Consider the following 57,671-nt stretch of genomic DNA (forward strand, 5'->3'; position numbering starts at 1 on the left):
CTTCTGCGTAACGCTGATCTTCAGCACCATCCAGTAAGGCAAGCAGGTTTTTCCCTTGATTAATCTGATCCAGATTATATTCTTCCAAAGTATAGGTGCCAATAGAGCCGTCCGGCTGGATATACAGGTCCATATGTTTTTTCATAAAATCAACATACTCTTGTTTGCCATAATACTGCCCGGTTCGTGCCATCGCCATCAAGGTCATGCCTTCCACGTATGCCCATCGTCCCGAAGGGAACGCATGATAACCGTCCCCGTCACATTGCTGGATGATCGTTGCTGCAATTCGCTTAGACCAGGATAACTGTGTCTGTACCTGCATAAGCAATTCCTCCTTAAATGTTGTACTCACCTAATACATGTATGACTAACTGCTGTTGAATTGCGAAGGTTCAGCTTAGGCTGAATAACTACCGGAACGTCGACCTGTTCATCACGGATTAACGATACAATCAGCTCTGCTGCCTGCACGGCTAGTTCATCCAGAGGCGGGCCAATTGTCGTCAAGGCCACTTCGGCATATTGCATATCCGGCAGATCATCATACCCGATTAACGAGATATCGTATGGAACACTGTAACCTGCCTCAAGCAAAGCCCGGAGTGCCCCTCGGGTGACCAGGTTGTTCAGTCCAATAAAAGCTGTCGGCGAATCCGCCCCAAACGCATGATTACGTATGGCAAAATACCCGTCTTCCCAGGAGGAATACGCTGGCAGCACATGGTCTTCGTTAAAAGCCAGACCCGTACGCTGCAACGCTTCCCGGTATCCCTCCAGCTTGACGTGCTGGGAGTTGCCGATGAATCCGATTCGGCTGTGGCCCAGCGATTTCAGATGCTCCACTGCTTTGAACAGCCCTTCTTTGCGATCAATCTTGATGTAAGGAGAGTTCGGCGCTTCATCTGTACCCAACACAAAACATGGCATGTTGAGTGTGGCGAACTTTTTCCAGAACATCTCCCGATTGTCCAGTGCATAATCCCACAGAATACATCCGTCCACGCGCAGCTGGCTGAAGACATCCACGCCATCATCCGCCACAACCAGGATCATCTGATATCCCCGCTTCTTCAGCTCGGTGTGCAGGCGGCCGGAGATGTTCGAGAATAACGGATTGCTCAGCTCATCCAGTACAAAACCGATGATGTTGCTTCTGCCGGTGGAGAGCTGCCGGGCCAGCATGTTTTTCCGATATTGATGTTTCTCCGCGACCGCAAGCACCTTCTGCTTTGTTGCCGGTTTGATCGCGGGATCATCATTCAGCGCCTTCGATACCGTGCTATAGCTCACCCCCGCCAGTTTGGCAATGTCTTTAATGGTTATCAAAATCAATCAACACCTCTCATACGCCTGAAGCCCTATTTCTTATTTCTGTGCAGATTTATAACGATCATATTGTGCCTGTCTGCCCGCAATAACCTGCTCTATATTCATCTTCTTCAACGTCTCAATATAACTGTCAAACTGGTCCAGACTGGCGTCCCCGCTAATAAACTTAAAGTTCATCTCTTCCACATATGTGGTGATGTCAGGCATCGCCATGCTTTCCACGCTCGCTTCATCCGGCAGGGCATAGACAAACGGGAACGGTTCGCGCACATACGGCTCCAGTTCCTTATCCATTTTTGCATGCCAAGGGGCTACGACGGAATCGGCAGAATCGGTGGATTGGATGTTCGGCAGATTCACCGGACCAATGCCAAGCTTCTGAATGTATTCATTGTCCTTGCCTTTGTCCGTGAATGTCTTCACGCCATTCTCTTCCGTATACGTGTCATCCTTGATGCCCCACGTATAATACGTCTGTGCTTCCTCACTTACGGCATAGTCCAGGAAGCGGAAAGCAAGTTCCGGATTTTTACTATCACGTGTAATGCCAAAGATGCCACTCACTGGTGTACGTCCTACATAGAACTGATCCCCATGCGGTCCTTTCAGTGGTAAAATGCCTTTGATGATTGGCTCTTCCGGATTGTAATCCTTGAACAACGGACTGTAGACCATCGACATATACCAGCTAAAATTAAACGTTGCTCCCGTCACATCCTGAGAGATGCGCGATGTGACCTGATCACTCGTGGTACTCGCATAATCCACCCCAAGCAGCCCTTCCTTGTACAGTCTGTTCAGATAGGTCAAGTACTCCTTGTAGGCAGGCTCATAATAACTGAAATGTACCTTGCCCTGATCGTCTGCATAGAACTGGTTGGACAGATCAAGTCCAAATGCCGGGCCAAAGGCCATTGACACAAATTTTGCTTCCATGGACAGCGGAATCTCATCGGCTTTTCCGTTGCCGTTCGGGTCATCTGTCTTGAACTTGCGCAGCATCGCCGTAAATTCATCCAGCGTGGTCGGCTCGCTTAATCCCAGCTTATCAAGCCAGCGCACATTGACCATAAATACCGGCATGTAGTTGCGGGTTAACGTCTGCTGCGGAATATAATACATTTTACCATCTGGCGTCGTTAAACTGGCTTTAACCGAAGGGGACTTTTCATATATTTTTTTGAGATTCACGCCGTATTTCTCTACCAGCTCGTCAATCGGGATAAACAGGCCACTATTAATGTACTTCATCAGTTGATCCTGATCCGGCAGGTACACGATATCGGGCAAACCGGTACCAGCAGCCAGCCTCGGATTTACGGCATCCGCATAATTCTGTGGCGGAATCAGATCCCAATCCACCGTCACACCGGCGTTGCTCTCAATTTTCTTCACGATGGCTGCGGTGGACAAGTCCACATTGGTCGTCCAAGCGTTGGTGCCGAGAATAGACAACTTGGCATCCTTTTGATCCGTTACCGGCCCTGCTCCGGAATAATTGAAGGCTGGCTCCGAACTGGACGGGGTGCTCCCCGCATCGGTTCCCGCCCCTGTTCCACCGCTACATCCCGCCAGGCTGATTGCCAGTATCGCTGCGATTACACTTTTTCTTCCTGCCCCTTTAAATCTCATCCATCATTCCTCCTTGGTATGAACCATTCTGAACTCCCTTGAATGACATGACACTTAAGTAAGTAAAGCTATCCTTTCACGGCTCCGAGGGTAATTCCCTTAACGAAGTACCGTTGGATAAACGGGTAGATCGTAACAATAGGCAGAATGCTGACCACAATGGATACATAACGAACCTGAAGGGAGGAGACCGCCAGCGCACCAGATGTCATCGTACCGCCCATCTTCTGCATCACTTCCGGCGAAGCCATGATCAGCACTCTTCGCAGGAACATCTGTAAGGGCTGCATATCCTGTTTGCCCAGATATAATAGGGCCGTGAAAAAGTTGTTCCAGTGGAATACCGCATAGTACAGCGTGAGCACAGCCAGTGTTGGCTTAATGATCGGAACCGCCAGACGATACAGCATCGTCATCTCGTTGGCCCCGTCTATACTGGCACTTTCGAAAATTTCATTCGGAATGCCTTCGAAAGCTGAGCGGCAGATCATGACGTTAAACGTAATCACCAGCACAGGTAGCACCATAACCCAGCGAGTGTTGTACAGCCCAAGCGAGGTAATCAGCATGTAGACCGGAATGAGTCCACCCGAGAAATACATGGTGAAGGCGATGAAGAAATTCAGCTTGCGACGTAAGAAAAACTGTTGTCTGGATAATGGAAACGCCGCAAGACATGTTGCCACGATGTTCAACAGTGTGCCTACCACGGTGTACCAGAGGGTGTTGTAGAACGAAACCCATAACTCCTTGTATTGCAGTACCATTTGGTAACCTGACAGGGTAAATCCAACGGGCCACAATACAACTTTTTGTTTGTCGATGGCATCCACCGAGCTGAATGAAATACTAATGACGTACAGAAAGGGATACAACGTGACAACAACCGCCAGTATGGTAAGCAGGTAGACACATCCGTAGAACAAACGGTCACTTTTCGATTTTTGCATACAGGTCTCCTTTGGTCCGGGTTATAGTCTTACCAGAGTGACATCTTGGTCAGGCGGCGGGTCATGGAATTAGCAGCAAAAACAAGGATAAAGGTGATGATGGAGTTGAACAGGCCGACCGCTGTGGCGAAGCCGTAATTCTGGCCCTCAATCCCCATCCGGTATACATAGGTGGACAGGACATCAGCTGTTTCGTAGGTGGCTCCGTTGTAGAGCAGATATACTTTCTCGAAACCTACACTCATAATGCCGCCAAGCGACAGAAGCAGAAGAATGACGATGGTTGGTTTGATACTGGGTAGGGTCAGGTGCCATAGCTCCTGGAATTTGTTGACGCCATCAATTTTGCCGGAATCATACATCTCGGGGTCGATCCCCATAATGGCTGCAATGTAGATGATGGAGCTGAAGCCAAAACTTTGCCAGATGTCGGAACTCGTGAAGATGGTACGGAACCAGCTCGCATCCATCATGAAGTTCACTTTTTCCATGCCAAGACTCGCGATGAGGGTGTTCACAATACCGTCTGTTGGTGACAGGAAGTTAATAATCATGCCAGCTACAACAACAGTGGAGATGAAGTGAGGAAGGTACGTAACGGTCTGGGCAAATCGCTTGAATGTCCGGTTCTTGATCTCCACGATGCAGACAGCGAATAAAATCGGAATGGAGAACCCAAACAGGAGCGGCAGGAAGGCGAGCAAAAATGTGTTACGTAGCAGTCGCCAGAAGTAAATGGAATTCACAAACTGTTCGAACCAGCGCAGTCCCACCCACTCCCCGCTGAGCATGCCCTGCCCCGGCAAGAAATTACGAAATGCCAACAGCACGCCAGGCATCGGAAGGTACATGAAGATGAGGTAATACAGAAAGATAGGCGAAAACATCAGTAGCAAATACTTATCCCGTCTGATCAGGCTGAACAGCGTGGACATGCGTTTTTTCAACGTGAAACACTCCCCTTCGCTACATAATTACAACGTTTGAATTTTTGAATAAAAAAGAATTGTCATTTCACTGACGTATTTGTTATTCATCTCATTCACATTTGTAACAACCTATATTATTCTGCATAATAACAAGATATTAGCTTGGATTAGTCCTCCTCACACCGTATTTCTTTCTTTTCAATACTTGCCCTAACCATAATTACAACGTTGTAATTTTAACTTAAATGTATACGCTTACATAAACTTTTTCCCATCTTAGCAAAGTCTCCATCGTTTGGCAACTACAAAAATCAGTGTCATGTTATAACATTCAAAATACAGTCTCGCATATGCGAGACTGCCCGTTAAAACCTAAATGTGATTCCGATATTCCATCGGTGTCATAACATACACTCGCTGAAAGGCTCTGTAAAACTGACTGACGCTGGAAAATCCCAGTTCATAACTGATTGTGGTTACTGAATCCGTTGTATGGCGAAGCCTCCTGGACGCTTCTTCTACACGCAAATTCAGCAAATATTGATACGGTGTTGTTCCCGTAAGAGCCTTGAAAGAACGCATAAAATGATACCGGCTCTGATGCGCGACCATCGCCATCGAATCAATATCCATTGGGCCTGTGTAGGCACTGTGAATGTAATCCAGCACTCGTTGGAGATGAGGATCAATGAATGTACCGGGATTTACAGTCCTTTTTCCATTTTCCTGCCCCGTCAACATACGTCTTAGATACGTCTCAACCGCCAGTTCTGTTTCCTGCACTTGCAGCATTTCGGGCACATCATCTAACAAAATGGAATTCCAGCCTCGAAACAGACTGCTGATCTCAGCAGGATCAAATGTCTGGGTAGGTCGAAACTCAGCTCGTCCCCCAATTAACTCCGCACCTTCGAAACTGCCTAATGGCGGTTTACGGAACTTGATCACAATGACAGCCGAATCCGACCCTATCTCAAAATAATGCTCAGTCTGGGGATGAGCAATAATCCCTATGCCTGCTTTTAGCGGGTATGCATGCCGTTCCTGTACCAGATGACATTGGCCTCTGACCGGCAGCGTTAGCTGATACCAGTCATCATGCACATGAGGTTCATTCGCAAACCCTCCGGTAGCTTTCCATAATTCCAACCCATTTAGTGTCATGTTTAATTCCATCGTTTGCTCACCTGCTGACATTATAGCAAATCGTGCTCACTTTCCAAGCACTTTTCACAAAGACATGATCTGCCCCCATCTTTTATCATAGAAAAAAATAATTCGAGGTGATCTCCCATGGCTCAGGCCACTTTAAGCAAAATGCAAATCAACTCCTCCGCCAATTGGGCACTTGCCGGAGTCAGCTTCGCCCATCTGCTGAATGATGCGATGCAGACAGTTGTTCCATCTGCTTTCCCTTTATTCCAGCAGACCATGCAGCTCAGTTTCGCCCAGATGGGCTGGATTGCCTTCACCCTGAATATTACCGCATCCGTCCTTCAGCCACTGGTCGGTTATATGTCAGACCGCAAGCCCATGCCGATCCTGCTTCCCGGTGGTATGTTATTCTCTCTGATCGGTGTTCTCGGCTTAGCCTTGTCTTCCGAGTTATGGATGCTGCTTGTTTCGGCAGCATTGATTGGCATAGGCTCATCCATCCTCCATCCCGAATCCTCACGTGTGGCCCATATGGCAGCCGGACGAGGACGCGGAATGGCGCAGTCAATATTCCAGGTGGGAGGCAACACAGGACAGGCTATTGCTCCATTACTGGTCGCCTTCATCCTGCTTCCACATGGGCAGCGTAGTTTTCTATGGCTGATGGGCTTTGCCCTGATCGGTATCTTCATTCAGTCTTTTGTCAGTCGTTGGTACAGAGACAAGCTTGCCGAGACTCGCATTCGTCAGCAACGCCCTCTAAAATCAAGCGGCGCAGAGCCAGTAGCTCGGCCTGTGAGCAGGGGATTCATCGCTTTTACAATGGGAATTCTCATCCTGCTGTTGTTCTCCAAATTCGTATATATTGCTGGTATGACCGGGTATTACGCCTTCTATTACGCCGATGTATATGACTTGCCTCTCTCCCAGGCACAGATCTGCCTGTTTATTTTGCAATTTGCAGGTATGGTCGGAACCTTGCTCGGCGGCCCACTCGCTGACCGCTACGGACGCAAACCGATGATCTGGTTCTCCATTGCAGGCACTGCACCGTTTTCCCTGTTGCTACCTTATGCAGGACCCGTCTTGTCCATGGTATTATGCGGAATGATTGGACTCATCCTGATGTCCGGCTTCAGCGTTATCATTGTTTATGCACAGGAATTGCTTCCTCGTCATATTGGAACGGTATCCGGTTTATTTTTTGGCCTGTCGTTTGGCATGGCTGGGCTTGGCTCGGTTGTGTTAGGTTCCTTAATTGACGTGACCAGCATTGCGTTTGTTATCAAGTTATGTTCGTTTTTGCCACTGCTTGGTGTGTGTGCTGTATTTCTGCGCAAGGACCAACCAAGAACAGCGTGATAAGCGTTGAAACCTCACTGATTTTGTGACTACAATACACCTAGGACACTCGAGGATAACAGAAGGAAGGAATAACGCATGATTATTGATGTACAGCATGTCACTTGGAAAAGGGGACCCCTTATCCTGCTGAACGATGTGAGCTGGCAGGTTAATGACGGTGAACATTGGGCGCTGCTTGGCCTGAATGGCTCCGGCAAAACAACACTCCTGAACATGATCACCGGATATCTCTGGCCGACCGAAGGTAAGATATCCGTGTTAGGCCATGAATATGGTGATGTGGATCTGCGACAGCTTCGCAAATCCATCGGCTGGGTCAGTTCATCTCTGCAAGAGAAATTGCACGGTACAGACCGCACGCAGTATGTCGTGATTAGCGGCAAACATGCCACCATTGGCTTGTATGACAAGTTATCGGATGATGATCTGGAACAGGCACAGGAATTGATGCAAACGCTGGGCTGTCAGCACCTGTGGGATCGCGAATATCGTACCTGTTCTCAAGGCGAGAAACAGAAACTTCTTATTGCCCGAGCACTCATGGCCAATCCACGCGTACTCATTCTGGACGAGCCTTGCAATGGACTGGATCTGTTCTCAAGAGAGCAACTGCTGGAGAGCATACGTGAATTATCACAGCGCCCAGATACCCCTTCACTCATCTATGTCACCCATCATACCGAGGAAATATTGCCTGTCTTTAGTCACAGCCTCCTGCTTCGCCGGGGTGAAATAGTCAACAGTGGATTAACTAGCGAGCTAATGAACACAGAAGTGCTTAGCGACTTCTTCGAGGCACCTGTGGAAGTTGATCGGCATGGAGAACGTATCTATGTCAGAGCTGCGGCGGATTCATAATTGCGGGGTTATACACAGCAAAAGTATCAAAGGTATCGAAACATAACAGTAAAAGCGCAATATCTTATCCACATGTGGATAGATTTTGCGCTTTTTACTGCTATATCTAGTGTTATCCACCGTTTTCTGTGTAGAACTTTCTAATTTATGAGTATAACTTAGTTATGTCCTTCTATTTATCTATACGTTTTACCACTATCCTATTTCCGGGCACTTAAAAACAGAAACAATGGAATGCGTTGCCTGCGCAGATAGGTTTCCTCGTTTACAAAATATGCACGTTGTGGTGCTGACTCGCGCAAATGTTCTACACGGAACCCTGCCCGCGGCAATGCCATAAAATACGATTCAATGGAACGATGCATCTTTTTCACAGAACCGCCCAGCCACTGCTGCTCCCGATATCCTTCTACAAAATACTGATCAACCACCCAATCCGTTCGAGTGCCAGAGGGTTGCAGTGTGGACGTGATCACAGGATGTTCTACCGAGAATACAAATGTCCCGTTCTCTTTCAAAGTGTTGTATATGTTGCGGAACAGGCTCTCCACATCCTCAATATAGTGAACAGCCAGTCTCGATATAACCAGATCGTACACTCCGGCCGGGTAGGTCCAGTCTTCCATGAAGGCTTGCTCAATCCGGGCATTCAATCCTTTTACCGACTCGTTAGCTGCCTGAATCATATTCACAGAACCTTCAATTCCCGTATACGTTGCACCTTCGCGCTCCCGACTCAGCAATTCTGCGGCGAACCTTGCATCTCCACAACCAAGATCCAGTATATTCTTGCCAGCAACGTCTCCGATCAACTCCAGCATCACCGGCTTCTCCAATGTATCATTGGCGTTCTCCTGCCACTTGCGACGTTCCATGTACTTTTCGAAATTCGCCTCATTATCGTAAAAGTCTGATCCTCTGCCCTTCATTCCGTGACCCTCCATTTTAGATAAGCATGCTTCATACTTACAGCCTGTAAGAGTATACAGAATGTGGATGTACCTGGCTATACCAAAAAAGGCTGTTGTCTGGAGTTGTCCAGTAACAGCCCTTCTACCTTACACTTCTACAATTTTTGTCGCTTAGCCAAAACGTTCTGTTTTGTACCATTTGCTTTCGCGTTTCCGAATCTTGTCCATGATCAAGGAGTAGAAAGCCTTGATCGAGATCAGGATGAACAGCTGTGCATACGTGAAATAGGATACGCAGGCGTAGATGAAATTACGGGTATTGCTCTGTCCAATATCTGCGGCAAGTGCCAGATTGATCTGTAACACGTAAATAAAGTACATAAGCGCCCAACCAATGACCAGGAACACATACGCATCACCGGCAAACTGGAACGGTGAGCTTACCTCTGGTTTAAATATGGCAATCACCCGATAAACCAGATTTACGAGAAATATAATATCCGATACAATGATCGCAAGCATGAACCAGAAATAACTGACGGCATAATAGATGACCAGCAACTTATTACGCCAACTGGAACGGTTAAACAGGTTATGGATATTATCCAGTACCACCTGGTAGTTCCCCTTAGCCCAGCGTTCGCGCTGCTTCATGTATACACGAAGCTGTTCCGGCTCCTGCTGATAGGCTTCCGCTTGCGGCGCAAGTGCCACAAACTGTCCGCGATTCAAAATCTCGAATGATAAAGCCGTATCTTCTGTAATGGCTGTCACATCCCAGCCACCAATGTCCCGGATCAACTGGGTTTTGATAATGTAATTCGTGCCCGGGATGGAACCCAGCTGGAACAATTCCCACAGACCCGTGTGATACACACGTTGCGAAGTAATGATCTCCAGATTGATGCATTTGGAGAGGAAATTCTGTCCTCTGTTGCGTGCTTTGTTTCTGCCAAAAACCACGCCATATTGTTCAGGGTTCTCAAGCGATTTTTGCGTCAAAAACATTAATGCATTCCGTTCAGGTGCGGCATCTGCATCGAAGATACAGATCCAATCACCCGTGGCAATTTCCAGTCCGTCATTTAATGCCCCGGACTTGCCACCTGTTCCTTTTCGCTCCATTACCGTTACATTGCGATGCACATAACTTGTCTGACTGAGGAATGATCTCAGCTTCTCTGCAGTATCGTCTGTACAGTTATCCGCGATCACGATGACCTGAACTTTATCCTCCGGATAATTCAGGCGCAGGATATGCTCTACTGTCGCAACAATGACCAGACCCTCGTTATGTGCAGGTACCATGACCGTGACTGTTGGATAATGATCCATATCTTCAGGGATCTGAATGCCTTTTTTGTCCTGTTTATTAATAAAACGAATGGCCCCAGCCATGATAACAATGGACTCGAATACGGCAATCCAGATGCTGAATATCGATAACAGCAGAATAAAATCAGTCAATTAATTTCCTCCGATCGTACTTGCGATTGACTTTTGACCGAAAACGAAGGGTAGCAATCGTTAGTAAAACGGTACATACGGCAAACATACAACTGACAGCGATACAGACAGGGATGAACCAGGACATATAATCCACAGCAAATCTCTCCTTCCTGTTCGTTAGATATATTCACCAATGAGATCCGTCTCTGTGTTCCGTTCCAGCGCCGCAATAACTGCATCGATATCCTTATACTTACTGAATTGTTCCTTGTGGAATACCAGCGCACCAGTACGAATAACCGTCTGCAATTCATTTCCCCTTTTATCGATAATCTGCAGATCCATCATGGCTTTTTTGATCCGTTGTTTCAGAATGGGCATGTACTCCGCATTGGTCATCGGGCAGATAATGACAAACCTTCCCCGATCCACAAAAAATTTATAATCCTCAAACCGGATCTGCTTCTGTATGGTAGTGGATAGTTCAAGAAGGAACTGTGCATAGCGCACGGAACCGAGTGATTCCAATACCAACGGCAAAAACTCGATCTTGAACATCGCCATGCTGAAACCATATTGCTCCGAATAACGTCTGGCCAGATTACTTTGTTTAACAAGTGTGTCCGCAAGGGCACCCTTATTCCCCAGGGAGGTGTCCAGATCAATCTCCGGATTACGTCCCTTAAGCTCCTGCAGACGCTCTATGACACGCGCTCTACGCACAAGACTTGCCTTGATAAAGGCAGCCACAACCGCATTAGCCGGAATGAGCAACCACCATGAGAACGTAAGCACATTGACATCCGCGTAAGTAACAAGCCATACAAAATAAGCGACCAGATATATAAATCCGAGGACGACAGACACTCCGACAGGTATCACAAAACCCAGAATCAGCGCTCCAAGCGACACGATGCTAAACACAAAATCCTGTGTAGTATAGCTCTGATTCATATAAATTTTAAGATAGACAGCGAGCTGCTGAATCACGGCTAATCCGATCAAACTGGCATATCCCCATGCAATACGACGGATGGGTGCTTTATTCCTCATCATAGGTTTATTCTCTCCAGTAGATTACTTCTTAAGTGAATTTTGTAATGCAGTCTCTCCAAGCAGAGGAAAAAGATTATCAAACAGATGTGTGTTTCCACTAAATACATATCCACCTCGATAACGAGATTCCTGAGTACGCAACGTAATCATATGGTTATACAACTGTTTGGCCCATTTTGGATCACCTGAACGTACAGCGAGTAAAATGGCGAGGCCATATACCGAGGAAGATTCATAAGAGACGGCAGGTGTGCGTGATTCTCGCTTATACTGTCCGGGCAGCTGATGCCGGGTGTTGAACTCCTTTTTCAAAAACGAAATGAGCTTGTCCGGTTTGCGGTCGGTCACCGTTAGATGATTCGCCACGATCAACTGGTCGATCAGATTCACCGTATCATCATACGTATATTCTTTACGGACCACATCGAAGGTCTTCGGATAAAACAATCCATCGTCAGGCATCCTCTTTAGCAAAGCTTCGTACTTGGCATAGGTTCCCGGTTCCACCATCTGATGTTTTTCCATCAATTGCAGAGACGGGAGATCAACATAAACCAGGCTTAACGTATCTGTGGAGTGACCACTCGCAAAATCGTGAAAATCAACATAATATCCTTTATTCTGAACCGATTGCGAAAGTGTACGGGATATTTCCGAAGCCGTTTTCAGTTTGGCTTCTCTTCCTTGTTCCCATTGATCTGCTGCCTTTAATAAGGCACCGACAATCCGAAAATCATCGCCAAGCGCATTGGTAGTCACTTGAGATTCACCTTTGGCATCCAGCTTCCAGGCAATATATTTTTGCGGCATGAGGAAATAGGTCGTCAGCAGTTTATAGCTTTCCTCGAATAACGCCTGATCATTCTTGGCTACAGCATATTGCATCCAAAGACCAAGTGACTCAGATAAAGCCTCTCTGCCTGCTACGATGTCCGCTCTCTCTGAGGTAGCATCTTGCAAATAGGACGCAAGTGTACCATTGGGATTGGTCATATGATCTTGGACAAAGGATACCGTAGGGGATGATTCATTCATCACGAACCGCTCCTTCACAAAAATAATTAATGCCGCCGTGATACTGACTGTCAATATGATCCACCACGTTAGCTTTTTCCGGTTTACCCGTTTCATGACTCCCTCCTGTACTGTTGCTGCTCTGGCATAATGGCTCTTCTCCTTTAGATCGGTTCGGCTAGAGTCTGGGATGTAGGGGTCAAGGATCGTTCCTCTGTTCATTCCGAACTATCCATGTAGGGTCTTCGTCCACCCTTTTTGACAAATTTCCAGTCCACCTCGATATTATGGCGCATTCGGCGGAGAAGCATAACCGCGTTTTCGATCTCTTCATCCGTCAAACCGTCCAGTGTCACCTGATCGGAATGAACGCCCTCTTTACGAATGAATTCCCATGCTTCAAGCCCAGCTTTGGTGGGATACAACACCTTATTCTTTTTATTACCCATTGCTGGCTGTTTAATAATAAATCCATCGGATTCGAGTTTGCTAATCGCTCTGGCCGCCGTTGTGCGATCTACTTTAATTAATTCGGCAAGCTGATTCGGAATAATGCCCGGATTCTCACAGATTCGATATAGATATAGATATTGTCCACGGGACAGGTTCAGATGCTGAAACTCGACATTACTGATTGAATCCAGACAGCGGGCAATCATACCAATTTCACGCAGCACTTCTTTTTTCTCAGTCAACACACTCACGCCCCTATATAATTGTTGCATTCGCAACATAATTGATGGTATAACTACTGTTGAATTGGTTTCAATTTTAAACATATAGCTCAAACCGTATACATGGAACGAAAATCGTTCCATATTCCTGTTATGTACCAGTTTATCACGTCAGGATAACATTACGATCACCCAAAGGAGAAACATTCATGAATACAACGATTGTTGAAGTTAATAATCAGGAATTGCTCGATGCCTGCTTCGCCATTCGCACCGCTATTTTTGTTGAAGAACAAGGTGTACCCGCAGCGGATGAATTCGATGCTTATGATACATTAGACGCGGAGGCGCGCCACATTCTGCTCTACGTAGACGGAGTACCTGCTGCTTCCTCCAGACTGCGCATTGTGGAACAGGTCGCCAAATTGGAACGGATCTGTGTCATGCTGAATTACCGTAAACACGGCCTGGGCCGTGTGCTGATCGACAAGCTGGAGCAGATGGCTATTGCTGATGGTCTGGAGAAAGCCAAGCTGCACGCACAGGTACAAGCTTCCGGGTTCTACGAACGTCTCGGATATGCACCTGCGTCGGAAGTATTTATGGAAGACGGCATTCCCCATCTGCTGATGACCAAAAAACTGAAATCATGACATTCCAAAAAACGCCTCCGTTATCACTTCTCAGTGATATACAGAGGCGTTTTGTATTCAGGCAACGCATTTGTGATCCAACAACGGTAAATGGCACGTATAGGCACCCATTAGAGCAACCAAGTATCCTAACTTTACTTGCCAGCTCCGCGTTGTATCTTATCCCAATGCCAGACGGTCTGGCTCAGATTCGGCAACGTTGTTCTTCATTTGTTTACTCCGCAACTGTCCGCAGGCGGCATCGATATCCGTACCATGTTCCATACGTACAGTGGAGTTGATGTTGTTTTTTTTGAGCGTATCATAGAAGCCCAGAATCGACTCTTCTGTACTCCGTTGATACTGACTGTGCTCATCCACCGGATTGTATGGGATCAGATTCACACTGACCATACTTCTGCGACTGGACAACAGTTCAGCGAGCTCCGCGGCATGCTCACGTTGATCGTTAACATCACGTAGCAGGATGTACTCAAACATGATGCGTTTGTTCGTTGTAGCCAGATAATAATCCACCGCATCCATCAATTGCTCAATCGGGAAAGCCCGGTTGATCTTCATGATGTGTGTACGCAATTCATTATTCGGTGCATGGAGAGAGATCGCCAGATTAACCTGCAGACTGCTGTCTGCAAATTCCTTGATCTTGTCCGGAAGGCCACTCGTGGATACCGTAATCCGTTTGGCGGCAAGTGCCAGTCCTTTGCGATCCTTGATGACTTCGATGAAATCACTCATGTGCTGGAAGTTGTCGAATGGTTCGCCAATACCCATCACAACCACGTTGGTTACCCGCTCGTCTTGACCTGCTGCATCCAGATGTCGCTGCACATGCATAATCTGTTCCACAATCTCTCCAGCGGTCAGGTCTCGGCTCTTCTTGATCAGACCGCTCGCACAGAAGCTACAGCCGATATTACAGCCCACTTGTGTGGTCACACAGACGGTAAGTCCGTATTTTTGCCGCATCAATACCGTCTCAATCAGGTTGCCGTCCTGCATCCGAAGCAGAAATTTCACGGTACCATCTGCCGATTCCTGCTTCACATGTTCGCTCAGCGAGTTCATTGTGAAATGCTCGGAGAGTACATCCAGACATTCCTGACGGACATCGGACATCGCGGGGAAATCGTGTACACGCTCTTGATATAACCATTCCCAGATCCGGGATGCACGGGATTTTTTCTGCCCATGCTCCGGCAGCCAGGAACGTAATTGCTCTAATGTTAATCCATATATGGATGATTTGTTCATTGTATAATCCTCTTTTCGCAAAAAAGCATATGGCTTATCGGTCCTACCCAAAAAACCTCTACTCCTTATTGTCCCAAAATTGACGAGGGAAAACAAGGGCTTTTGCAATTCTTCCAAGAGGTTTTATCCATGGTAAATCTGCACAACAGACAACATTTATACCTATCTGGTCTTCAATTTAGAAGTGAATGATACCGGATGTGTGCAGGAGAACCAGCAGAACCAGAATCGGAGCCACGTAACGCAGCATGAACAACCACACCCGGAACCATCCGGAACGCAGGCCGGAAGCTTCCGCAGCCGTTTTCCAGAAGTATCCGGCAAAAATCGTTACAAGCAGTCCACCGACAGGAAGCAGAATGTTAGACGCTATAAAGTCCATCCAGTCGAACACACTCTTCGATCCAATGGTCCATTCAGGCAATAAGCCGATCGACAGTACCGAAGGAAGTCCCACGAGGAAGACTGCCAGTGATATCACCCATACTGCCCGATTCCGACTCCAGGACAAGCGTTCCATGAAATACTTCACCGGTACTTCCAGCAAGGATACTCCCGAAGTTAATGCGGCAATAGCCAGCAGGATGAAGAACAGTCCTCCAAACAGGAAACCAAGTGGCATGGCCGAGAAGGCTGCCGGGAGAGCTATAAAGATCAGTGAAGGACCCTGATCCGGTGCAATACCAAACGAGAATGTCGTTGGGAAGATGATCAGACCAGCAATGAATGCATAGATCAGGTCACCTGCACCGACGGCGACGGTTGCCGCACCGAGGGATTGATTTTTATCCACATACGAACCGTAGGTTACAAGAATACCCATCCCGAGGGACAGGGAGAAGAAGGCATGTCCAAGCGCTACCAGTGCGGATTCGGTTGTAAGCTGCGAGAAGTCGGGATTCAGGAAAAAGGAAACCCCCGCACCTGCACCTGGCAACGTGATTGCCCGAATCATCAGGATGATCAGCAGTACCATCATCGCCGGAATCAGCACCTTGTTAAACTTCTCAATCCCGTTGGATACCCCTTTGGCTACAATCCAGCCCGCAATGAGTACGGATATCAGTTGCCATACAATGGGCATATAGCCACCTACGAAGGAATCGAACTGTCCGGCATAATCCGGATTGGCAAACAACGTTCCACTAAAGGATTTAAGTGCATATTGCAATGTCCAGCCCGCAATAATGACATAAAAGGACAGGATGATAAACGGTGTCAATACTTGCAGCAATCCGGCTGCGAGCCAGCCCTTATGTCCACCTGCTTTGATAAAAGCCGTAGCTGCACTACCTCTGCCACTGCGACCAATCGCAAGTTCCGCCAGTAGCACCGGCAGACCAATAAGTAGCAGACAGACAATGAAGAGCAGGAAGAATGCAGCTCCCCCGTTTTCGCCCGTAATGTACGGGAACTTCCACATGTTGCCCAGACCAACCGAACTGCCGATGGCTGCCAGAATAAATCCGGCACGTGAGAATCGCTCACCTGTGCCAGCGTTGTCTTGATCCAGATTAGGCTTATTAAAATTCATCGTATCTACTCCATCACTTTAAAGTTTTCCCGTAATTATATACTACTCCCCTTGTCAGGTCATTCGAAATTCGAAATTTGTCGAAATGTTATTTTTTTACATATAAAACACACGGAAATCTTCATCTCATAAGTTCCTTAAACACAGTATGTGATAAAGTCCGTTAGTCCAACCGTATGAAGTTTCAACAAAGCCTATCTCCAACCGTTCAAAGCCCAATAGAATCAAAAGAGGTGTCCCCTCAGCCACTTGGATGACTGCGGAGCACCTCTCTTTTTGAATTACACTTTAATTTGAAGTAACTCGTACTTGATAACGCCCATCGGAGCATTGACATGAATGACGCTGCCCACTTCTTTGCCCATTATCTCTTTGCCCAGCGGGCTCTCGTACGAAATTTTATTATTCGCAACATCGGCCTCGGCAGGGCCAACCACTTTATATTCAATCTTCTCGGCGAACTCAATGTCATTAAGCAACACCGTCGATCCAATGCTCACTTTGTTGGAGTCTATATTATCTGAAGAAATGACTCTTGCTTTTGTCAGCATCTTCTCCAAGATCAAAATTCGGGTCTCCATAAAGGCCTGATCATCTTTGGCTGAATGATACTCACTATTTTCCTTCAGGTCACCGTAACTGATCGCGAGTTTCAGACGAGCTGCCAATTCCTTACGCTTCACCGTCTTCAAATCCTTCAGTTCGTCCTCCAGCTTTTCCAAGCCTTCCTGTGTCAAAATCACTTCATCATTAGCCATTTTTCCATCTCCTAATCCTGCTATCTATCTATATTCTAACCTATATCCACTCCAAAGGGTTAGCATACCCCGGAAAAAGAAATAGCTCATCCATATATTGTATTTCAATGACATCAGAACCATGTCCATCTCTTGAGATGATTTTCAAGGCTTTGTTCAATAATTGTACCGTTACAATCTGCTCAACTGATGATGTTGTTTTTATCCGTTCACTTTTACAATGAACTCAGGGCAGCAGAAGTTTATAAAAATTTGGGCTGCAGCCCACTATATGACGTGAGGTGATCTGAATAATGATTGAACTATTGAAAACAGCTGAAATACAGGCCTATCTGAAACGGATCGGCATAGATGATATAAAGGAACCTACACTGGAATTCTTATTTGAACTCCAGCGAGCACATGTGCAATATTTATCCTGGCAAACGGTCGATATTTTTGCAGGTCGTCCTGCGGGAATCGGTCTTCAAGATTCAATTCAGCTTATATTACAGGGACGCAGCGGATACTGCTTTCATCTAAATGGTGCATTTAGTGTTCTTCTCCGCTCGCTGGGTTATACGGTTGATTGGCATCGCGGGGGAGTACAGCCTCATGGGGAACAACCCCGTGTGAACTCATTCCATCTCGGTCTGTCTGTCCTTCTGCCGGATGCTGACCCGACAGTTGAGCGCTGGATTGTAGATGTAGGTCTGGGCGGAATGCCCTTTGAACCTCTGCCACTTCGTTATGAAACTTATGGTTCAGCTCCGTTCACGTATCAATTGATGCCATCATCTGTTGCTGCTGGAGGATGGCGGCTTGAGTACGAGCCGAATGGGCCAAGTGAAGGCGTCGACTATGCTCCCGAGGTAGTCCACGATCTGGGGGAGTTCATTCCCAAACATGAATTCTACAGTCGGGCGTCCGAATCACCTTGGCATAACGCATTTTTGCTTCGTCAGCGTAATGAGAACCGCAGTAATGAACTACGTGGATGTATGCTTCGAACACATGATATCGAAGGGATTCAGAAAACGGAAATCCAGACGTATGCCGAGTGGCGTGAAGTGTTAACTGGACTCTTCCATGAGCCCTTGGTGAATTACAGTGAACTGGAATGCCAAGATATGTGGGATCGAGTGCAGGCTGCACATACGGAATGGAAACAAGCGCAAGAAGCATGAAGAGGAAGATGCAGAACCTGAGGCCTTAACATGAAAGCGAGACAATCGGCTTGCTTTCATGTTAAGGGGCACCCATATAGTGATGATTTGGGAGGAAGAGTTGAGGGGACGATCCATATAAAGGAAAGTTATTGATCCACGCCGAATACGTATTCAGGTGATTAATGATGAAAACTATTCGTGTGCTTCAAGTTCCAGAAGTATTGCCCGAGGCGTACTGGAACCATTTTCTGTCGCAAGTTTCTGCGGAGCGACGTGCTCAGGCTTCGCGTTTTGTGCGTCAGGCTGACGCTTATCGCTCCGTGCTGGGCGAGATATTGACTCGTGTGACTTTGAGCCAGTTAACTGGACTGAGACCTGCTGAGCTTTCTTTTACCCGTAATTCCTACGGCAAACCTTCGCTCAGTCACCATTCGGACGTACAATTCAACGTCTCCCATTCTGGTGATTGGATTGCTCTGATCTCCGACGGTATAGATGAACTGGGCGTGGATGTGGAAAAAATAGCTCCCATTGACATGCATATTGCAGAGCGTTTCTTCTCTCCTGAGGAGAGCCAGTTCTTGGCCGCCGCGCCTGACGATCGTCGGCTGGAGACCTTCTACCGTCTATGGACGCTGAAGGAAAGTTATATCAAGGCAGTGGGTATGGGCTTGTCCATACCACTGGACTCCTTCGCCATCCTACCTGATGAGCGAAAAGATTGGCATTGCGAACAGGCTGGGACATATCTCTTTCTCAGTCAGCGACTGGATGATGGACATATGCTTGCGGCATGTTCGGCTGGGGGAGAGCTACCGAGCCAGCCCGAGATCATCACCTTGGAGGATCTATATACAGAGTTGATTTAGTATGTGGCTGGCTGGGGCTAAATTGGGCGATTATCTTGGTGTTTAGTTTAGGTTTAAGTTGTTTTCGAGCTCAGCTCTAACAAACCTGATACACCTTATTAACTAGAATTACACGACTTTCATACTCTAAGGAATCCTCCACACGCTATTTCCTCTTATATGCTCTATATCACGTTGATATTGCTGAATTCTGTACCAATAAGATGTCTGAGGTTCGTTAGAATTGCTAATCTGTACCTGCAGATCAGCAAACGATTAACTACCTAACTGATCAAGAAAAAGAGCGAGTCAATCCGGCGACAAATTTGCCCTTGTCCGGTACTGACTCGCTCTTATTTTATCGAAACTCTTTCAGGTAGTACCTACTAAGCTTTCGTTGCTTCTTTCACAAACATAATCCTATCCCTCCTGCTTTGCCACCGATTCTGAACCCACCGTAGACGAACGTTTCAACTTGCCAAATAATCCTCCAGCCGGCGTCTTTCGTATCGTGGCTGCCGCATCAGCATCGCGGATTTTCAGAGCAAACCACAGCCCGATGAGCAGAAATGCAGCTGCCCCTAGCAAAGCCAAACGGTACGCCAGCATATTCGGCTCCATCGTGCCTGTCGGAGTAACCGTTGTTGTGCCCACTCCTGCCAGAACAGCAGAGAGTAAAGCCATACCGATGGCTGATCCCAGACGGTTTTGCACCGTGAACCAAGTCGAAGCTCGTCCCATGGATGCAGGTGGAATCTGGGCGAAAGCAGCAATTTGCACTGCCCCTACCGTCTGTCCCAGAAAAATTCCCACACCGAACAATAATGAACGGATTAACCATGGGTTCGTATCCACTGTGATCTGACTAAGGGTAATGAAAATGACTGCCGTACAGATCAAACCCATCGATATCAGCTTTCTTGGGCCCAGTCGCGGATAAGTCCATGGGACAAGCTGAGAAGCAATCATCAGTCCCAGCGCTTCCGGGAATGTGGTTAGCCCGGTTTCCAGCGCAGAAGCCTGTAGCACATTTTGATACATTAACGGAAACACATACAACATGCCCAGCAATCCGGCCGCCCCACATACGGATACCAAGCCTGTATAGCGGAACAGTCGGTGCTTCAGCAAACGCAGATCAAGCAACGGCTGCTTCGCGCGCAGCTCCACCACGACGAGCAACGCGAGAAGTAGAATGCCTGCAAAGCACGCTCCCATAATAACTGGTGACGTCCAGCCCCGCAGCGGTCCCTGACTGAGCGCATACATCGTCAGTGCAAGTCCCGGCGCAGATAATAACCACCCCGGCAGATCCAGTCGACCTGCTCCCTGTTCTCTGTGCTCCTTCAGATACAGCATGCCAAAGATCACCGCCGGAATACCGACAGGCAGATTCACATAGAAAATCCATCGCCACGACAGCTGATCCACAATCAATCCGCTCACAATCGGCCCGAGTGCTGGCGCGAGTGCAATGGGCAGTACCAACATCCGAGATACCTTGGCCCGTTCCTGCGGAGGAAAGGTCCGAAACAGCATCGCCATCCCTACAGGTGTAAGCAGACCACCCCCTGCTCCCTGCAAAATGCGGAAAAATGTCAATGTGCCTAGATCCTCAGCCGTTGCACAAAGCGCAGAGGACACTGTAAAAAGTGTCAGCGCCGACAGGAAAACCCGTTTCGTGCCCCATCGGTCACCAAGCCATCCGGCGACAGGCAGAAATACAGCCAAACTCACCAAATAACCCACATTCAAGGTACCCGCAGCAGCCGGGGGAACGCCCAGTTCCTCACTGATGGTTCGTAGCGCCACGTTCAGTACCGTTGCATCCATGGCAACCATAAACATCGCCAGAACATAGACAGTGCTCACAATCGCCTTTGGATTCAGATGAAACCTCATCTGCCAACCTCATGAATCATGCCCGGCATCCCCGTTTCATCACAGAGACTCAGCGGTTTCAAATCGGTCCACTGCTCCGCAATGTAATCCAGACATACACGTCGTTTGGCCTTCCCCAACATCTGGGTCCAACCTGCCGGTACCGGAATGGATGCAGGCCACAGCGAATACTGTCCTTCATCATTCATTAACACCAGATAATTGCTGTCTTCATATTCAAAAGGGTTGCTCATCAGCTTATCCTCCTATTTGTGTTGAATGTTACGCTTCTTGTTCAGCATCTCAAGCCGGACAGAAAGGGTACGGCAGATTTTCTCCAATGGACCCGGCTGACAAAGGTCTTTGTGACGACAGGCAATATCATGACGTTCCAGTTGTCCTCCGATGTATGCATTCCACATCTCCGGTTCGATCGGATCGAACCAGTCCGGAATAATGGTAGACCGGAAGAAGATCAGGTCACCTTCGAATCGGGATGGCGTGTATGCCCCCAAGATTCGGACAGAATTTTCATAGGTTTTCCGCAGCTTCATGATTGTCTCTTCATCCAGGCTCGCCAACGCACTTCCTTCGCTACGAAGGATGCGCATCGCTGTCGCCATATCCAGCGGCCCATCCCCAATACTGTCCGGATCATATCCACCGAGTGCAAGCAATGCCGTTAACGCTTCTTCCTCATCCGGTTCCCCGCGAATAGGCAGATAATGACTCGGATACGCATCCAGCATGGCAAGAAACTCTACTTCCTCTCCTTCGGACTGAAGCTGCACGGCCATCGCCTGAGCCACGTTGCCGCCCAGTGACCAGCCGAGCAAACGATACGGACCTTCAGGCTGCACAGACCGGATGTGACGGATGTAATCCGCCGTCATATCCTCCAGTGTCGGTGGAAGCACTTCATACTCGGCAATTCCCCTTGCCTGCAACCCGTATAGCGGATACTCCATACCCAGATGTTTCATCAACCCGGCATAACACCAACTAAGCCCTCCCGCCGGATGGACACAGAATACAGGCAGATGCTGCCCATGCGTCCGGAGCGGCAGCAACACTTGCAGCGAGCTTTTCCCGGAATCTGCACCCATCTCCAATCGCTCAGCCAGTCCAGCCACTGTGGCCGTTTCGAACAAAATGCCGATGCCCGGCTCCTTGCCCATTGCTTCACGAATTCGACTCATCAGGCGCACCGCAAGCAACGAATGACCGCCCAGTTCGAAGAAGCTATCATCAATACTCACACTTCGCAATCCCAATACTTCGGCAAATAGATCGCAGAGAATCTGCTCCTGCGGATTGCGCGGTGCTCGGCCATCAGCCGAACATTGCATCTCTGGCGCAGGCAATGCCTTGCGATCCAGCTTGCCATTTGGCGTAAGCGGCAGGACCTCCATCACAACCACCGCAGATGGGACCATATAATCTGGAAGGCTCGCTCCCGCATGTCGGCGTAACGAAGCCGTTTCCAGTTCTGCTTCACTGTCCGGTACAGGAACAATATAAGCGACAAGACGCTTATCCCCTGGCTGGTCTTCACGAACGATAACAGCCGCCTGAGCCACACCCGAATGTTTTGCCAATATAGCCTCAATCTCGCCAAGCTCAATGCGGAACCCGCGGATTTTCACCTGTTGATCGGCTCGTCCCAGATAATCAAGCGAACCATCGTGCAGGCGCTTTGCCAAGTCTCCCGTACGGTACATTCGTGTACCCGGTGCACCATATGGATCGGCGACGAATCGCTCTCCCGTGAGATCTGGCCTTCCCCAATAGCCACGAGCCAGACCCGCTCCCGCCACATACATCTCTCCAGTTACACCTGTTGGCACAGGCTTCAGATGATCATCCAGCACATAGACGCGCAAATCTGGAATAGCGCATCCAATCCAGCTGCTTGCACCTTCTGCCGAGCTTCCTGCGTGAAGTTCTTTGTAGCTGACATGGACCGTTGTTTCCGTAATACCATACATATTGATGAGCCTTGGTGCGTCATCCGCATGGCGTTCATACCAGTCATCCAAACGTCCCAGCTCCAGCGCTTCGCCTCCAAAGATCACATAGCGGAGCGCAAGCTGCTGTCCCCAGACCGGATTTTCCCTGTCAGCCTGCATCAGTTGGTAGAACGCAGATGGCGTCTGATTCAGTACGGTTACTTTTTGCTCGACGAGCAGTTGCAGGAACGCTCCAGGTGATCGGCTAATCTCATGAGGAACAACAACCAAGCTGCCTCCATACAGCAGAGGGCCCCAGATTTCCCACACGGAGAAGTCAAACGCATAGGAATGGAACAACGTCCATACATCGCCCTCGTCAAAATGGAACCAATGCTGCGTTGCATCCAATAACCGGATGACATTTGCATGCGGAATCACGACACCTTTGGGTTTCCCTGTTGAACCCGAGGTATAGATCATATAAGCCGGACTCAGCGGAGTTACCCGTCCGTTCCGTTCATGGTCTGCCGGGTTTCGCTCATCCATGGATTCCAATTGCCGCAAGGTATGCAGATCGTCCATGTTAATACATTCTATGTTCGCAATCTGCGGCAGCAGGGCATACACCTCTGTACTTGTAACCATCACTTTCGGCGCAGCGTCCGTGAGCATATGGGTTAAACGATCTGCCGGATAGTTGGGGTCCAGTGGCAGATAAGCAGCGCCCGTTTTGAGTACAGCAAGAATGGCTACAACCATCTCTACCGAACGAGGTAAGGCTAGGGCCACCATCTGTTCCGGCCCAGCACCTTCTGCGATCAATAGTCTCGCCAGTCGATTAGCCCGTGCATTCAGCTCCCTGTAAGTCATACGGATATCCTCACAATGGAGGGCTACCGAACTGGCGTGAGCGGCTGCCTGTACTTCAAAACGCTCGGCTATGGTCAGCTGTGGACCTTCATCTTGTGTAGCAGTCCACTCCTTTTCAAACTGAGCATGTTCTAATGGTGTAACCAGGTCAAATCTGCTGATGCGTTCATCCATCTGCTGTACAGCACCCTCAAGCACCTGCATCAACCGAACCACCATTTCTCCGGCAGTCGATTCACGGTAGAGGTCTGCACTATACTCCAGTACACCTCCAATTCCGGCTGGAAGTCCGTTCTGCTCCCGTTTCTCCGTCAGTTCAAGCGTAAGGTCGAATTTGGATGAACCCACACCGTGAATGCAAGTCTCTGCTTCAACACCCGGCAGCTCAAGACGAACATCTGGCGTATTTTGCAGCACCAGCATCACCTGAAAGAGCGGATGTTTGGAACGAGATCGGGGCGGATTCAGCACTTCGACCAGCCGTTCAAACGGTAAATCCTGATGTTCATAAGCAGCAAGATCGGCTTCCCGCACGCGGGCCAACAGCTCTCGGAAGGTCGGATCGCCCGAAGTGTCCGTACGCAGGACCAGCGTATTGATGAACATGCCCACGACATCATCCAGCGCATCGTCACTCCGTCCGGCAATCGGTGTACCTATCGCAATATCCGTGCCTGCACCCATTCGAGTAAGCAGCACAGATAACGCCGAATGCAGAAGCATAAACAGACTGACTTTATGCTCACGGGCGACTGTCGCAAGCTGCTCATGCAGACGTGGACTGATCGCAAATGGCACCGTCCCTCCTCGGTAACTGGACACCACTGGTCGGGTATAGTCTGCCGGGAACGTGACTTGTTCTGGCAAGCCTGCTAGCCGATCAGTCCAGAACGCTAACTGCCTCGCGATCAGACTGTCGTGCCGCTTCTCATCCCCAAGCAGGCTCTCCTGCCACACCGCATAATCTGCATACTGAATGCGTAGCGGCTCCCAAGCCGGAGCAGATCCACGCAGACGAGCAGTATAAGCCTCCGACAAGTCCCGGATAAGCCGTGATAAGGACCATCCATCCCCTGCAATGTGGTGAATCAGCAACAGCAATGTATGTTCGTGCGCATCCGTATGGAACAATTCCGCACGTATGCCGGGTTCGGTACTAAGCTCGAAGCTGTAACGCGACGCTTCTGCCAGCAGCTCGGGCAGCTTCTCAGCCGAAGCCCGGGTGAGTTTCATATTCACTGTTACATCTGCTGCACGGAGGATATGCTGGCTCGCCGCACCCAGATCTGGCGGATACAATGTGCGAAGTGTCTCGTGACGGGCAACAATATCCTGCAGAGAGTTTCGGAGAGCGTCCACATCCAGCTTCCCGGTCAACCGGGCAACCAACGGAATATTATAGGTGGGATTAGCCCCCTCCAGGCAATAGAGGAACCATAACCGTCGCTGGGCAAAGGAAAGCGGAATCTCACCCGCACGCGGCACAGGCTGAATAACGGGTCTGACGGACTTCGCCTGATCCAGCTTTCTGGCAAGCCCTGCTGCTGTCGGTGATTCAAACACACTGCCGATGTTCAGTTCTGCCCCGAATACATCACGTACTCTGGCTATAATTCGCCCGGCCAGCAGGGAATGTCCACCCAGTTCGAAGAAATCATCATCAATGCCTACCCGAGCTACACCCAGGATCTCGGCAAACAGGCTGCAAAGGATCTCCTCCTGCGGTGTACGTGCCTCCCTCCCGTTTGCATTAGATGTCAATGCAGGCACAGGAAGACGTTTGCGATCGATTTTTTTATTCGGTGTCAGTGGCATCTCTGGAAGCAGCATGAAGGCAGAGGGCACCATGTAATCCGGTAACGCATCAGCTACGTGTGCTCTGATATCAGCCAAATCCATGTCAGCTTGATGATCTTCCGCATCAGCCACGATATATGCCGCTAACCGTTGGTTCCCAGGCTGGTCTTCACGTGCCATGACCGTAACCTGTGTTACACCCGGATATCTGGAGATTACCGACTCAATCTCCCCCAGTTCAATCCGGAAGCCCCTGATTTTGATCTGATGATCTGCCCGTCCCAAATAATCGATGGAGCCGTCCGGCAACCATTTGGCCAGGTCTCCTGTCCGGTACATTCGACTGCCCGGTTGTCCGAAGGGACTCGCAACAAAACGTTCTGCGGTCAGATCAGGTCTGCCCAAATATCCCCGTGCAAGTCCCTCTCCTGCGATATATAATTCACCTGCTACACCTGGAGGTACAGGCTGCATGCTCTGATCCAGCACATAGAGCTGTGTGTTACGAACCGGACCACCAATGGATGGTTTGCCTGACTGTTCATTCCCCAGCGATGCAGCTGTAGAATAGATGGTTGTCTCCGTTGGCCCGTACTGATTATTGACCTGACAGCCCAACGCCTCCAGCGAAAGCTTCAGTTCCTCGGATAAAGCCTCTCCCCCCGTAATCACCGTTAGCCCATCAAACCTTCCCGGGCGGCTCGTCACCAGAGACTGCCATAACGTTGGCGTAGCCTGCATGATCGTTGTCTCTTGCTCTCTCATCTTCCCGGCCAGTGCTACCGGATCAAGAATCGTTTTCTTTTGCGCGATATCAAGTCTTGCTCCAGTCGTCAGTGGCAGGAAGATTTCCAGTACGGAGATGTCAAAAGCAATCGTGGTCACCGACAGCCAGCGATCCTGCGGACCAACCTGTAGTCTTGTCTTCATATCTTCAAGCAAGTTGGCTAATCCCAGATGGGTTACAGCTACACCCTTGGGTTTACCCGTAGAACCGGAAGTATAGATCAGATACGCAGGGTTGAGCAGAGAAGCTATGCCTGCCAGATCATCACCTTCGGGATTGCTTCCCGACTGGCAGCTCACTGCCTGTATCATGTCCGGTTCATCCATGACCAGAATCGGTACACTGGATGTCTGGGGAATGTGAGAGAAGTTGTTCATTACCGTCACCACACAAGCAGGCTTGGCATCCTCCAGCATATAGATCAGGCGCTCTTCGGGATAATCCGGGTCAAGCGGCAGATAGGCTGCTCCTGTTTTGTGGGCAGCTACAATCGCGATGACCACGTCCAGTGAACGAGGCATCGCAATGCCAACCACACGCTCCGGTCCTGCTCCGTAAGTCAGTATCAGTTCATGTGCCAGTTGATTCGCACGTTCGTTCAGCTCTGCGTAGGTCAGCGATGTCCCTTCGAATGTCACTGCGGTTGCAAGAGGTGTACGCCGAACCTGCTGTTCAAATAGCGCTGCCGAATTCCACTCAGCGATGGCATGATGCGTCTGATTCCATCCTTCCAGCACTTGTTCGCGTTCAGCAGGGAGCAGGATGTCCATCTGTCCAACCGATATGTCTTCTGTCCCTTCTGACATCAGGGATTGCAGGATTTGCACATAGCGAAGCTGATGATCATGCAATTCCGAGTCCACATAGATCGAAGGGTTGGCATCAAAAGCAATACTCAGTCCATGACCATGTCCCTGGTCTACAATATGAATCGACAGATCATCCACTGGACCCGTGGACAGATTATGGATCATGCCGCGTGCGCCCGCAAAATTCAACTCATGATGGAAAGGCATCACATTGATCATCGGTCCAAACAGACGCCGATTCTCTCCCAAGAGCTTGAGATCACGCCTTAGATCCTGATGCCGATATCGCTGGTGTTTGCGTACAGCCCGAATCTCCTTCACGATCTGTGCCATCAATTCAGACAGATTCATCTGTGAATCCAGGTACAGGCGGAGCGGAAGCACATTCATGACCATGCCTGGAACACGCAGCGATGCTGAACCCAATCGGCACATCACGGGCAAGGCCAGAACAACATCGGCTGACCCTGTCATCCGGTGCACATAGATCGCCGTTGCCGCTACACACAGATCCGGCCAGGTCGCACCGAATCTACCCGCTGCTGCTTGCAATTGCTCCCGTTGTGACGGCGTGAGCACCGCACTCTGTCGCAGGAACTCGGTTGATGTACGCGGAGCACGTTCACCCAGACTGACCACATCCGGTGCATCCGCGAATCGGTCAATCCAGAACTGTTGGTCCAGCTCTCGGTTGGTGGAGGATGTGTAGGCTTCATCTTCTTCGAGAACGGAAGTCAGTGATCCAATCGCTGCCGTACCCTGTGCCTGAGCTGCGCCCTCTCCCTGAAGGCTTGCAGAGTACAAGCTGGCAACCCTGCGTGTAATCAGGGATACGCCGTACCCATCAATCGCAATATGATGAATGCGTTGGTACCAGTAGTACCGATCCTCACTCACCCGGAACAGCGCCTCTGTGAAAAGTGGTCCAATCGCTAGATCAACAGGCTTTGCCAGATCCTGCTTCATCCAGTCGAGCGCAGCCGTATGAGAATCAGCCTGATCACGCACATCCATGACATGGAATGTCCAATCATTCATATTGGTGCGCAGAGATTGCCACGGGCCTTGCTCATTTTCGCCATACACCATATTCAGCGATTCGGCCTCCATCACGGTCTGACGTACACTTTCTTCAAATCGTCCCGTATGGATCTGACCGTCAATAACCACATACTCGGCCGTGTTGTACATCGGGTTGTCCGGATTCAACTGTTGGGCATACCAGATGCCAGACTGTGCAGAAGATAAAGGCCAAGCTATGTTCCGACTATGCGACATCTGCACCGCCCCGCTCAAAAGTAATCTCCGTTCGGCAGTACTTTCGGTTGGGCATTACCGAGGAGTCCTGCCCAAGCTGCCAATGTAGGCTGCTCTGCCAGATCAACAAAAGTAACCTCTGCTCCTTCCGCGCGAAAACGTTCAGCCAGACTCATCATACGAATGGAATCCATTCCCCAGTTCTGAATCAGATCATCATGCTCCCCAATTGAATCGGGCTGCTCCTGTAACAGATCGGCAATCTGAGCTCGTAATGTTGCCAGCCTTGCCTGATCAACGTCTTCTCGTCCTTCCACGACATCCCCAGTCTCCGCAGTGGATGCCGATTGTAACTGCGCCTCGGATGTAACTGCAACTTCAGTTCTGGTTGCGGCTGACGCACTCAGCAACGCAATCGAACGTTCGGTCGTTAGTGTTACCGCACACCGTTCTGCTGCGTACGTCAGCGCCATGCGATGTTTTTCCTCCGAAAAATCAGCAACCGCATCGGCAACCAAAAACGCCTGAATGTCTCGCATAAATGCCTCACTTGACGTCATCAGACATCCGATATGTGCATATATGCCGCAGACAATCAATTGATCCCGGCCCTGCCGCTCCATCAACTCAAGCAGTTCCGTCTTCTGGAAGGCGCTGTAGCGCCATTTGGTCATGAAGGTGTCCTGTGGAGCGGGTGCCAGCGATTCAACAATTTCTTTTTGCACAGGCCCGCCATCGATCCCCGCACCCCAGAAGTCCAGCTGTAACCCGCGCTGCTCCGGTGTCTGTCCACCCGGTTGTGCCGAGTAGACCACGGGAATCCCAAGCTCATGACACGTTGAACGAAGTTGTGCAATATGATCAATCAGTTCGACCACCGGGGATGCTCCCGCCGTAAATGCATTCATAAAATAGTTCTGCATATCGTGGATCAAGAGTACTGCACGCTTCGCATCCGGTGTCCAGGCTACCTTGTTGACCGGAAGCTCCGACGCTACAGGCATTGCATATGGTTGAATCACTGGAAGTGCCATGAATATCCCTCTTTTCAGCTATATTTATCGAAAATTCTTATTTAGATACAGGTTGCTCGATGGTCAACATTTCCCGTAATGCTTTTTTGCTGACCTTGCCCACTTGTGTCTTCGGAAAAGCATCCACCAACTCAATCCGGTCCGGGATTTTATAACTGGCCAGGCCCCGATTGCGTAGAAAAGACTTGATCTCGGCCACCGCCAGAGCTTCGCCGCTTGGGACGATAAAGGCGCAAGAGCGCTCGCCCAGATACTCATCGGGCATGGAGACCAAGGCTGCATCATGCACACCTGGATGGGCCAGCAGATGATTTTCCACTTCCTCGGCAGCCACTTTATCCCCGCCACGGTTAATCTGATCCTTCGCCCGTCCTTCGACAACGAGATATCCATCAGCCGTCAGACTCGCGATATCGCCTGTGCGATAGAAACCGTCGGTAGTAAACGATCTGGCGTTATGCTCCTCGGCTTTGTAATAACCACGAATGGTATAAGGTCCGCGTGTCAGCAGGTGTCCGGCTTGTCCCTGCTCCACTTCAACATCTTCGTCATCCACAATCCGCACCTCGTCATAGGGAGACATCGGTTTCCCTTGTGTATGGGTAATGACATACTCCGAATCGTCGAGACGTGTGTAGTTCACCAGCCCTTCGGCCATGCCAAACACCTGTTGTAATGTACAGCCAAGGACCGGTTTGACGCGTGCCGCCACCTCTGCACTGAATTTGGCTCCCCCCACTTGAAGCACCTGGAGCGACGGAAGCTTGGTTCCTCGGGCAGCTGCTGCATTGAGCCAGACAAGAGCCAGTGGCGGCACCAAAGCGGTGATGGTTACCTGATGGCGCATAATCAGTGGAAAGGCTTCATCCGGGCTTGATCCCCGTGACAGCACAATCGTGCCACCCGCGTACAACGTGCCCAGAATTCCGGGTGAGCTCATTGGATAGTTATGTGCTACAGGTAGTGCAGCCAGATAGACACTTTCGGGACTGAGACCACACACCTCAACGCTTCTTCGCAAGCTGTAGATGTAGTCATCATGAGTGCGTGGGATCATCTTGGACAACCCGGTACTTCCGCCCGACAACTGTAGAAAAGCAACATCTGAAGACTTCGGTTCATCTGGCAGTGTGATAGGTTCTGCATAGACATCTTCCAATGCTGTAAACGGACCGGCTTCTCCCGCCACAAAAATATGCCGAAGTCCCGGCACCTCTGCCTGTACCTCCTCTGCCAACGTGCGATAATCAAATCCTCCATCCTGATCCGGAATAAGATATGCTACGGCCTCGGAGAAACGAGCGAAATATGTGATTTCGCTCTTTCGATGCAAGGGAAGAGCAAATACAGGCAGCGCACCGATGCGGAATAAAGCAAAACATGCTTCAACAAACGCCGTAATATTGGGCAGCTGAATAATAACCCGGTCATGCTGCCGTATTCCTTTGGCATATAAACCGGAAGCCAATCGATCCACCCGTTCATCCAGTTCTGCATAAGTGAATTGATCTTCACCACTAATAACGGCTACCTGATTGCCATATAGATCAGCACGCTGGCGAAGCATTTCTCCAAACGTAATCCCTTCCCAGCAACCCTCCTGCCGATAACGCTCTGCAACTTCCTCAGGCCAAGCCTGATATCCTGACAACATTGCTCATTCCTCCTTCCGACTGGACATGGTTGAATCCAAACCCATTGCGCACAGCATCGTTCTGAACTTGGCAGCCGTCTCTGCCAGCTCTGCTTCTGCTGTAGAACCTGCTACAATGCCCGCTCCCGCGAACAATTTCACAGCTGTGCCTTCCACTTCAGCACATCGGATCGTTACGGCCCACTCGCCGTCGCCCTCCCTGTCGCACCAGCCCACCATTCCCGTAAATAATCCCCGGTCAAACGGCTCCTGTTGCTTAATCGCTGCCCGTGCAGCCTGTACAGGTGTTCCACAGATGGCGGGTGTGGGATGAAGAGCCAAAGCCAGCTCCAGTGACGTTGTGGCCATGTCCGCCAGCTCTCCGTGGATTTCAGTGGATAAATGCCACATCGTGCGTGTCTGGATCAGCGAAGGTTCTGCTGGAACGGATAGTTGTCGGCATAATGGGCGCAGTGCTTCCGCAACTGCCTCAATGACTACGGCATGTTCATGCCGATCCTTGGCTGAAGCCAGCAGTGCCTCTGCACGGCGCCGATCTTCCGCTGGATCATCACTCCGGGCAGCAGAGCCTGCCAGTGGATTGGCGCGTACTTTTAACCCTTTGCGGGTAACTAACAGTTCTGGGCTTGCCCCGATGAAGGTGCGACTCGTTTTATTTTCAAATTGTTCATCTGTTTTAAGTTGTTGTTTATTCGTTGTTAGAGTACTTTTAGGCTGATTTATGTTCCTCATTGGTACAGCAAATGTATATCCATGCGTGTTGTCCCTGAACAGATTACGCAGCAATTGATGCATATCCACGATGGTCTGTGAAGTCACCTCAAGTGTACGGGATAACACGACTTTGTGGAGATCACCTTGGTTTAGGTCAACCAATACGTTGTCTACACTTTGCTCATACACTGTGCCCGCAGGTGCCTCAATGACCTTACAACCTACGGCTGTTGGCAGCTTCTGAATTAATGCTCGTGTTTCCGCGGGTAGCGGTTCAGCCCACTGCACCGTCTCTGGTACATATAACTCAGCAGAATCGTCCAGCGGATCAAACGGAAGGGCGCCAACCACCATCGGATTCGATTGACCAGCTTGTTGGGCCTTGTCCATAAGCTGCTGAATACCATGTATGAAAAGATGTATCTCTTCCTTACGTTTATGTTCATTAACATCAGCATAATCGCTGGGATCTGATTGAATTGCGTCCTCCGCATGTAGCCGAGACCAACGAATCCGTTCTCCTTGTGCGAGCAAGGTATGTTGCGGTGAAGACCAGAAAAAGGACGTCCCCTCCCGATATTGCTCCAGAAGGTGTATGGCGGAAGTTGCAGTAACTGTACCCGCTTTTGACATGATTCATCATCTCCTTATCTCTTGATTCAGGCACCGAGCGTGGCGCCTCCATCCACACACAGATCATGCATCGTAATATGTCTGGCTTGATCCGATACCAGATAGACCACCGCGTCCGCGATATCCTCTGGCAATGCCATCCTGTTTAGCGGTATGCCCAAACGGAAGGTTTGCGGTGAGCCTGCAATGACTGCCTCTGCGCCATGCTCATCCTGCCACATAGCTCGCTGCATTGGCGTATCCGTTGAGCCTGGAGAGACAATGTTGCATCGAATGTGCCGATCGGCGTATTCCAGAGCCAGACATTTGGTGAAGATGGTTGAGGCGGCTTTGGAAGCCGCGTAGGCAGACATGTGCATTCGCGGAACACCCGCAGCATTCGAACCCACGGTAACTACCGCACCCGTTTGGCGTTCAGCCATATATCTCACTACCGCACGCGACATGTAAAATACACCGTGCGTATTCACGTCAAACGTCCTCGCCCATTCTTCATCCGTCAGCTCACTCACTGCCCCTGTGTGCAGCACACCCGCAGCATTCACCAGAATGCCAATGGGGCCAACGTTCTCTTCGATCCGTCGAACAGTATCCTCAACAGCTTGACGATCCGATATATCAGCAACGCAGGCTGTTGCCTGATGACCCTGACTGCGCAGATCGGTGACCAGCTGATCCAGCCCAGCTTCCTGTCGATCCACCAGAGCAACGATAGCGCCTTGTTGTGCAAGCAATCTCGCTACCGCTTCACCGATCCCTTGAGCGGAACCGGTGACCAAGGCTACTTTTCCATCGATTCCTGTGTAACTCACCTCGTGTACCTCCCTTACTGCCCCATAGTAGCTCCTGCTGCTCACTGATCCCTGACTCATATGATTATCGTCTGCAAAAACGTCCCTCATTCCAACCTTCTATGACTCCGGACTACAGGCAAAACGCATCGTGCGACTAATCAGAAAAGGCAATACCGAGACATGGTTCTCTTCTTCGAACTCGGTGTATGCGATATCCAACCCAGGCTGCTTTAATGCGGACAAACGTTCCGTCAGACTTGATGCTTTATCATTGTTGCGGGCCGGGTGAGTTTTCTCCTGTTCTCCCATACCAATCCACGCCTTGACGTTCACCGGGTGCTGCTCCAGCCTTGCGACGAATTCCTGTTCCTCCGCCTGCATCACCTTCTGGTTCCAGTGCAATGAGGGACTTCCCGCAATGTAATATCGAAAAGCTTCCGGCTTCGTGAACAACGCATGGATCACGAACAACCCACCAAGCGAGTGACCAAATATAGCCTGTCTGTCCCGATCAATCCGAAATTGCTGCTCTATATCTGGCTTCAGTTCTTCTTCAATAAATCGCAAGAACTCATCGGCACCTCCTTGTTCTGGCAGAGGTGTACCGTCGGATTTTGCGGTATATTCAGTTGTGGCCTTTGGAGTAAAGTCATAATAACGATGAGGGGAAAAGGGACCCGCGATCGGGTACCCAATGCCTACGACAATGGCCGGGACTGCTCCTGTCTTCTCCGGTCTGCGTCCCTGCACACGAACAGCTTCCACCATCGTGCCGAATACCGAATTGGCATCCAGCAGGTAAATCACCGGGTAACCGGACGGGGGCGGAGGTTCAACAGGCTTGAATACCATGATCTGATAATCATGATGGCCTGAACGTGATTTCATGGTCCATTGTTCGGCATGTGGAATCTGAACGGTACTGCGTTCGATATGCTCAAGGTTGCCAGGAGCGGTCGAGTTGGGCTGAAACGTCATTACGGATGGGTCCTCCTCGTTGTTCTGCTTATATAAGTTGAATACTGAACTACATTCTGTATATGAGATTGATTCTCATTACCAATTATAAAAGAGTCAATCCGGCTGTCCCATGGACGATATCCAGAAATCATTTTGATTATCTCCATATTTCCATATTTATGTCATATAATGTTCACGTTTCTATCGTAAAAAAAGCTCCCTCACGGTGTGCAGGAAACGCTGGACTAACATCCGGTTCCCGGCACTCCAAAGGGAGCTACACTATTCCAATTATTGTTTTAACGCTTTGAGCGTATCATCAATGACATGACCGTATGCGATCAGTCCACCACCCAACCACGGAGCTGGCTCGACAGCGTACACATGCCCTGCTTTCACCGCAGGCATACTATTCCATACGTTGGTTGCCGTCATTTCCTTCATGCTGCCTGGACCTTGTTCCACGGTGAATATAAAGTCGGCATCAATCTCGGGTAATACCTCGGTGGATACAATGGCGCTGTTCTCCAACTCGACCAATTTAGGCTTACCTAGTCCCAGTTGTTCATATACGACGTAACCGCTGAAGTAGTTACCACCCATCATACTAATACCACGTGGGGCAAAACGAATAATGGCTGCTTTTTTGCCTTCGGCTACTTTCGCCAGTTCCGCTTTGGCTGACTCAACCTTGGCATGGTAGGTTTCAATGGCTTTTTCGGCTTCAGCCGTTTTGCCCAGCAAATCGCCAATGATCTGCAAGGACTTCTCTACATCACCCGAAGCGTTCGTAAATACGTAGGTCGGTGCGATCTTTGAATAACTCTCGTATACCCCATTCTCGGCATATTGGGCCGTATGCAAAATAATAAAATCAGGATTATACGACATCAACGCTTCTGGCGAAGGCAAACCACTGGAGAAATCAAGTGTAGGCACATCACTGAGTTGATCCTGGAGATAGACATGTCCTTTTGTACCACTTGCCCATTGGGCTACTGGCTTCACACCAAGGGTTAACAGGGAGTCTTCCAAATATGGTGCAAACACCCGCTCTGTCTTGGCTGGAATAATTACATCATGTCCCAAGTCATCTTTTACGGTGCGTTCACCCTTCGTTTCTTCCGCTTGCTCTTCCTGCACAGCCGTCTCGGTTGAAGCCGGGGTTGAAGTTTCCGTTGCGGGCTGCTCCTCCTGGGCCGCTCCTGTATTCTCGGATGCTGCACCACAGGCAGACAACAGCCCTGTAATTAACATCAGCAGGATCAGGGCTGAGAGCCGGGCACTACGGAATTTGCTACCAACGGAACGTTGTCCGATGTTTTTGATATATTGAAACATGTGTGAGATCCCCCTTGATAAACATTCTCATTTAGATACAAGGATTATATGTCACGTCGCCTGGGAATCACCATGGACGTTATCCAGATATATATTTGGACAATATCCCGTGAAGATCAATAGAGCTTCATCCAGCATGCGCATCACGCCTACAGCCGAATAATCAAACCAAGGGTCACCTGTGATCAGATGGACCTGGTACTGACGAATGGCCTTGAGCTGACGCCATGTAACTGAATGCTGCAAGCTTAGCCAATACGCCCGTGAAGCTGCTTCGGGACACACCATAACGAGAATGCGATCAGGGTTCATTGCAGCGAGCTGCTCCAGCGTTAACGGATTATTGGCACTAAGATCAGAGAATGTGTCCAGTTGCAGCGCTCCATATAACACTTCTTCAATACCCGGATTGCTATAAAGGTAGAGATTCTGCCCGTAGATCCGCACAACGATCACTTTCTCCCGGCCCACTTCCCGCTGTACCGATTCCCGTGCCTTCTCTGCTCGCTGGTTGTACAAGTGTATCCATTGCTCCGCCTGTTCCTCCCGCTCCAGGAATGATCCAATCATGCGTAGCTGTGTTCGCCAATCCGAATGATGTTTGGGGACAAAACAACAAGGTGCAATCTCGGCCAATTGGGCCTGATCCTGTTCACTAATCTGATCTGTACCTACGATGGCATCAGGACGAATATGGACCAGCCTTTCCACATTGGCCTCAAACCGCCAGCTCGTGTACGGGTCCGTCAATTTCAGATGGGACTGAATCTCTGTACGATGTGCATTATAATAATACGCGGTCCATTTGGGATCGATGGGTGCAGCCACAGGGATGACATTGAGTGCCAGAAGTTGTCCAATCACACTGGAGGAGCAGGTGGCTATCCGTTTTCTGGCGTTTTTCGCATAATCCGAAGGAGATACGCCAACTTCCTTTTTAAATTTGCGGCTAAAATAGTACTCGTCACTATACCCCACTCTCAGGGCAATATCGCGAAGTTTGTATCTGGATTCCTTCAGGTATCGCTTGGCACGGTTAATGCGCAGATCCGTAAGATACTCCATTGCACTCTGTCCGTACGTTTTCTTGAACAGATCCACGAAATATTTTGGACTGATCCCCGCTTCCGAGGCGAGGTCTGCAATCGATAGAGGCTGGTCGTAATGTTTGTCCATGTATGTTTTAACGTTGGCAAGATCCGTCTTGGGACTGCGGCCGGGAACAGGCTGGTGCGCAGCAATCTGCGAATCATTTTCCAGTAACATGAGGCCACTCCTTTCGATCTGCTTGATCGGTTTGATATGTAGCTAAAGAATGATAACAGCTGGCAACTGGGTAACTTCTAAACGAAAATGATAATCATTATCAATAAAATACCATAACCATTTCCAGACCGTCAATCCAAATATGGTAAAATGTACACACCTCACTCCACAGCGTTTGCTCTCCTACTGCTCGCAAAGTTGCTTTTAGACTACCTCCATATCCATATATACCAAAAAAGCCAACGACGTGAGTAACACGCGTCAGCTTTAATGAAATTCACACTCTTATTATGGATTTTACGATAGGACTAGTCCCGGCTCCGCAATTTGCCAAGCAGACGGATGATCTCAATGTACAGCCATACCAGTGTAACCATTAATCCAAATGCACCGTACCACTCCATGTACTTGGGCGCACCGCGTTCAGCGCCACCCTCGATGAAGTCGAAATCAAGGACCAGATTAAGGGCAGCCACAATGACGATAACGACCGAAATACCAATACCGATCAAGCTGTTATCATGCAGGTAAGGAATCGAAATTCCGAAGAAACTCAGTACAAAGCTCAGCAGATACATGATCATGATACCGCCAGTTGCAGCCACCACCCCAAGCTTGAAGTTCTCCGTAGCTTTGATCAATCTGGTTTTGTATGCCATCAGCAGGGCGATGAATACAGCCATGGTCAACAGGGCAGCCTGCAAGGTAATTCCGTTATACAGTGACTCATAGGTTGCGGAGAGTGCGCCCAGGAATAGCCCTTCTGCCACGGCATAGACCGGTACCAGATAAGGTGCCGCTACAGGTTTGAACGAAATGACAAGTGCCAGAATGAAACCAACGATTAATCCGCCATAAGCGAGCGGCATCACTTGTTGACCGTTAAAGAACATCATCCATGTTGCAAATGCACTGCCCAGCAGAATAACCAGCGTAATAAACGCTTTATTCACCGTGCCGTTAATCGTCATGTAATTCTGATAGCGATCTTCTCCATATCCTCTGTTTTCAAACGTGCTGTCTTTAAGTGTAGGGTTACCGCTACGACCGATCAACACAATCACCTCTTCATATGTATTTGGTATATCTATGATACTAGGCTTGGGCTTACTACGTTTCAAAATCTACAAACTACTCCCTCGAAAAGATCGGGATGGCACCAGAAGGAATCGGATGCAATCCTTTGATTACATCCTTACCCACTAGCGCAACACTTAGGACATATGTCCCACTCATTGCATATTCATGTGCTTTTAAAGCGTCTTATTTGTACAAGACTTTATCTACATTGTATTTCGCACGCATCGTGTTGATGATATACGTCTCGTAAATTTCACGATCTACCGGATCTTCAACCAGGCATACTTCAATCTTTGTTACTTCTTCGCGGTGATTCTTGATTGGTGATACGGTATCTTCAAAATGCTTTTTGATACGTGGTCTTAATTTTCGTGCTTTCCCGACAAATAACAACTCTCCAGCGGCATTGTAAAACATGAAAATCCCGCCTAGTTCCCGGGTAATCAGGTGAAAATCAGTAAATCCATAAATGTGGCTAAGCTGTGGATCAGCCTGCTTTGTGATGGTTACATCCGGTGTTGGTACGGTAATATTAATCAATAGGCTCACTTCCTCATTATCTATAGGTTTACATCCTATCACATATTATAAAGGGACACCATTTCAATCTATATGAAGGACAATTCACGCAATTTTCGCTATTACGACAAATATTTCAAAAAAAAGGTTAACTTCCCTGATTCAAAGTGGTACTATAGGGGTATGAGGAAGAAATTGGGCACTGAGACATACGTCTTTATATCTACCTTCGTCTATTGTACCCTATGATTGAATATCTTTTTCATGCTGAATTCTGTTACGTGATCACGACAAGAGTACAGTTAGCAAGAACCTTAGCTTATAGATTGTGGATTCATCCTCTATTCGACCCTTGCAGCAAGCAAACGTAGAAAGACCTAGATTCATGATTTCACTGTAGATTTTAAGTATCACCTAGAAAGCCTGCAATTATAGTCGTACTGAAGTTAATAGACACACGTAGAAGGTCAGATAGCTATCGATCCTAGAGAGACTAGTCATGCAATGCAACTGTAGAAATTATAGCAGCAGTACTATAGAAAATGGATCACGTTTCACCACCAGGCCCCGGCATACTGCCAGGGCTTTTTTGCGTTTGTGCGAACAACCAACCACACTTGCAGGGAAACAGAGGTATCGTGGTTCTTTCTGCGGGGTTTATAATATGGCAAGATACCAGTAGAGGGAGTGATGGGATGTATTCCGATCTGAAACTGACGGAGGACCGCCCTGTATATATACAAGTCAAAGATTATATGAAGCGATTGATGCTCAAAGGCGGCCTGCAAGCCAAACAAAAACTGCCCTCGACCCGTGAACTCAGTACACTCATGAAGGTTAGTCGCAGCACGGTCCTGCTCGCTTATGCCGAGCTTGAAGATGAAGGTCTGATCTATGCCGTCAAAGGCAAGGGCAATTACGTCAGTGCCTCCATCGAAACACCTGAGGCAGCAGCGAGCTGGCAACTGGACTGGACGACGGAGGTAAGTGAGTATGCGATCCAGGCAGAGCAGTACGATCTGATGAAGCATGGCTCCGGAGCAGAGCGCGGTGAGATATCGTTTACCAGCATAGCACCGGATGAAAAGCTGTTTGATCTGCACAACGTGAAGCGGGCTTTTCTGGATCGCATGTCACTTGAAGGTGAAGTACTGCTGAATTACGGATATGCGCAAGGATACAGACCGCTGATGAACTATTTACTACGATATATGGAGAACAAAGGTGTCGACCTCCGTGGCAAGGACATTCTGATCACCAACGGATTCACGGAAGGTTTCGATCTGGTGCTTGGAGCGTTGCGCAAAAAAAGCGGAAAAGCGCTCTGCGAGAATCCAACGCACCACACGGCGATCAAAAATCTGAAGCTGCACCAGTTCCACCTGACCGGTGTGAACATGGAGCCGGATGGCTTGGACTTGAAGCAACTTGAACATGAACTTGAGGCAAGTCCATATGATCTGGCGTATCTCGTGCCCTCCTACCACAACCCTACCGGGATTGTGACTTCCCCTGCAAAACGGGTAGAGATCATCCGGTTGATGAACCAATATCAGGTACCGATCATTGAGGATGGATTCAACGAAGAATTGCGCTATTCCGGTTCCCACGTATCTCCCCTGATCGCCAGCACGGGCAAAGGCAATGGACTGGTGTATCTGGGCAGCTTCTCCAAAGTCCTGTTCCCAGGTCTGCGGGTGGGTTGGATTATTGCGGATGCGGCGCTGATTGATTATCTGGAGAGTATGAAACGGGCACGCAGCATCCATACCTCCACGCTGGACCAATCGTTATTGTATCAATATCTGAGCAACGGTAATTTCGAGAAATATTTGAAGCGAGCTCGTACGGAATATAAGAGAAAATATGAATTGGTTGTGCGTTGCCTGAAGCAGCATCTGCCCATGTGCCGGATTTCCGGTGCGGGTGGTCTGCATCTGTTCGTGCAGTTCCCGTCCGAATACAGCACCCGTGAACTGCTGGCGGCCTGTAAAGTGAAAGGTGTGACGTTCACACCTGGGGATACCTTTTATCTGGAACCCGGTCAAGGTGTAAACACGATGCGTCTGGGTTTCTCCAGAGTCAGCGATGAAAATATACGTAAAGGCATTCGCATCATTGGCGAGACAGCAGCTCAAATGAGATAAGGAGGATTTCACATGAAAGTTGGCGTGATTATGGGCGGTACATCTTCAGAGCGGGATATTTCACTGCTCACCGGACAGGAGATGATTGCAAACCTGAATAAAGACAAATACGAGGTTGTGCCCATTGAGCTGAATACCAAGCGCGATCTAATCGACAAGTCAGCGGGGATCGATGTGGCACTGCTTGCCCTGCATGGCAAATACGGCGAAGACGGTACGGTCCAAGGCACACTGGAATCCCTGGGTATTCCCTACACAGGCTGTGGTGTGCTAGCAAGCAGTGTATGCATGGATAAAGACATGTCCAAACAGCTCATGCAGCATGCAGGTGTACTTACCGGAGAATGGCTGCGAGTGAGTCATATGGAGGAACTGTCCTCTATTGCTGTTCAACAATTAACGTACCCCGTGGTGGTCAAACCCAATTCAGGCGGTTCCAGCATTGGTACCCAAGTGGTGAAGGAAGCTTACGCCCTGCCTGCTGCTGTAGAGGCTGCCCTCGCCTGGGATGATACGGTCATGATTGAACAGTATATCGAAGGTGAGGAGATTACCTGTGCCATTCTGGATGGTAAGATGCTGCCGGTGATCTCCATTCGTTCGAACGCGGAGTTTTTCGATTATTCTTCCAAATACGATGACCACGGAGCCGATGAGCAGGTTGTGCAATTGCCTTTGGACCTTCACAATTGCGTTGAAGCCGCGGCCTTGACCTGTTATCAGGTGCTCAAATGCAGCGTCTACGCGCGCGTGGATATGATGATTCGGGAAGGCATGCCTTATGTGCTTGAAGTGAACACGCTGCCGGGTCTTACCCGTAACAGTCTGCTGCCCAAAAGTGCAGCCGCTGCAGGCATTTCTTTTGCAGAGCTGCTGGATACCATTATTGAACTTTCATTGAAAGAAAGACCCAAGGAGACGACACCACTATGAGCCTGGATGTAACCATTAGATACAGTTCCCCTACCGATCTGCAAGATATGGTCATTCTGATGGACCAACTCGGTTATCCCACCACTTACGCCGAGATGGAGGAGCGTTATACCCACATTGCTGCAGACGCAAACTTTACTACACTGGTTGCTGAAGCACGCGGACGCGTAGTTGGACTGATCGGATTACAGACGTCTTATCTGTATGAAAAGAACGGAAGACACTGCCGTATCTTGGCATTGGTTGTACATGACCAGTTCAGAGGCTCAGGCATCGGCCGTCAACTCATTCTGGAAGCCGAACAATGGGCAGCCACGCATGACGTGGACTCCCTGTCTCTGAACAGTGGCAATCGCCCTGAACGTGAAGCTGCACATGAATTCTATCGCCAGATGGGCTTTACAGCCGGAAGTACCGGGTTTAGCAAAAAGCCTCAGACCTTACAGCACACTTAACCTGCGGGATACGTTATCCCAAATATCATACCAAAAAGAACGCCCCACTCAGCACATTGGCCAGTTAAGGGCGTTCTTTGATATATCGATGTCGGGTCTTTGTACTTTACATGTACTTCAAGAAATTAAGGACGGTCAATGTAAATCCAACCTGTCTCTTGTTCCTTATCTACAGTAGCTCCAAGGGATTCAGCCACAAAGCGCAGTGGCACATACGTCTTGCCGTCCTTGCCCACATAGGCGGATTCCACCATGGTTACTTCTTTACCAGCAACGGTTGCCTTCTTGGAACCTACAGTCAGGACAATCTCATCACCAGTGATGTCATCAATGACAACGATTTGGTTCGAGCCTTTGGTCCATTTCACTTCCGCATCCAATTCCTCAGAAACGTAGCGAAGCGGAACAAATGTTGTGTTCTTAACGGTGATCGCCCCAGCGTATTCATCATCCGGGAAGAGCACTACACTTTTACTCGTGATCCCAGCTTCATCTTTCAGCAATTGATATGCCAGTGAATTGGAATCAAAATTGCGCAGCATCTGACCAGGCGTAATATCATCCTTCATCAGATCCATAACGCCGCCGGATACATCCACTTCATCAACTGCAACTGTGCCACCGATATTCCACTGTTCACTGTCTCCACTTACGGTTACGGAGTTCAGCGGCAGATCTTCGGAAGCAGGCAGCGCTACTTTCAGTTCAAAGTTTTGCTTGCGAATATCCAGCTTGCTGTCGAGATAAAAGTCCAATTTCAGTTTGGTATCTGTGCCAAAGACCGTTTTGAATTCAGGGGTCTCATTCAACAGGTTGTTCAGCTCCTGATCATAATTGACCAGCATACTGTCCAGTCCTACTTTGATGATGGCGTACAGTGACGCAACGGCTTCATCTTTCGATTCAGGAACGATCGAATTCAGCGTTTCATCTCCCCCGCCTTCAACCTCATTCACAGCTTCCAGCACAGGGTAGAACACATCATACAGATCGCCAATCAGGTCTTTCAGTCCTTGCTCATCTTTCGAAATACTCGTCAGGAATGGTTTGACCATAGCAAGCATCTCTTCACCACTAACTTCCAGATGCAGCTTGGAGAGGCTAAGCGCTTCGCCATTCACGGATTCCTGTACCGGTGTTACGGAGATGTTCTTCGGATTGGACAGATGTTTCAGGACAAAAGAGAACAGTTTCGGGGAAAGTTCCTCGAGTTGTTTCTCCAGAGCCTTCGTATCTACCATTGGAAGAGCCTGTGCATCCTGGAACGTATCCAGAGATATGTACAGCGGTTTCTGGGCTCCGTCCAGATCAATCACCATTTGGGACTCATTCATGGACAGGTGGAAAGGTAACTTTGTTCCCTCCATGCTCAGTGTACCTTTGATCGATGCTGTCTTCGCATCTTTCATTTTGGCTTGATCAATATCCAGGGATATGGAGTTAATAAGTTCGATCATTTCAAGGTCTTTCTCTGTAGCAAATTCCTTAGCCGGTTCTATGTTTATATTCATGGATTGTCTGGATTCACCGGACTTGATACTCGCGCCATTGGCCATTGCTTTGCCAACGTCTACTCCACCCACAGCCTGACATCCTGTAAGAACAACCATTAAAAGTACTAGTGGCACTGCCATCCATTGGACTAACTTCCGATTCTTAATATGAACTCCTCCTTAGAAAAATATGGTTCATTTCTATTATGAAGGTATAGGTAATTCTTGTAAACGGATACGCAAAAAAATAAACCAAAAGGCCGGAGCATGTCCGACCTCTGGTCTATCTATATTTCAGCATATCGTATGTTTCGATAAAACATCCTGCTTCATTGTGCAATGCTGGGAGTTATTCTTGCTCCTGATCTTCTGCGAGTTTCTCATCCGTTTCTTCATCTTCCGCAGTTGCGGGAGTCTCGAATTGATCCGGCTCGTCCTCTTGAATCGCTTTGTTCTCTTCGTTCTGATCCTGTGTCATATCGCATTCCCTCTCTTCTACCGGATTGTCATGTCATCAAGGCCTGAGCCTTGTGTCTATCAATAACCCGAATAGGAGCAGTTCAAACCTGTCTCAACGTCGGCCAACCATTTTCCATCATAATTTCAGTGCTCATTTAGAAAACATAAAAGATGATCCCATTTCCACTTGCAGCCGTTGCCTGAAATAAGGCCTGGATATCATCCACGGTCTGAACGATCTCCTGAAATGTCTCTTCCGCATCCCAATCTTCCATAACAGGGTAGACGCCTTCAGCGATCATCCGGTCCAGACTATACCGTTGCTTCAATTCCTCCGGTGTGAGCTGCTCCAATGCCATGTAGGCTTCCAGCACCTGCTCGTTACTAAGCAAAAACAGATCCATGTCCGAATAGTTTCCCAAGTATTGCTCACCTGCGAGAGGTACCACATATCCCAGGGGCGGCTCCCCTTCTAACAAGTTACCGTTCAGCGTGAATTGGATCATCTGCCACGTTTTATCAATATCCAGATCCACTGCACAATCATGCACACTGATCTCACCTGACTTGATGGATTCAACTAGCTCCTTTGTTACCACAAGATATCTGCCGGACATTCCCATACCGCTACCCCTCCTGTGTAATTGGTTCTGTTGTTCCCCATTAACCGTGCTTGTTGGTTCAGAATCGGGGTAATCCCTATCAAGGAGGGTGTATACATGAAAAAATTTGATTATAGTCTCAATTATGATGAGTTGGATCTGCGCAAACATCCTGAGCTGTACACCGTAAGCCGGGGTGAGCAGGGTGTTCTCATGGTTGAGCCATATAAAGGCGAGATTCTGCCACACTGGCGATTCAAAACACCCGAGATTGCGACAGAGTCATCGGAGAAGATCTATGAGTTATTTTTGGAGTATAAGAAAAAGGGTGATTTCGTCGGTATGGATATGGCTCGTAAATTTCTCCAGATGGGTTATACACGGGCCAGACGGTATACAAATCACAAAGGAGGACGCAAATACTCAAAGGAGGATGGCTCGATCCTGCCCTATCAGAATGATAAGGTGAAGGCAGAAGCCGCCGCTATATTCAAAGCGAAATGGGAGGTTGCGAAGACGGATCCAGACTATGTAAAGATGAAGAAGGAGCATCGGGAAAAGTACGAGTCTGATGAAGCGTAGGATCAATGGTGAAAAGATTGACTTATGGAAACATTTGTCTCAGAATCGATCTTGTTACTGTACATTTTCAACCATTATATTGGAGAAGAGAGGCGCATCCGATTATGACAGATTCGTTCATCCACTTAAACACAGGCCAGAATATCAGTATCAACGAATGTGCTCAACTTCAGGTAACCATTCAATGTACATCATCTCCTTCTCCCTTGGATGTTAGCTGCTTTATGGTGAACGAAGAGGGAAAGGTCCCATCTGACGACTATTTTGTATTTTATAATCAGAATGCCGATCCCCATCAAAGTGTGCTTCTGCAACAGGCAGAGGAACTGAAATCCTCTTTTGTACTGGATACGAATCAATTACGGCAGGCCCCTGTGGAAAAATGTGTGTTTACGGCTACCCTGGATGCGGGAGGGACTTTCGCCGATGTTCAGGCATGTCAGGCGATTGTACAAGCGGGTTCCCAGCAGATCACCTATGAGATCACGCAGGTCACTGCGGAAACAGCTCTTATTTTTATTGAAATCTATAAGTATCGTGACGGGTTCAAAGTTCGTGCGATTGGACGAGGTTTCTTTGGTGGATTGCAGCCGCTGGCAGAGTCATTCGGTGTTGAAATTGAGAGTAACGACACTTCGGAAGCCGAACAGATTCTTCTCACCGCACAAGCTGAAGTGGCAGCCGCCTCTCCAGAAGTCTTGGCACCTGTTGCTGCACCAAACACGAATCATGCACCGCTTAACCTGACCAAGATTGACCTCCTCAAGCGTAAAGTAACCCTGTCTCTGCAAAAGAAAAAGATCGAACCTATCCAGGCACGTGTTGCCGTTGTATTTGATGCATCAGGCTCCATGTACCATCTGTATCGCAAAGGCATCGTGCAAGAAGCCTTCGAGCGTATTCTGGCGATTGCATCCGCTTTTGATGATAACGGAGAGTTGGACGTCTGGTTCTTCGCCAAAGACTTCTTGCGTGCACCTAGCGTCACCGCCAGGGATTTCGAGAATTATATTGAACGCACATATACGTTGGGTAGCAAAGGCGGTACCAACAATGAACCTCCTGTGATGCAGGATGTCATTCGTAAATATACGATCGAGGAACCCGATGTGAAGATGCCAACGTATATTATCTTTTTTAGCGATGGCGGAGTCAGTCAAAAAGGGAAGATCATGCGGCTTATTACCGAAAGCTCAACCAAAAACCTGTTCTGGCAATTCGTTGGCCTGGGACAAGCCAATTACGGTATTCTGGAGAAACTCGATGACATGACTGGACGTTTCATCGATAATGCTGACTTTTTTGCTCTCGACGACATCTCCAAGATCAGCGATGAAGAATTGTACGATCGTCTCCTCACTGAATTTCCAGGCTGGATAAAGGAAGCTCGGGCCAAAGGCATTTTGGCCTAAAGCTTTTACCCTATACCATTAATCAGGCTTGTACTTTTTCTGGTTTACCACCCTTGGATCGTGGACGGAGCATACTTCCTACAATTCGCAACATCAATTTGCGTGGCACGAGTCGGGTGAACTGCGCTGTCCAGTAATTACCGGCCCCCGGCACAGCATAAGGTTTGCCTGACTCCAGCGCTCTCATGGCCACCGCCACGACATGCTCAGGGGTATCACGTTTACCCACCGAGGCTTCTTCAGCGCCCACTACATCAAAGAACAAAGTCTCGGTTGAACCTGGGCATAGTGCCAAAAACTGAACGCCACGCTTTCTGTTTTCTTCGTATAATGCCTCTGTAAAAGAAAGTACAAATGCCTTCGTTGCTCCATACACAGCCATATACGGATCAGGTTGAAAGGCAGCCGTCGACGACACATTAATGACAGCACCATTTCGCTTCTGTAACATGCCTGGCAAGAAAAGATGCGTCATGTTTGTCAAGGCAAGCACGTTCAACATAATCTCCTCCTGCTGGCGGGAACCATCCACCTGTTCAAATAATCCATGAGTAGCAAATCCCGCATTGTTGATCAGCATATCGATGTGTATTCCCCGATTCTGACATTCCTCATATACCCTCTGAGGTGCCTCAACTTCGGAAAGATCCGATACGATTACCTCAGCCCTTACTTGATATGTACGTTCTATGCGTTCTGCCAGTTGATTCAGTTTGGATTCTGTTCTGGCCACCAGCACAATATTTTTACCCTTGGAAGCCATTTCGAGTGCAAAAACTTCCCCAATACCTGAAGAAGCACCTGTAATAAGTACCCATTGACGCTGTTCCTTTATCATCTCTCATCCATCCTTTATGCATATTTTGAACCTTTGTTTTCACTAGGAAACATTGTTTCTTTATAGAATCATCGTAACCAAAATCCATGACGCTGTCAAATACATTTGTTAAATTTGAATCTTGAACGTGGTGCTTACTTATTAAATTCGGATTAAATTGACGTCATCCGGCGTAAAACAGTAGAATGACCATAAGAAAAGGAAACGTAGTTTCTGTTCAACAACAATACGGTTACGAGGATGAAATCAATGAAGGATCTTAATTCGGGTTCCACAGAATCTGCACATACGGTAACAACCTTTCAGGAAGCCAGACTCCAGCACTCGGATAATCTGCGGCAAAATATTGTGCATGCTGCTGCCGCTTTACTGCAAGAGCATGGACCAGAAGCCGTCACGGTACGCCGTGTAGCTGAACGCATGGAGTGCTCCACCAAAATCATATATAACCTTTTTGGCAAAAAAGAAGGGTTGGCCAAACATCTATATTTAGAGGGATGTTCCCTTATGGCCCAGCGATTTGAAACTATACCCCGGCAGGCATCGTTCGAACAATATTTCCGTGATCTGGCCTACGTCTACTGGGACTTCGGCATTTCTCAATCCAGCTTCTATCAGCTGATGTTTGGAGGATCTTTTTCCGAATTCAAACCAGATGGAGAGACCTTACAGGGAACAGCGACTGCACTGAAGCAAGTGTCTGCTTTGGTGGAGATAGCGATTGAACAGGGAATGCTTCAGGTGCAAGATCCCCTGCTTGCGGTACGAATGATCTGGGCTCCCTTACACGGTGTTATTCATCTCTATTTGGGAGGTCATATTGAGAGTGAAGAAGCTGCCAAAACCCTCTATGATCATACGTTGTCCATGGTTATACACTCCCTTGTGAGTACATCTGCGAATGGATAAGCATTAAATCTGTGCTGATATTAGATACTTTTGGAAGATAAACGAAAAAGGAGCAGACCCATTGGCGTAATACGCCTAGGGCATGCTCCTTTATTTGGTTGACTCTATCTAGTTCCGTATTGGTTTCAGTCGATTAACGTGCCTCTTCGTTCTCAGCTTCCCAACGTGCAATTTCTTTGCGCACAATTGGAGCGACTTCTTTACCAAGTAGCTCGATCGCTCTCATAACCTCGTTGTGCGGCATGGTGCCAAGGGGGGTGTGCAACATGAAGCGTGTAATCCCGACTTCTTTGCGCAGGTGAATAATTTTCTGAGCTACGCTCTCCACATCACCTACATACAATGCACCTTCCAGGCTGCGCGCCGCATCAAATGTTGCACGGCTGTAGTGTCCCCATCCACGTTCACGACCCAGTATGTTCATGACCGCTTGCGCTGGCGGGAAGAATTTCTCCACGGCTTCGTCTGTTGTATCGGCAATGAAGCCGTGAGAGTGAGAAGCAACGGTCAGCTTGGAAGCATCATGTCCCGCATGTGCAGCTGCTTTCTTGTACAGCTCCACCAGTGGTGCGAATTGCACCGGACGACCACCGATAATGGCAAGCACCAATGGCAGACCGAGCAGTCCTGCACGAACTACGGATTCCTGATTACCGCCACTGCCAATCCATACCGGAAGTTTCTCCTGTACCGGGCGCGGATAGATGCCCAGATTGTTAAAGGAAGGGCGGTGTTTGCCTTCCCAGGTTACTTTTTCCGAATCACGCAGTTTGAGCAGCAAATCCAGTTTCTCGTCGAATAACTCATCGTAGTCGTTCAGATCATAGCCGAAAAGTGGGAACGATTCGATAAATGATCCCCGCCCTGCCATAATCTCTGCACGCCCGTTCGAAATGCCGTCCAGTGTAGCAAAATCCTGATATACCCGTACCGGATCATGCGATGACAGCACCGTTACGGCACTCGTCAGGCGAATATTCTTCGTCTGTGAAGCTGCGGCTGCCAGAATGACAGCTGGTGATGAAGCCGCATAGTCAGCACGATGATGTTCTCCCACGCCATATACATCCAGACCCACCTGATCTGCCAAAACAATCTCTTCAACAACATCGCGAATGCGCTGCGCATGACTGATAAGTTCTCCTGTTTTTACATCCGGGTTCGTCTCCACAAATGTACTAATTCCGATTTCCATTGTCTGTTCCTCCCTGTTATGAAGCGATCCGTTGTTCATCTTACCTATTGTAAGTAGATCACCTTTTGTCATATATCTTAATATTGAACTATTTTGATAAAAAACACAAGTACCCCCTGTTTCCAGAGGGCACATTTATGTTTATTTCTTCCTCCCAATGTACAGCAGATGCGACGAGATTCCCAATATGGAAGGGTCTTTGGCGGCTTCAATCATATATTGCATGAGTTCATCGTACTCGCCACGCTCTTTCCAGTATTGCTGCTGCCCGTCCGTGAGCATCGCTCTAAGGCTGGATGAACCAATCAAATCCACGGTTTCAAATCCATGTTGCTCCATGAAGGGTGTAACGCCCTGAATATTAAAATAGTATGCTCCCGTAAATCGTCCTTGATCCTGATGATCGAATATACCCTTTTCCACAAAAGAACGGATGGCTGCCATATTATCATTCGGTTTCCAATGCTGCGGGGATTGCAACGAATTGATACTCATGCGCATTCGGCTCTGCATGGCTACAAACACCACGCCCCCTCGCTTGGTCACACGGTACAACTCCCGTACAGCAGCCGTGCGCTCTTCGTCTGTCTGCAGATGATATAACGGCCCCAGCATGAGGGACGCATCGTACGTCTCATCAGCCATACCGGAGAGCGAAGTCGCATCGAGAACATGGAACCCATCGAATTGCTGTGATAAACCAAACTTCTCAGCCTTTTGCCTCGCAGTATCCACGGAGGAAGGTGTCAGATCCGATAAAGTGACCTGGTACCCCTGCTTCGCAATCTCCATGGCATACTTTCCTGGTCCTGCGCCATTATCCAGAATACAACCAGTAGCGGGGAGATGTTCCCTGATGTAATGCATGTTAATGATGAATTCAATTGGTTCCCGCTCCAGTCTGCCCCACTCATCAAACCCGGAATAATATTCAATAATATGATCTCTCTTCATCGCTCTGACACCTGCCTTTTGTTATATGTAGACCACCTAACCATGTTCAAAATTAAATTCCAACCAGTATATATCTACTAAATATTTCCTGTCAAACAAAAAACGTTCAATTCCCATTGATTGCGGAACTGAACGTTTCTCGATCTTATATCTTTTTCACAAACTCAGATTTCAACTTCATCGCACCCAAACTGTCGATCTTGCAATCAATATCATGATCCCCATCAATCAGGCGGATATTCTTCACCTTCGTGCCCTGTTTGACCACAAGCGAGCTACCTTTAACCTTCAGATCTTTAATGACTGTAACAGTATCGCCATCACTTAGCACATTTCCGTTGGCATCACGGATTACTTTTGCATCCTCTGCATTATCATTGTCTGCTTCCAAAGACCATTCATGCGCACACTCCGGGCAAACCAGCAGGTTACCATCCTCGTACGTGTACTCTGAATTACATTTGGGACAGTTAGGCAAATTAGACATATGTATTAAACTCTCCATTCTACGATTGGCATTCCCGCTAGTATACGGGATTTCGGCGGTATATTCCATACGCTTGCTCACTGCAAGGATGGATTTAAACCAAATTTAAGGTTCTTGCATCCCTCACTTTAAGGGTAACTACTTATGATGTAACTAATAGATACGCACTACACATACATGAATTTTTCTGTTTCTATGAATGTTATTATATTTAATACCAAAGGAGTTCCTACTCATGTCCTCATATGTTTTCCCTGTGCAAACGGCTTTTTTGATCTTTGTTGTTGCGGCCATGTTTTTGCTGGTGCCTTGGTTGATCTATGGTTATCGCAAAGACGGCTTCTTCAGTTGGTCACGGTTTGGCATCAGCTTTTCGTTTATCTTTTATATTCTAGCTGCCTATTGCCTCGTTATTCTTCCGTTTCCGACTACGCGAGATACCTGTGCGCAGCAAGCCGCTGACACGATCTACTACAATCTGGTTCCATTCACTTTTGTCAAAGACATTATGAAAGAAACACCCATTGTATGGTCTCAGCCATCTAGTTATATCGGAATGATTCAGGGCAGAGCCTTCTTGCAAGTTCTATTTAACGTCCTGCTTCTTATGCCGCTGGGTGTATATATCCGTTATTTTTTTCAAAAAAGAGTCTTCTGGAAGTACGCCCTGCTAGGTGGATTCGGGCTCTCCTTATTCTTCGAGATCACCCAGATCACCGGATTCTACGGGTATTATAATTGTCCTTACCGTCTCTTTGATGTAGATGATCTGTTATTGAATACTTCAGGAGCGGTCATTGGATTCTTCACAGCGCCCATCCTGCTTGCTTTATTCCCATCACGTGCAAGCATTCAGGCGAAGAGCGAACAGATCGTGGAGCAAAACCGAGTGTATGTTATGCCTCAATTGCTCGCGTTAATTATTGATGGAATCATTGTTGTCTTCCTTTCGAATCTGATATCCATCTTCACAGCGTCTGATGTGATCAGTGATGCGCTAAGTACATCCATTGCTATGGTCATTGTGCTGTTCTTCATCCCTTGGGTGCGAAATGGGGTAACTCCAGGCTCGGCCATCTTGCGATTCCGCTATGTAGATCGTCAGACCGGCACACCCACCAGTGAATCGTTATTCAAAAGATTTGCCGCACTCTATGTTCCATGGCTGCTCGTTACGATCATTCGCCTGGTCAACGATTATGCTTTTTCAGGTCATCAGGATGTTATGCTTCAGCCTTATCAAATGTGGATCTCCTTGGGGACATTCGGCATCTATATGTTAGTCTACGCCGTGCTCTTTGTTCATGTCTTGATCGTGCTCTTCTCCCGTGGAAAACGTTCCTTCTACTTCGATGAGGTGTCCCGCACGCGTGCCTCTCGTAAATAATGTTTGGAGTATAACAAGGCTTAATGTACCTCTAATTGGCACTTACGTTTTACTTACTTCATCAGCTGGATTACAAAAAGAGGACGTTCATTCTGAGAATGAACGTCCTCTTTTGATTAGGCGCATAGCAGTTTTCAGAGTATCCATACACAATAACCCACCTGGATTATAAACCCAACAGCTCTCGCTTAGCTGCATCCGGATCATGTACGACCTCAATCTCATGGTTGAAGATTAGTGTCGCACGATCCTGCTCATATTCAGGCCAGTTTACACCTGCAACTTCAGGTTTGCCGTTCTTGGCAAAGGAAATCCAGGCATCCTGTACCTTGAGGGCAAGTGCCGCCGCAGCTTCGTCGGGCTCAGCATTCATGAATTTGAGGACATGCAGTGTATTAAACACAAAGAACATTTCAATGCTGTGAATTGCTCTTTTTAACAAGGGATGTTCCGGCATCACCCAATCAAATCGATACATCCACACCGGGGCATACTTATGCTGTGCCGCAGCATATTGTAGCGCTGACCGCCAGAAGAACATATCGGTCATGACTTGGGCTTGTCCATCTGCCGTTTTTGGATAACTATCCGCGATGGCTACCCGGTTCTCCAGATCTGGTGTCATAAAGTCTACGCCCTGAACCATATCGATCTCTTTTGAGTAAGGCACATGTGGCTGGATGAACAGTGCACCCTCGTGTAATGTCGTACCAATGAGCACCGGAATGTCCTGCGCTGAACCTTCGCTCACCGCCTGAAGTGGCACCTGAGGTAGTGTATGCCCGTCCAATACAGGTTGGAACAATAATGCCATACCTGCTCCGCTCTGCTGTTTGACCGCTTCACCAGCTGCAATAATCTGCTCTACAGGAATTGTATTTAACTTCTGCAGGTTGTCCCGATCCACCCCAAGGATCTTTAACATCCCTTCCCGCAACGCTGAGGCTTGCTCTGCCGGCATGAACTGGGATGCACCACTCTCCATAATGGCACGTTGGAACAGTCCTTTGGCCGCTGGCATCGCCATCAGTGCTGCAATACTCATGCTGCCAGCTGATTCGCCGAACACCGTAACTTGATCCGGGTCACCACCAAAAGCAGAGATATTATCCTTCACCCACTGTAATGCCGCAACCTGATCCAGCAGACCTGCATTGGATACATATGAATCACCTAATGGAGCCATATGCAGGAATCCCAAAGGTCCTAATCGGTAGTTGATCGTCACAACGATGACGTCTCCCCGAACCGCTAACTGTGTACCATCATACATCGGCTGGCTACCTGAACCTGTTACAAAGGAACCACCGTGAATCCATACCATGACCGGTAGTGGTGTTGCTCTTTTTCCCTTAGGTGCCCAGATGTTCAGATATAAACTATCTTCTGACTCATTCGGAATTTCTGTCTGGCCTTCTGGTTGATGATGTCGAGGTTGTATATTCTCAGGTCCATATTGAGTGGCCTGTCTGATTCCATCCCATGACTCGGGCTGGACCGGAGCCTTGAAACGCAGCTCACCTACCGGAGGTTTCGCATAGGGAATGCCTTTCCATACGCTTGCATCGTGCAAAAGTTCGCCTTGAACGGTACCATATGTCGTTTGAACTTGAAGTTCTCTCATGCCGCTTCTACTTCCTCTCCATAAATAGGTTAAATTAACGAGTACGTGCATATCATGTGTACTTATTTGAGTATAGTTTGTAGTCATACCCATTTACAACTTTACCCAACTCTAGCCTGCCCTGCTACGTTTCACGTGGAACTTTATGGGGTGGATGATCTGATACATATTGAATGATGGACAGCAAAAAGGCCACCCATTAAGCAATGTCATCAAGTTTAACTTGTCTTAATGGCATTGACCCTTAGAGTAACCCTTTCCTTTTTACCATCCAAATAACTACCCTTCTACAGGATAACTTACCGTAAACTCAGCACCCTCAATCCATTCGCTCGTAACAAAGTTCCGCCCCTTTACAACCACTCGATCCTTATAAACCTCCACATGAAGACCTTCGCTGCCCTCCAGATGTTCATCCTGATCCGTCCATAGATACCCTACAGACGACGCATTGAACATGGTTGGCATGTGGCCTGCACCATCGTACATCGTATGCTGTGCTTCCAGTTGCCAATGGGTATGACCGGAGAAGAGAATCACTTGCGGGTAATTGGCCAGAAGGGCCTTGAGTTCCGCATCCTGATTCACACCATACCAGCCTTGTTCCTTCATCGATCCTGCTACCGTATCCATAAGCGGCTGGTGTAAGAAAAGGAAGATAGGATGATCTAGTGTTGCATGCTCAGACAATTTCGCATCCAGCCACTCCAATTGTTCAGCCGACATATCACAATCCTTCGGGTGAGGTTGCTCGGTGCCCAGGAAAATATAATGATACCCATCAATCCAATGATCGTGATAAGAGCCCTTCATGCCGGTTGTCCCTTCAAAATCACTTAATCGACGCTGCCATAACCCTGCGACTGTAATGGGGTCTACTCCTGAAGAGATCGGTCCCCCGTCTTGGCCCTCCTGCTCCGAAGTTACAGCAGACAACGTATAGGTCCCGCCGGATAGTTTCTCAATTAGTGCAGCTGATTCAGCAGCGGTTTGTTTTGTGACCAGCTCCATATCTGCTTCCTGCTCCAACAACTCGGCTACTTCATCCTCTTTCATCTCAAGCAAAACGATCGGCGGATCTTGCCATACCACGGCTCCAATATCATGATTACCTACCGTGTACCGGATGTCCGGCAAGCTCTCCGCATGCTGCTTCCATATGCGTTGCAACTCACGATATTCACTTGGCAACCCCCGATCCGTCACATCGCCCACATGCATAATCCCGCTGCTCCCCTGACTGAATGTAGCTATGTCGGCTAATGCTTGGTCCAGATGCCGGTTATGAATATGGTCTGCCTCATCTCGCACATGTGTGTCCGTAATGACCTGGAAGCTGGCAATAGGTTGCTCAGGTGTATGTTCATTTCTCATCAAGAATCACTCCATTTCAGTCCAATAATGCCAATCAAAATAAAACCGATCCAGACCATCGACGTGAGCCGCAGACGTTCACCAAAATAGTAATGCCCCACGACGCCAATAAGCGTAATGCCCACGCCAGACCAGATCGCATAAGCCACAGCCAGCGGCATATACTTCACTGCAAAGTTGAGAAACGTAAAGCTTGCTCCATAACAGACAAACATCAACACCGAAGGCCATAACCGCGAGAATCCATCCGATACTTTTAGCAAAATGGTAGCACTCAACTCCAGTCCGATGGCCAGTGCCAACAGGACCCAGCCCAAGTAGGCATGACTGTTTGTCATCGATTCAGCCCACCATTCAGCAATTCATGGAAGGATTGAATTGTTCTGTCCGCCAAGCGGATTCTTCCCGGTTCTCCAATCCCAATCCTGTACCCCGCACCAGCGGTTCGTGCCATCTCCATGTCTCCGTCCGTATCTCCAATGACCACAGTATGCTGTACAGATACACCTAACCGTTCACAGGCAAGCAGAAGCATATCGGGAAAAGGTTTCCCCCGTTCCACCAGATCTGTACCAATCACCACGTCAAAAAAGGAATCCAGTCCCATCCACTGTAAATGTTTAATTGCACTTGGTGTATCATCTGCCGTCACTACACCCATAACCACGCCTTTGGTACGACACTGTTCAAGGAATTCTCGAACACCCGGTAACGGATGTGCCGGACGATGCTGTTCCATCTCTTCCTCCGCTCGCGCCAAACACTCCCGAACCATGATCTTGGCTTCCGCCCAGCTGAGACCCGCACGATATCCATGCCACGTCAGCACGGCATACACTTCATCCATCGTGCCCATCGCAAGTGGCCCCCGCACGTCATACCCATTCATTCGGCCTTGGTCATCGTGGAATGTACCCCAGATCTGTGGAAGTTCATCTGTATTGATACGAAGTCCCCTGGTTGCCAACTGGTCTCTGAAATCGTTCAACACACAATCGGTCCAGAACCCCCACATGCCCGTAAAATCAAGTAATGTCCCGTCCTTGTCGAACAAAACGGCTTCAATCGGATTGGGTAATCCGTCTACATACGTTTCATCTTGCATTGGTCAAACTCCTTGTCTGCAATCTTTATGAACGGAAAGGACGGTACAGCATGTACCGCCCTTTCCGCGTGAGTTACTTATAGTGATTAGTGATACGTTATGTTTACAATACGGTCAGATTCACGACCGAGTCTCTTGGAAAAAGTCATGTCGATATTGTTACTTCGTTACACGATCCAGTTCCTTCTGTGCTTTCTCTTTTGCTTCTTTCAGCGCTTGTTCAGCTGGCATATTATTGATCTGCACCTGATCAGCTGCATCCTTCAATGCATCATTGATCTTGCCACCTGTTGGATCCTGGAATGGAGCCGAAGCGTGAGCTGCCTGTTGCAGTGGCACGGTGATCTGTGGATTTTCCTCACTGAACTTCATGAACTCTGGATCTTGTTGAGCCGATTGACGTACTGCGATATATCCGGTGTTCATGGACCATGAAGCTGTGTTCGAAGTTTCAGAGAAATACGTAAGCCATTTGTATGCTGCCTGCTGTTGCTCTGGACTTGCCGCTGACGGAATACCTGCCGATATGGCACTTGCTACCGGTTTTCCTTCACCAATGCCTTCCCAGCCTGGTTGTTGCATTGCAGCGACTACGCTAAAGTCCAAGTCACCTTGGTCACCACTAGATCCGGTGTAACCTGCTGCTTTATTTTTCATCACATCATCAATCGTTTTGTACCAGTACTCCCAGCCCTGGCCTCCATAATGAATGCCCATAATCTTGTCTTCGTTAATCCATTTACGGAACAAGTCCCATGTCTCGATCCATTCCGGGGAGTCAATCATGACGGTTTTGCCATCGTCGCTAAGAATCTGTCCGCCCTTACCCAGCACGGCATCAATCATA

The 57,671-nt window shown here is 48.5% G+C and carries 50 protein-coding genes (2 of these 50 cut by a window edge); 12 read left to right on the forward strand and 38 right to left on the reverse strand.

Translation table 11 applies throughout. The features are described from left to right. From AC6CIF_RS23930 to AC6CIF_RS23955, 6 genes are all read right to left on the reverse strand, one after another. Positions 1-325, reverse strand: the beginning of a protein-coding gene (locus AC6CIF_RS23930; protein ID WP_498201771.1) for a glycoside hydrolase family 88/105 protein. The gene continues 788 nt to the left of window position 1, outside the view; the window shows 325 of its 1,113 coding nt (coding positions 1-325); the start codon lies at positions 323-325; its stop codon lies off the left edge, out of view. 26 nt (positions 326-351) lie between these two features. Further along, on the reverse strand, positions 352-1,329 hold the full coding sequence (locus tag AC6CIF_RS23935; protein ID WP_498201772.1) for a LacI family DNA-binding transcriptional regulator: 978 nt from the start codon (positions 1,327-1,329) through the stop codon (positions 352-354). A 39-nt stretch (positions 1,330-1,368) separates the two neighbouring features. Further along, positions 1,369-2,964, reverse strand: coding sequence for an extracellular solute-binding protein (locus AC6CIF_RS23940; RefSeq protein WP_498201773.1), 1,596 nt, complete (start codon positions 2,962-2,964; stop codon positions 1,369-1,371). Positions 2,965-3,032: 68 nt separating this feature from the next. Next, positions 3,033-3,914: a carbohydrate ABC transporter permease gene (locus AC6CIF_RS23945; protein WP_076213874.1), complete on the reverse strand. Its 882-nt coding sequence runs from the start codon at positions 3,912-3,914 to the stop codon at positions 3,033-3,035. 29 nt (positions 3,915-3,943) lie between these two features. Further along, the gene (locus tag AC6CIF_RS23950) at positions 3,944-4,849 is read right to left on the reverse strand and encodes an ABC transporter permease (protein WP_047841090.1); all 906 of its coding nucleotides are present in this window, start codon (positions 4,847-4,849) and stop codon (positions 3,944-3,946) included. A gap of 366 nt (positions 4,850-5,215) precedes the next feature. Further along, the gene (locus tag AC6CIF_RS23955; protein ID WP_498201774.1) at positions 5,216-6,019 is read right to left on the reverse strand and encodes a helix-turn-helix domain-containing protein; all 804 of its coding nucleotides are present in this window, start codon (positions 6,017-6,019) and stop codon (positions 5,216-5,218) included. Between the two features lie 117 nt (positions 6,020-6,136). Here AC6CIF_RS23955 and AC6CIF_RS23960 point away from each other — a divergent pair, with 117 nt between their 5' ends. Then, positions 6,137-7,360 (forward strand): MFS transporter, encoded by a 1,224-nt coding sequence (locus AC6CIF_RS23960; protein WP_498201775.1) that lies wholly within the window; start codon positions 6,137-6,139, stop codon positions 7,358-7,360. A 78-nt stretch (positions 7,361-7,438) separates the two neighbouring features. Next, a complete protein-coding gene (locus tag AC6CIF_RS23965) occupies positions 7,439-8,221 on the forward strand; it encodes an ABC transporter ATP-binding protein (RefSeq protein ID WP_498201776.1) in 783 nt (260 codons plus the stop codon). 200 nt (positions 8,222-8,421) lie between these two features. On the opposite strand, the gene AC6CIF_RS23970 is transcribed toward AC6CIF_RS23965, so the two are convergent. The 5 genes from AC6CIF_RS23970 to AC6CIF_RS23990 form a co-directional block, all read right to left on the reverse strand. Then, positions 8,422-9,150 (reverse strand): class I SAM-dependent methyltransferase, encoded by a 729-nt coding sequence (locus AC6CIF_RS23970; RefSeq protein ID WP_498201777.1) that lies wholly within the window; start codon positions 9,148-9,150, stop codon positions 8,422-8,424. 153 nt (positions 9,151-9,303) lie between these two features. Then, the gene (locus tag AC6CIF_RS23975; protein ID WP_498201778.1) at positions 9,304-10,599 is read right to left on the reverse strand and encodes a glycosyltransferase family 2 protein; all 1,296 of its coding nucleotides are present in this window, start codon (positions 10,597-10,599) and stop codon (positions 9,304-9,306) included. A 159-nt stretch (positions 10,600-10,758) separates the two neighbouring features. Continuing rightward, positions 10,759-11,634 (reverse strand): diguanylate cyclase domain-containing protein, encoded by an 876-nt coding sequence (locus AC6CIF_RS23980; protein ID WP_498201826.1) that lies wholly within the window; start codon positions 11,632-11,634, stop codon positions 10,759-10,761. A gap of 24 nt (positions 11,635-11,658) precedes the next feature. Next, positions 11,659-12,768 carry a glycosyl hydrolase family 8 gene (locus AC6CIF_RS23985; RefSeq protein ID WP_498201779.1) on the reverse strand — a complete coding sequence of 370 codons (1,110 nt, stop codon included), beginning with the start codon at positions 12,766-12,768 and terminating at the stop codon, positions 11,659-11,661. A gap of 101 nt (positions 12,769-12,869) precedes the next feature. Beyond that, on the reverse strand, positions 12,870-13,310 hold the full coding sequence (locus AC6CIF_RS23990) for a MarR family winged helix-turn-helix transcriptional regulator (RefSeq protein ID WP_498201827.1): 441 nt from the start codon (positions 13,308-13,310) through the stop codon (positions 12,870-12,872). Positions 13,311-13,534: 224 nt separating this feature from the next. Between AC6CIF_RS23990 and AC6CIF_RS23995 the strand changes: the two genes are divergently transcribed. Continuing rightward, positions 13,535-13,978 (forward strand): GNAT family N-acetyltransferase, encoded by a 444-nt coding sequence (locus tag AC6CIF_RS23995; RefSeq protein ID WP_498201780.1) that lies wholly within the window; start codon positions 13,535-13,537, stop codon positions 13,976-13,978. A gap of 159 nt (positions 13,979-14,137) precedes the next feature. On the opposite strand, the gene rlmN is transcribed toward AC6CIF_RS23995, so the two are convergent. From rlmN to greA, 3 genes are all read right to left on the reverse strand, one after another. After that, positions 14,138-15,232 (reverse strand): dual-specificity RNA methyltransferase RlmN, encoded by a 1,095-nt coding sequence (gene rlmN, locus AC6CIF_RS24000; protein ID WP_076213841.1) that lies wholly within the window; start codon positions 15,230-15,232, stop codon positions 14,138-14,140. A 178-nt stretch (positions 15,233-15,410) separates the two neighbouring features. After that, positions 15,411-16,766, reverse strand: coding sequence for a sodium-dependent transporter (locus tag AC6CIF_RS24005; protein ID WP_498201781.1), 1,356 nt, complete (start codon positions 16,764-16,766; stop codon positions 15,411-15,413). 281 nt (positions 16,767-17,047) lie between these two features. Then, positions 17,048-17,524 (reverse strand): transcription elongation factor GreA, encoded by a 477-nt coding sequence (gene greA, locus AC6CIF_RS24010; RefSeq protein ID WP_047840913.1) that lies wholly within the window; start codon positions 17,522-17,524, stop codon positions 17,048-17,050. A gap of 293 nt (positions 17,525-17,817) precedes the next feature. Between greA and AC6CIF_RS24015 the strand changes: the two genes are divergently transcribed. Further along, the gene (locus tag AC6CIF_RS24015; protein WP_498201782.1) at positions 17,818-18,690 is read left to right on the forward strand and encodes an arylamine N-acetyltransferase family protein; all 873 of its coding nucleotides are present in this window, start codon (positions 17,818-17,820) and stop codon (positions 18,688-18,690) included. A 167-nt stretch (positions 18,691-18,857) separates the two neighbouring features. Then, the gene (locus tag AC6CIF_RS24020) at positions 18,858-19,541 is read left to right on the forward strand and encodes a 4'-phosphopantetheinyl transferase family protein (RefSeq protein ID WP_498201783.1); all 684 of its coding nucleotides are present in this window, start codon (positions 18,858-18,860) and stop codon (positions 19,539-19,541) included. Between the two features lie 399 nt (positions 19,542-19,940). Here the strand turns inward: AC6CIF_RS24020 and AC6CIF_RS24025 are convergent, their stop codons facing one another. The 12 genes from AC6CIF_RS24025 to AC6CIF_RS24080 form a co-directional block, all read right to left on the reverse strand. After that, positions 19,941-21,422 (reverse strand): MDR family MFS transporter, encoded by a 1,482-nt coding sequence (locus AC6CIF_RS24025; RefSeq protein WP_498201784.1) that lies wholly within the window; start codon positions 21,420-21,422, stop codon positions 19,941-19,943. Then, positions 21,419-21,655 carry an MbtH family protein gene (locus tag AC6CIF_RS24030; RefSeq protein ID WP_062836669.1) on the reverse strand — a complete coding sequence of 79 codons (237 nt, stop codon included), beginning with the start codon at positions 21,653-21,655 and terminating at the stop codon, positions 21,419-21,421. The genes AC6CIF_RS24025 and AC6CIF_RS24030 overlap by 4 nt, the downstream gene beginning before the upstream one ends. A 12-nt stretch (positions 21,656-21,667) precedes the next feature. Next, positions 21,668-28,894, reverse strand: a complete 7,227-nt coding sequence (locus tag AC6CIF_RS24035; RefSeq protein ID WP_498201828.1) for an amino acid adenylation domain-containing protein — start codon at positions 28,892-28,894, stop codon at positions 21,668-21,670. Positions 28,895-28,908: 14 nt separating this feature from the next. After that, on the reverse strand, positions 28,909-29,907 hold the full coding sequence (locus AC6CIF_RS24040; protein ID WP_498201785.1) for an isochorismatase family protein: 999 nt from the start codon (positions 29,905-29,907) through the stop codon (positions 28,909-28,911). Positions 29,908-29,944: 37 nt separating this feature from the next. Further along, positions 29,945-31,561 (reverse strand): (2,3-dihydroxybenzoyl)adenylate synthase, encoded by a 1,617-nt coding sequence (locus tag AC6CIF_RS24045; protein ID WP_498201786.1) that lies wholly within the window; start codon positions 31,559-31,561, stop codon positions 29,945-29,947. A 3-nt stretch (positions 31,562-31,564) separates the two neighbouring features. After that, a complete protein-coding gene (gene dhbC / locus AC6CIF_RS24050) occupies positions 31,565-32,908 on the reverse strand; it encodes an isochorismate synthase DhbC (RefSeq protein ID WP_498201787.1) in 1,344 nt (447 codons plus the stop codon). Positions 32,909-32,934: 26 nt separating this feature from the next. Continuing rightward, positions 32,935-33,720 (reverse strand): 2,3-dihydro-2,3-dihydroxybenzoate dehydrogenase, encoded by a 786-nt coding sequence (locus tag AC6CIF_RS24055; RefSeq protein ID WP_498201788.1) that lies wholly within the window; start codon positions 33,718-33,720, stop codon positions 32,935-32,937. 99 nt (positions 33,721-33,819) lie between these two features. Then, positions 33,820-34,680, reverse strand: a complete 861-nt coding sequence (locus AC6CIF_RS24060) for an alpha/beta hydrolase (protein ID WP_498201789.1) — start codon at positions 34,678-34,680, stop codon at positions 33,820-33,822. Positions 34,681-34,953: 273 nt separating this feature from the next. Next, the gene (locus AC6CIF_RS24065) at positions 34,954-36,003 is read right to left on the reverse strand and encodes an ABC transporter substrate-binding protein (RefSeq protein ID WP_498201790.1); all 1,050 of its coding nucleotides are present in this window, start codon (positions 36,001-36,003) and stop codon (positions 34,954-34,956) included. A 51-nt stretch (positions 36,004-36,054) separates the two neighbouring features. Then, complete coding sequence (locus tag AC6CIF_RS24070) at positions 36,055-37,269, reverse strand: AraC family transcriptional regulator (protein WP_498201791.1); 1,215 nt, start codon at positions 37,267-37,269, stop codon at positions 36,055-36,057. A 308-nt stretch (positions 37,270-37,577) separates the two neighbouring features. Continuing rightward, positions 37,578-38,324 (reverse strand): Bax inhibitor-1/YccA family protein, encoded by a 747-nt coding sequence (locus AC6CIF_RS24075; RefSeq protein WP_091036514.1) that lies wholly within the window; start codon positions 38,322-38,324, stop codon positions 37,578-37,580. Positions 38,325-38,532: 208 nt separating this feature from the next. Further along, entirely contained in the window at positions 38,533-38,889 is a 357-nt protein-coding gene (locus AC6CIF_RS24080) for a nucleotide excision repair endonuclease (RefSeq protein WP_036612270.1), read from the reverse strand. Between the two features lie 674 nt (positions 38,890-39,563). Here AC6CIF_RS24080 and pdxR point away from each other — a divergent pair. The 3 genes from pdxR to AC6CIF_RS24095 are packed head-to-tail and all read left to right on the forward strand — an operon-like array spanning position 39,564 to position 42,403. Next, on the forward strand, positions 39,564-41,015 hold the full coding sequence (pdxR, locus tag AC6CIF_RS24085; protein ID WP_498201792.1) for a MocR-like pyridoxine biosynthesis transcription factor PdxR: 1,452 nt from the start codon (positions 39,564-39,566) through the stop codon (positions 41,013-41,015). Between the two features lie 12 nt (positions 41,016-41,027). Next, positions 41,028-41,948 (forward strand): D-alanine--D-alanine ligase, encoded by a 921-nt coding sequence (locus tag AC6CIF_RS24090; RefSeq protein WP_498201793.1) that lies wholly within the window; start codon positions 41,028-41,030, stop codon positions 41,946-41,948. Further along, positions 41,945-42,403, forward strand: coding sequence for a GNAT family N-acetyltransferase (locus AC6CIF_RS24095; RefSeq protein ID WP_498201794.1), 459 nt, complete (start codon positions 41,945-41,947; stop codon positions 42,401-42,403). The genes AC6CIF_RS24090 and AC6CIF_RS24095 overlap by 4 nt, the downstream gene beginning before the upstream one ends. A gap of 125 nt (positions 42,404-42,528) precedes the next feature. On the opposite strand, the gene AC6CIF_RS24100 is transcribed toward AC6CIF_RS24095, so the two are convergent. The 3 genes from AC6CIF_RS24100 to AC6CIF_RS24110 form a co-directional block, all read right to left on the reverse strand. After that, the gene (locus tag AC6CIF_RS24100; protein ID WP_498201795.1) at positions 42,529-44,037 is read right to left on the reverse strand and encodes a copper amine oxidase N-terminal domain-containing protein; all 1,509 of its coding nucleotides are present in this window, start codon (positions 44,035-44,037) and stop codon (positions 42,529-42,531) included. 208 nt (positions 44,038-44,245) lie between these two features. After that, positions 44,246-44,374 (reverse strand): hypothetical protein, encoded by a 129-nt coding sequence (locus tag AC6CIF_RS24105; RefSeq protein WP_017691584.1) that lies wholly within the window; start codon positions 44,372-44,374, stop codon positions 44,246-44,248. Between the two features lie 136 nt (positions 44,375-44,510). Then, positions 44,511-44,978, reverse strand: a complete 468-nt coding sequence (locus tag AC6CIF_RS24110; RefSeq protein ID WP_076213801.1) for a YfbM family protein — start codon at positions 44,976-44,978, stop codon at positions 44,511-44,513. Positions 44,979-45,074: 96 nt separating this feature from the next. Between AC6CIF_RS24110 and AC6CIF_RS24115 the strand changes: the two genes are divergently transcribed. Together AC6CIF_RS24115 and AC6CIF_RS24120 are read left to right on the forward strand one after the other, a co-directional pair. Then, positions 45,075-45,539: a DUF4385 domain-containing protein gene (locus tag AC6CIF_RS24115; protein ID WP_498201796.1), complete on the forward strand. Its 465-nt coding sequence runs from the start codon at positions 45,075-45,077 to the stop codon at positions 45,537-45,539. Positions 45,540-45,643: 104 nt separating this feature from the next. Then, positions 45,644-46,951 carry a VWA domain-containing protein gene (locus AC6CIF_RS24120; protein WP_498201797.1) on the forward strand — a complete coding sequence of 436 codons (1,308 nt, stop codon included), beginning with the start codon at positions 45,644-45,646 and terminating at the stop codon, positions 46,949-46,951. Positions 46,952-46,973: 22 nt separating this feature from the next. Here AC6CIF_RS24120 and AC6CIF_RS24125 read toward each other — a convergent pair whose 3' ends face one another. Next, positions 46,974-47,789, reverse strand: a complete 816-nt coding sequence (locus tag AC6CIF_RS24125; RefSeq protein WP_498201798.1) for an SDR family NAD(P)-dependent oxidoreductase — start codon at positions 47,787-47,789, stop codon at positions 46,974-46,976. Positions 47,790-48,038: 249 nt separating this feature from the next. Between AC6CIF_RS24125 and AC6CIF_RS24130 the strand changes: the two genes are divergently transcribed. Then, positions 48,039-48,698, forward strand: coding sequence for a TetR/AcrR family transcriptional regulator (locus AC6CIF_RS24130; protein WP_210109417.1), 660 nt, complete (start codon positions 48,039-48,041; stop codon positions 48,696-48,698). A 133-nt stretch (positions 48,699-48,831) separates the two neighbouring features. On the opposite strand, the gene AC6CIF_RS24135 is transcribed toward AC6CIF_RS24130, so the two are convergent. The 3 genes from AC6CIF_RS24135 to AC6CIF_RS24145 form a co-directional block, all read right to left on the reverse strand. Next, positions 48,832-49,893: an LLM class flavin-dependent oxidoreductase gene (locus AC6CIF_RS24135; RefSeq protein WP_498201799.1), complete on the reverse strand. Its 1,062-nt coding sequence runs from the start codon at positions 49,891-49,893 to the stop codon at positions 48,832-48,834. Between the two features lie 141 nt (positions 49,894-50,034). After that, complete coding sequence (locus tag AC6CIF_RS24140; RefSeq protein WP_498201800.1) at positions 50,035-50,847, reverse strand: class I SAM-dependent methyltransferase; 813 nt, start codon at positions 50,845-50,847, stop codon at positions 50,035-50,037. A gap of 145 nt (positions 50,848-50,992) precedes the next feature. Further along, positions 50,993-51,334 carry a zinc ribbon domain-containing protein YjdM gene (locus AC6CIF_RS24145; protein WP_017691576.1) on the reverse strand — a complete coding sequence of 114 codons (342 nt, stop codon included), beginning with the start codon at positions 51,332-51,334 and terminating at the stop codon, positions 50,993-50,995. Between the two features lie 235 nt (positions 51,335-51,569). Between AC6CIF_RS24145 and AC6CIF_RS24150 the strand changes: the two genes are divergently transcribed. Beyond that, positions 51,570-52,721 carry a VanZ family protein gene (locus AC6CIF_RS24150; protein WP_498201801.1) on the forward strand — a complete coding sequence of 384 codons (1,152 nt, stop codon included), beginning with the start codon at positions 51,570-51,572 and terminating at the stop codon, positions 52,719-52,721. A gap of 166 nt (positions 52,722-52,887) precedes the next feature. Here AC6CIF_RS24150 and AC6CIF_RS24155 read toward each other — a convergent pair whose 3' ends face one another. From AC6CIF_RS24155 to AC6CIF_RS24175, 5 genes are all read right to left on the reverse strand, one after another. Continuing rightward, on the reverse strand, positions 52,888-54,345 hold the full coding sequence (locus AC6CIF_RS24155) for a carboxylesterase/lipase family protein (RefSeq protein ID WP_498201802.1): 1,458 nt from the start codon (positions 54,343-54,345) through the stop codon (positions 52,888-52,890). Positions 54,346-54,624: 279 nt separating this feature from the next. Next, the gene (locus AC6CIF_RS24160) at positions 54,625-55,719 is read right to left on the reverse strand and encodes a metallophosphoesterase family protein (RefSeq protein WP_498201803.1); all 1,095 of its coding nucleotides are present in this window, start codon (positions 55,717-55,719) and stop codon (positions 54,625-54,627) included. Beyond that, positions 55,719-56,057, reverse strand: a complete 339-nt coding sequence (locus AC6CIF_RS24165) for a DMT family transporter (RefSeq protein WP_051447260.1) — start codon at positions 56,055-56,057, stop codon at positions 55,719-55,721. Before AC6CIF_RS24165 ends, AC6CIF_RS24160 begins: the two co-directional genes overlap by 1 nt. Then, positions 56,054-56,824, reverse strand: coding sequence for an HAD family hydrolase (locus AC6CIF_RS24170; RefSeq protein ID WP_498201804.1), 771 nt, complete (start codon positions 56,822-56,824; stop codon positions 56,054-56,056). Before AC6CIF_RS24170 ends, AC6CIF_RS24165 begins: the two co-directional genes overlap by 4 nt. Before the next feature lie 159 nt (positions 56,825-56,983). Beyond that, positions 56,984-57,671 carry the 3' portion of an ABC transporter substrate-binding protein gene (locus AC6CIF_RS24175; protein WP_338589385.1) on the reverse strand. Its footprint extends 686 nt past the window's final position, so 688 of the gene's 1,374 nt are visible here — the last part of the coding sequence; its start codon lies off the right edge, out of view; it ends in the stop codon at positions 56,984-56,986.

This window comes from Paenibacillus sp. GQ49, assembly GCF_059759055.1.

What these genes read in the sequence shown, in the direction of transcription:
- AC6CIF_RS23940 (WP_498201773.1), bottom strand. Translation starts at nt 2,964, where the DNA reads ATGAGATTTAAAGGGGCAGGAAGAAAAAGTGTAATCGCAGCGATACTG.
- AC6CIF_RS23945 (WP_076213874.1), bottom strand. Translation starts at nt 3,914, where the DNA reads ATGCAAAAATCGAAAAGTGACCGTTTGTTCTACGGATGTGTCTACCTG.
- AC6CIF_RS23950 (WP_047841090.1), bottom strand. Translation starts at nt 4,849, where the DNA reads ATGTCCACGCTGTTCAGCCTGATCAGACGGGATAAGTATTTGCTACTG.
- AC6CIF_RS23955 (WP_498201774.1), bottom strand. Translation starts at nt 6,019, where the DNA reads ATGGAATTAAACATGACACTAAATGGGTTGGAATTATGGAAAGCTACC.
- AC6CIF_RS23960 (WP_498201775.1), top strand. Translation starts at nt 6,137, where the DNA reads ATGGCTCAGGCCACTTTAAGCAAAATGCAAATCAACTCCTCCGCCAAT.
- AC6CIF_RS23965 (WP_498201776.1), top strand. Translation starts at nt 7,439, where the DNA reads ATGATTATTGATGTACAGCATGTCACTTGGAAAAGGGGACCCCTTATC.
- AC6CIF_RS23970 (WP_498201777.1), bottom strand. Translation starts at nt 9,150, where the DNA reads ATGAAGGGCAGAGGATCAGACTTTTACGATAATGAGGCGAATTTCGAA.
- AC6CIF_RS23980 (WP_498201826.1), bottom strand. Translation starts at nt 11,634, where the DNA reads ATGAGGAATAAAGCACCCATCCGTCGTATTGCATGGGGATATGCCAGT.
- AC6CIF_RS23985 (WP_498201779.1), bottom strand. Translation starts at nt 12,768, where the DNA reads ATGAAACGGGTAAACCGGAAAAAGCTAACGTGGTGGATCATATTGACA.
- AC6CIF_RS23990 (WP_498201827.1), bottom strand. Translation starts at nt 13,310, where the DNA reads ATGATTGCCCGCTGTCTGGATTCAATCAGTAATGTCGAGTTTCAGCAT.
- AC6CIF_RS23995 (WP_498201780.1), top strand. Translation starts at nt 13,535, where the DNA reads ATGAATACAACGATTGTTGAAGTTAATAATCAGGAATTGCTCGATGCC.
- rlmN (WP_076213841.1), bottom strand. Translation starts at nt 15,232, where the DNA reads ATGAACAAATCATCCATATATGGATTAACATTAGAGCAATTACGTTCC.
- AC6CIF_RS24005 (WP_498201781.1), bottom strand. Translation starts at nt 16,766, where the DNA reads ATGAATTTTAATAAGCCTAATCTGGATCAAGACAACGCTGGCACAGGT.
- greA (WP_047840913.1), bottom strand. Translation starts at nt 17,524, where the DNA reads ATGGCTAATGATGAAGTGATTTTGACACAGGAAGGCTTGGAAAAGCTG.
- AC6CIF_RS24015 (WP_498201782.1), top strand. Translation starts at nt 17,818, where the DNA reads ATGATTGAACTATTGAAAACAGCTGAAATACAGGCCTATCTGAAACGG.
- AC6CIF_RS24020 (WP_498201783.1), top strand. Translation starts at nt 18,858, where the DNA reads ATGAAAACTATTCGTGTGCTTCAAGTTCCAGAAGTATTGCCCGAGGCG.
- AC6CIF_RS24025 (WP_498201784.1), bottom strand. Translation starts at nt 21,422, where the DNA reads ATGAGGTTTCATCTGAATCCAAAGGCGATTGTGAGCACTGTCTATGTT.
- AC6CIF_RS24030 (WP_062836669.1), bottom strand. Translation starts at nt 21,655, where the DNA reads ATGAGCAACCCTTTTGAATATGAAGACAGCAATTATCTGGTGTTAATG.
- AC6CIF_RS24035 (WP_498201828.1), bottom strand. Translation starts at nt 28,894, where the DNA reads ATGTCGCATAGTCGGAACATAGCTTGGCCTTTATCTTCTGCACAGTCT.
- AC6CIF_RS24040 (WP_498201785.1), bottom strand. Translation starts at nt 29,907, where the DNA reads ATGGCACTTCCAGTGATTCAACCATATGCAATGCCTGTAGCGTCGGAG.
- AC6CIF_RS24045 (WP_498201786.1), bottom strand. Translation starts at nt 31,561, where the DNA reads ATGTTGTCAGGATATCAGGCTTGGCCTGAGGAAGTTGCAGAGCGTTAT.
- dhbC (WP_498201787.1), bottom strand. Translation starts at nt 32,908, where the DNA reads ATGTCAAAAGCGGGTACAGTTACTGCAACTTCCGCCATACACCTTCTG.
- AC6CIF_RS24060 (WP_498201789.1), bottom strand. Translation starts at nt 34,680, where the DNA reads ATGACGTTTCAGCCCAACTCGACCGCTCCTGGCAACCTTGAGCATATC.
- AC6CIF_RS24065 (WP_498201790.1), bottom strand. Translation starts at nt 36,003, where the DNA reads ATGTTTCAATATATCAAAAACATCGGACAACGTTCCGTTGGTAGCAAA.
- AC6CIF_RS24070 (WP_498201791.1), bottom strand. Translation starts at nt 37,269, where the DNA reads ATGTTACTGGAAAATGATTCGCAGATTGCTGCGCACCAGCCTGTTCCC.
- pdxR (WP_498201792.1), top strand. Translation starts at nt 39,564, where the DNA reads ATGTATTCCGATCTGAAACTGACGGAGGACCGCCCTGTATATATACAA.
- AC6CIF_RS24090 (WP_498201793.1), top strand. Translation starts at nt 41,028, where the DNA reads ATGAAAGTTGGCGTGATTATGGGCGGTACATCTTCAGAGCGGGATATT.
- AC6CIF_RS24095 (WP_498201794.1), top strand. Translation starts at nt 41,945, where the DNA reads ATGAGCCTGGATGTAACCATTAGATACAGTTCCCCTACCGATCTGCAA.
- AC6CIF_RS24100 (WP_498201795.1), bottom strand. Translation starts at nt 44,037, where the DNA reads ATGGCAGTGCCACTAGTACTTTTAATGGTTGTTCTTACAGGATGTCAG.
- AC6CIF_RS24105 (WP_017691584.1), bottom strand. Translation starts at nt 44,374, where the DNA reads ATGACACAGGATCAGAACGAAGAGAACAAAGCGATTCAAGAGGACGAG.
- AC6CIF_RS24110 (WP_076213801.1), bottom strand. Translation starts at nt 44,978, where the DNA reads ATGGGAATGTCCGGCAGATATCTTGTGGTAACAAAGGAGCTAGTTGAA.
- AC6CIF_RS24115 (WP_498201796.1), top strand. Translation starts at nt 45,075, where the DNA reads ATGAAAAAATTTGATTATAGTCTCAATTATGATGAGTTGGATCTGCGC.
- AC6CIF_RS24120 (WP_498201797.1), top strand. Translation starts at nt 45,644, where the DNA reads ATGACAGATTCGTTCATCCACTTAAACACAGGCCAGAATATCAGTATC.
- AC6CIF_RS24125 (WP_498201798.1), bottom strand. Translation starts at nt 47,789, where the DNA reads ATGATAAAGGAACAGCGTCAATGGGTACTTATTACAGGTGCTTCTTCA.
- AC6CIF_RS24130 (WP_210109417.1), top strand. Translation starts at nt 48,039, where the DNA reads ATGAAGGATCTTAATTCGGGTTCCACAGAATCTGCACATACGGTAACA.
- AC6CIF_RS24135 (WP_498201799.1), bottom strand. Translation starts at nt 49,893, where the DNA reads ATGGAAATCGGAATTAGTACATTTGTGGAGACGAACCCGGATGTAAAA.
- AC6CIF_RS24140 (WP_498201800.1), bottom strand. Translation starts at nt 50,847, where the DNA reads ATGAAGAGAGATCATATTATTGAATATTATTCCGGGTTTGATGAGTGG.
- AC6CIF_RS24145 (WP_017691576.1), bottom strand. Translation starts at nt 51,334, where the DNA reads ATGTCTAATTTGCCTAACTGTCCCAAATGTAATTCAGAGTACACGTAC.
- AC6CIF_RS24150 (WP_498201801.1), top strand. Translation starts at nt 51,570, where the DNA reads ATGTCCTCATATGTTTTCCCTGTGCAAACGGCTTTTTTGATCTTTGTT.
- AC6CIF_RS24155 (WP_498201802.1), bottom strand. Translation starts at nt 54,345, where the DNA reads ATGAGAGAACTTCAAGTTCAAACGACATATGGTACCGTTCAAGGCGAA.
- AC6CIF_RS24160 (WP_498201803.1), bottom strand. Translation starts at nt 55,719, where the DNA reads ATGAGAAATGAACATACACCTGAGCAACCTATTGCCAGCTTCCAGGTC.
- AC6CIF_RS24165 (WP_051447260.1), bottom strand. Translation starts at nt 56,057, where the DNA reads ATGACAAACAGTCATGCCTACTTGGGCTGGGTCCTGTTGGCACTGGCC.
- AC6CIF_RS24170 (WP_498201804.1), bottom strand. Translation starts at nt 56,824, where the DNA reads ATGCAAGATGAAACGTATGTAGACGGATTACCCAATCCGATTGAAGCC.